General features: G+C 66.3%; 66 protein-coding genes and 2 pseudogenes (1 of these 68 running past the window's edge). 50 read left to right on the top strand and 18 right to left on the bottom strand.

Features of this window, described 5'->3' with window-relative positions; genetic code table 11:
* The 3 genes and pseudogenes from BW949_RS17350 to BW949_RS09785 form a co-directional block, all read left to right on the top strand.
* Positions 1-98 (top strand): annotated as a pseudogene (locus BW949_RS17350) (DNA cytosine methyltransferase); its annotated part reaches 469 nt to the left of the window's first position; the annotation flags it as partial.
* Between the two features lie 286 nt (positions 99-384).
* Positions 385-702 (top strand): hypothetical protein, encoded by a 318-nt coding sequence (locus tag BW949_RS17345; RefSeq protein ID WP_235816275.1) that lies wholly within the window; start codon positions 385-387, stop codon positions 700-702.
* Complete coding sequence (locus BW949_RS09785; protein WP_076365599.1) at positions 699-923, top strand: DUF7220 family protein; 225 nt, start codon at positions 699-701, stop codon at positions 921-923. Before BW949_RS17345 ends, BW949_RS09785 begins: the two co-directional genes overlap by 4 nt.
* 52 nt (positions 924-975) lie before the next feature.
* On the opposite strand, the gene BW949_RS09780 is transcribed toward BW949_RS09785, so the two are convergent.
* Positions 976-1,548: a DUF3489 domain-containing protein gene (locus tag BW949_RS09780; protein WP_076365597.1), complete on the bottom strand. Its 573-nt coding sequence runs from the start codon at positions 1,546-1,548 to the stop codon at positions 976-978.
* Positions 1,549-1,638: 90 nt separating this feature from the next.
* Entirely contained in the window at positions 1,639-1,863 is a 225-nt protein-coding gene (locus BW949_RS09775) for a hypothetical protein (protein ID WP_076365595.1), read from the bottom strand.
* Between the two features lie 111 nt (positions 1,864-1,974).
* Here BW949_RS09775 and BW949_RS09770 point away from each other — a divergent pair, with 111 nt between their 5' ends.
* From BW949_RS09770 to BW949_RS17040, 9 genes are all read left to right on the top strand, one after another.
* On the top strand, positions 1,975-2,535 hold the full coding sequence (locus BW949_RS09770) for a hypothetical protein (protein WP_076365593.1): 561 nt from the start codon (positions 1,975-1,977) through the stop codon (positions 2,533-2,535).
* Positions 2,483-4,489, top strand: a complete 2,007-nt coding sequence (locus BW949_RS09765) for a phage terminase large subunit family protein (protein ID WP_076365591.1) — start codon at positions 2,483-2,485, stop codon at positions 4,487-4,489. The genes BW949_RS09770 and BW949_RS09765 overlap by 53 nt, the downstream gene beginning before the upstream one ends.
* Positions 4,480-4,701, top strand: a complete 222-nt coding sequence (locus BW949_RS09760; protein WP_235816265.1) for a phage head-tail joining protein — start codon at positions 4,480-4,482, stop codon at positions 4,699-4,701. Before BW949_RS09765 ends, BW949_RS09760 begins: the two co-directional genes overlap by 10 nt.
* Positions 4,701-6,221 (top strand): phage portal protein, encoded by a 1,521-nt coding sequence (locus BW949_RS09755; protein ID WP_076365587.1) that lies wholly within the window; start codon positions 4,701-4,703, stop codon positions 6,219-6,221. Before BW949_RS09760 ends, BW949_RS09755 begins: the two co-directional genes overlap by 1 nt.
* 4 nt (positions 6,222-6,225) lie before the next feature.
* Positions 6,226-8,262 (top strand): prohead protease/major capsid protein fusion protein, encoded by a 2,037-nt coding sequence (locus BW949_RS09750; RefSeq protein ID WP_076365585.1) that lies wholly within the window; start codon positions 6,226-6,228, stop codon positions 8,260-8,262.
* A gap of 74 nt (positions 8,263-8,336) precedes the next feature.
* A complete protein-coding gene (locus BW949_RS09745) occupies positions 8,337-8,672 on the top strand; it encodes a DUF2190 family protein (protein WP_076365583.1) in 336 nt (111 codons plus the stop codon).
* Positions 8,672-8,983, top strand: coding sequence for a head-tail joining protein (locus BW949_RS09740; RefSeq protein WP_076365581.1), 312 nt, complete (start codon positions 8,672-8,674; stop codon positions 8,981-8,983). The genes BW949_RS09745 and BW949_RS09740 overlap by 1 nt, the downstream gene beginning before the upstream one ends.
* A complete protein-coding gene (locus BW949_RS09735; RefSeq protein ID WP_076365579.1) occupies positions 8,980-9,609 on the top strand; it encodes a DUF6441 family protein in 630 nt (209 codons plus the stop codon). The genes BW949_RS09740 and BW949_RS09735 overlap by 4 nt, the downstream gene beginning before the upstream one ends.
* A 190-nt stretch (positions 9,610-9,799) precedes the next feature.
* Positions 9,800-9,943 (top strand): hypothetical protein, encoded by a 144-nt coding sequence (locus tag BW949_RS17040; RefSeq protein ID WP_159440060.1) that lies wholly within the window; start codon positions 9,800-9,802, stop codon positions 9,941-9,943.
* Between the two features lie 19 nt (positions 9,944-9,962).
* Here the strand turns inward: BW949_RS17040 and BW949_RS17730 are convergent, their stop codons facing one another.
* The 3 genes from BW949_RS17730 to BW949_RS09720 all read right to left on the bottom strand — a co-directional run bounded on the left by BW949_RS17730 (position 9,963) and on the right by BW949_RS09720 (position 12,262).
* The gene (locus BW949_RS17730) at positions 9,963-10,205 is read right to left on the bottom strand and encodes a winged helix-turn-helix transcriptional regulator (RefSeq protein WP_076365577.1); all 243 of its coding nucleotides are present in this window, start codon (positions 10,203-10,205) and stop codon (positions 9,963-9,965) included.
* Positions 10,205-11,926, bottom strand: a complete 1,722-nt coding sequence (locus BW949_RS09725) for a SulP family inorganic anion transporter (RefSeq protein WP_076365575.1) — start codon at positions 11,924-11,926, stop codon at positions 10,205-10,207. The genes BW949_RS17730 and BW949_RS09725 overlap by 1 nt, the downstream gene beginning before the upstream one ends.
* 75 nt (positions 11,927-12,001) lie before the next feature.
* Positions 12,002-12,262, bottom strand: coding sequence for a helix-turn-helix domain-containing protein (locus BW949_RS09720; protein ID WP_076365573.1), 261 nt, complete (start codon positions 12,260-12,262; stop codon positions 12,002-12,004).
* A 104-nt stretch (positions 12,263-12,366) separates the two neighbouring features.
* Here BW949_RS09720 and BW949_RS09715 point away from each other — a divergent pair, with 104 nt between their 5' ends.
* The 16 genes from BW949_RS09715 to BW949_RS09655 all read left to right on the top strand — a co-directional run bounded on the left by BW949_RS09715 (position 12,367) and on the right by BW949_RS09655 (position 26,508).
* Positions 12,367-12,786: an acyl-CoA transferase gene (locus BW949_RS09715; RefSeq protein WP_076365571.1), complete on the top strand. Its 420-nt coding sequence runs from the start codon at positions 12,367-12,369 to the stop codon at positions 12,784-12,786.
* Between the two features lie 24 nt (positions 12,787-12,810).
* The gene (locus BW949_RS09710; protein WP_076365569.1) at positions 12,811-13,749 is read left to right on the top strand and encodes a phage tail tube protein; all 939 of its coding nucleotides are present in this window, start codon (positions 12,811-12,813) and stop codon (positions 13,747-13,749) included.
* 2 nt (positions 13,750-13,751) lie between these two features.
* Positions 13,752-14,189 (top strand): hypothetical protein, encoded by a 438-nt coding sequence (locus tag BW949_RS09705; protein WP_076365567.1) that lies wholly within the window; start codon positions 13,752-13,754, stop codon positions 14,187-14,189.
* A 62-nt stretch (positions 14,190-14,251) separates the two neighbouring features.
* Positions 14,252-14,416, top strand: a complete 165-nt coding sequence (locus BW949_RS16510; RefSeq protein ID WP_235816264.1) for a DUF7697 family protein — start codon at positions 14,252-14,254, stop codon at positions 14,414-14,416.
* Positions 14,409-16,844: a phage tail tape measure C-terminal domain-containing protein gene (locus BW949_RS09700; RefSeq protein ID WP_076365565.1), complete on the top strand. Its 2,436-nt coding sequence runs from the start codon at positions 14,409-14,411 to the stop codon at positions 16,842-16,844. Before BW949_RS16510 ends, BW949_RS09700 begins: the two co-directional genes overlap by 8 nt.
* A gap of 3 nt (positions 16,845-16,847) precedes the next feature.
* Entirely contained in the window at positions 16,848-17,474 is a 627-nt protein-coding gene (locus BW949_RS09695; RefSeq protein ID WP_076365563.1) for a DUF2460 domain-containing protein, read from the top strand.
* Complete coding sequence (locus tag BW949_RS09690) at positions 17,471-17,821, top strand: hypothetical protein (protein ID WP_058248933.1); 351 nt, start codon at positions 17,471-17,473, stop codon at positions 17,819-17,821. The genes BW949_RS09695 and BW949_RS09690 overlap by 4 nt, the downstream gene beginning before the upstream one ends.
* Positions 17,814-17,945 carry a hypothetical protein gene (locus BW949_RS17560; protein ID WP_255453271.1) on the top strand — a complete coding sequence of 44 codons (132 nt, stop codon included), beginning with the start codon at positions 17,814-17,816 and terminating at the stop codon, positions 17,943-17,945. The genes BW949_RS09690 and BW949_RS17560 overlap by 8 nt, the downstream gene beginning before the upstream one ends.
* A gap of 5 nt (positions 17,946-17,950) precedes the next feature.
* Positions 17,951-18,616: a lysozyme gene (locus BW949_RS09685; RefSeq protein ID WP_076365561.1), complete on the top strand. Its 666-nt coding sequence runs from the start codon at positions 17,951-17,953 to the stop codon at positions 18,614-18,616.
* A gap of 3 nt (positions 18,617-18,619) precedes the next feature.
* A complete protein-coding gene (locus tag BW949_RS09680) occupies positions 18,620-18,850 on the top strand; it encodes a hypothetical protein (RefSeq protein ID WP_076365559.1) in 231 nt (76 codons plus the stop codon).
* Complete coding sequence (locus BW949_RS17725; RefSeq protein ID WP_102017044.1) at positions 18,843-18,944, top strand: DUF3789 domain-containing protein; 102 nt, start codon at positions 18,843-18,845, stop codon at positions 18,942-18,944. Before BW949_RS09680 ends, BW949_RS17725 begins: the two co-directional genes overlap by 8 nt.
* Positions 18,945-19,042: 98 nt before the next feature.
* Positions 19,043-19,285, top strand: a complete 243-nt coding sequence (locus BW949_RS09675; RefSeq protein WP_143538937.1) for a hypothetical protein — start codon at positions 19,043-19,045, stop codon at positions 19,283-19,285.
* A complete protein-coding gene (locus tag BW949_RS09670) occupies positions 19,282-20,166 on the top strand; it encodes a DUF2163 domain-containing protein (RefSeq protein WP_076365555.1) in 885 nt (294 codons plus the stop codon). The genes BW949_RS09675 and BW949_RS09670 overlap by 4 nt, the downstream gene beginning before the upstream one ends.
* Complete coding sequence (locus tag BW949_RS09665) at positions 20,163-20,597, top strand: NlpC/P60 family protein (protein ID WP_076365553.1); 435 nt, start codon at positions 20,163-20,165, stop codon at positions 20,595-20,597. The genes BW949_RS09670 and BW949_RS09665 overlap by 4 nt, the downstream gene beginning before the upstream one ends.
* Before the next feature lie 9 nt (positions 20,598-20,606).
* Positions 20,607-24,572, top strand: a complete 3,966-nt coding sequence (locus BW949_RS09660) for a baseplate multidomain protein megatron (protein WP_076365551.1) — start codon at positions 20,607-20,609, stop codon at positions 24,570-24,572.
* Between the two features lie 10 nt (positions 24,573-24,582).
* Positions 24,583-26,508: a DUF2793 domain-containing protein gene (locus tag BW949_RS09655; RefSeq protein WP_076365549.1), complete on the top strand. Its 1,926-nt coding sequence runs from the start codon at positions 24,583-24,585 to the stop codon at positions 26,506-26,508.
* Positions 26,509-26,675: 167 nt separating this feature from the next.
* Here the strand turns inward: BW949_RS09655 and BW949_RS09650 are convergent, their stop codons facing one another.
* The 4 genes from BW949_RS09650 to BW949_RS09635 are packed head-to-tail and all read right to left on the bottom strand — an operon-like array spanning position 26,676 to position 32,000.
* Complete coding sequence (locus tag BW949_RS09650; RefSeq protein WP_076365547.1) at positions 26,676-27,089, bottom strand: hypothetical protein; 414 nt, start codon at positions 27,087-27,089, stop codon at positions 26,676-26,678.
* Between the two features lie 30 nt (positions 27,090-27,119).
* Positions 27,120-30,215 carry an efflux RND transporter permease subunit gene (locus BW949_RS09645; RefSeq protein WP_076365545.1) on the bottom strand — a complete coding sequence of 1,032 codons (3,096 nt, stop codon included), beginning with the start codon at positions 30,213-30,215 and terminating at the stop codon, positions 27,120-27,122.
* Complete coding sequence (locus BW949_RS09640) at positions 30,212-31,510, bottom strand: efflux RND transporter periplasmic adaptor subunit (RefSeq protein ID WP_076365543.1); 1,299 nt, start codon at positions 31,508-31,510, stop codon at positions 30,212-30,214. Before BW949_RS09640 ends, BW949_RS09645 begins: the two co-directional genes overlap by 4 nt.
* Before the next feature lie 4 nt (positions 31,511-31,514).
* On the bottom strand, positions 31,515-32,000 hold the full coding sequence (locus BW949_RS09635; protein WP_083947700.1) for a cytochrome b: 486 nt from the start codon (positions 31,998-32,000) through the stop codon (positions 31,515-31,517).
* A gap of 94 nt (positions 32,001-32,094) precedes the next feature.
* Here BW949_RS09635 and BW949_RS09630 point away from each other — a divergent pair, with 94 nt between their 5' ends.
* Both BW949_RS09630 and BW949_RS09625 read left to right on the top strand, forming a co-directional pair.
* Positions 32,095-32,703 (top strand): TetR/AcrR family transcriptional regulator, encoded by a 609-nt coding sequence (locus BW949_RS09630; RefSeq protein ID WP_076365542.1) that lies wholly within the window; start codon positions 32,095-32,097, stop codon positions 32,701-32,703.
* Positions 32,700-33,077: a hypothetical protein gene (locus tag BW949_RS09625; protein WP_076365540.1), complete on the top strand. Its 378-nt coding sequence runs from the start codon at positions 32,700-32,702 to the stop codon at positions 33,075-33,077. Before BW949_RS09630 ends, BW949_RS09625 begins: the two co-directional genes overlap by 4 nt.
* Here the strand turns inward: BW949_RS09625 and BW949_RS09620 are convergent.
* Complete coding sequence (locus tag BW949_RS09620; RefSeq protein ID WP_076365538.1) at positions 33,056-33,469, bottom strand: Rrf2 family transcriptional regulator; 414 nt, start codon at positions 33,467-33,469, stop codon at positions 33,056-33,058. The genes BW949_RS09625 and BW949_RS09620 overlap by 22 nt on opposite strands.
* Positions 33,470-33,573: 104 nt before the next feature.
* On the opposite strand from BW949_RS09620, the gene BW949_RS09615 reads away from it, so the two are divergent.
* The 7 genes from BW949_RS09615 (at position 33,574) to BW949_RS09585 (ending at position 39,698) form a co-directional block, all read left to right on the top strand.
* Entirely contained in the window at positions 33,574-34,086 is a 513-nt protein-coding gene (locus tag BW949_RS09615) for a hemerythrin domain-containing protein (protein ID WP_076365536.1), read from the top strand.
* Entirely contained in the window at positions 34,061-34,612 is a 552-nt protein-coding gene (locus BW949_RS09610; protein WP_076365534.1) for a DUF2478 domain-containing protein, read from the top strand. The genes BW949_RS09615 and BW949_RS09610 overlap by 26 nt, the downstream gene beginning before the upstream one ends.
* A complete protein-coding gene (ubiT, locus tag BW949_RS09605) occupies positions 34,609-35,124 on the top strand; it encodes a ubiquinone anaerobic biosynthesis accessory factor UbiT (RefSeq protein ID WP_097177035.1) in 516 nt (171 codons plus the stop codon). The genes BW949_RS09610 and ubiT overlap by 4 nt, the downstream gene beginning before the upstream one ends.
* Entirely contained in the window at positions 35,121-36,119 is a 999-nt protein-coding gene (gene ubiU / locus BW949_RS09600; protein WP_076365532.1) for a ubiquinone anaerobic biosynthesis protein UbiU, read from the top strand. The genes ubiT and ubiU overlap by 4 nt, the downstream gene beginning before the upstream one ends.
* Positions 36,120-36,124: 5 nt before the next feature.
* Positions 36,125-37,036 (top strand): ubiquinone anaerobic biosynthesis protein UbiV, encoded by a 912-nt coding sequence (ubiV, locus tag BW949_RS09595; protein ID WP_235816263.1) that lies wholly within the window; start codon positions 36,125-36,127, stop codon positions 37,034-37,036.
* 18 nt (positions 37,037-37,054) lie between these two features.
* Positions 37,055-38,257 (top strand): NnrS family protein, encoded by a 1,203-nt coding sequence (locus BW949_RS09590; RefSeq protein WP_076365528.1) that lies wholly within the window; start codon positions 37,055-37,057, stop codon positions 38,255-38,257.
* A gap of 607 nt (positions 38,258-38,864) precedes the next feature.
* Positions 38,865-39,698, top strand: coding sequence for a protein NO VEIN domain-containing protein (locus BW949_RS09585; RefSeq protein ID WP_076365526.1), 834 nt, complete (start codon positions 38,865-38,867; stop codon positions 39,696-39,698).
* A gap of 3 nt (positions 39,699-39,701) precedes the next feature.
* Here BW949_RS09585 and BW949_RS09580 read toward each other — a convergent pair whose 3' ends face one another.
* The 4 genes from BW949_RS09580 to BW949_RS09565 are packed head-to-tail and all read right to left on the bottom strand — an operon-like array spanning position 39,702 to position 42,116.
* Positions 39,702-40,082, bottom strand: a complete 381-nt coding sequence (locus BW949_RS09580; RefSeq protein WP_076365524.1) for a hypothetical protein — start codon at positions 40,080-40,082, stop codon at positions 39,702-39,704.
* Positions 40,082-41,404 carry a recombinase family protein gene (locus BW949_RS09575; protein ID WP_076365522.1) on the bottom strand — a complete coding sequence of 441 codons (1,323 nt, stop codon included), beginning with the start codon at positions 41,402-41,404 and terminating at the stop codon, positions 40,082-40,084. The genes BW949_RS09580 and BW949_RS09575 overlap by 1 nt, the downstream gene beginning before the upstream one ends.
* Positions 41,401-41,901: a DUF2924 domain-containing protein gene (locus BW949_RS09570; RefSeq protein WP_076365520.1), complete on the bottom strand. Its 501-nt coding sequence runs from the start codon at positions 41,899-41,901 to the stop codon at positions 41,401-41,403. Before BW949_RS09570 ends, BW949_RS09575 begins: the two co-directional genes overlap by 4 nt.
* Positions 41,898-42,116, bottom strand: a complete 219-nt coding sequence (locus BW949_RS09565) for a hypothetical protein (RefSeq protein ID WP_076365518.1) — start codon at positions 42,114-42,116, stop codon at positions 41,898-41,900. The genes BW949_RS09570 and BW949_RS09565 overlap by 4 nt, the downstream gene beginning before the upstream one ends.
* Before the next feature lie 403 nt (positions 42,117-42,519).
* On the opposite strand from BW949_RS09565, the gene BW949_RS09560 reads away from it, so the two are divergent.
* From BW949_RS09560 to BW949_RS16815, 3 genes are read left to right on the top strand one after another with little or no spacing between them, the layout of a single operon-like run.
* Positions 42,520-43,341: a TIGR04255 family protein gene (locus BW949_RS09560; RefSeq protein WP_076365516.1), complete on the top strand. Its 822-nt coding sequence runs from the start codon at positions 42,520-42,522 to the stop codon at positions 43,339-43,341.
* Positions 43,338-44,066 carry a helix-turn-helix domain-containing protein gene (locus BW949_RS09555; protein WP_083947698.1) on the top strand — a complete coding sequence of 243 codons (729 nt, stop codon included), beginning with the start codon at positions 43,338-43,340 and terminating at the stop codon, positions 44,064-44,066. Before BW949_RS09560 ends, BW949_RS09555 begins: the two co-directional genes overlap by 4 nt.
* A 12-nt stretch (positions 44,067-44,078) precedes the next feature.
* Positions 44,079-44,933 (top strand): hypothetical protein, encoded by an 855-nt coding sequence (locus tag BW949_RS16815; RefSeq protein ID WP_143524436.1) that lies wholly within the window; start codon positions 44,079-44,081, stop codon positions 44,931-44,933.
* Positions 44,934-44,996: 63 nt separating this feature from the next.
* Here BW949_RS16815 and BW949_RS09540 read toward each other — a convergent pair whose 3' ends face one another.
* Positions 44,997-45,674: an XRE family transcriptional regulator gene (locus tag BW949_RS09540; RefSeq protein ID WP_076365508.1), complete on the bottom strand. Its 678-nt coding sequence runs from the start codon at positions 45,672-45,674 to the stop codon at positions 44,997-44,999.
* Positions 45,675-45,783: 109 nt separating this feature from the next.
* Between BW949_RS09540 and BW949_RS09535 the strand changes: the two genes are divergently transcribed.
* From BW949_RS09535 to BW949_RS17720, 8 genes and pseudogenes are all read left to right on the top strand, one after another.
* The gene (locus tag BW949_RS09535; protein WP_076365506.1) at positions 45,784-46,467 is read left to right on the top strand and encodes a hypothetical protein; all 684 of its coding nucleotides are present in this window, start codon (positions 45,784-45,786) and stop codon (positions 46,465-46,467) included.
* 213 nt (positions 46,468-46,680) lie between these two features.
* Complete coding sequence (locus BW949_RS09530) at positions 46,681-46,887, top strand: helix-turn-helix transcriptional regulator (protein WP_007425318.1); 207 nt, start codon at positions 46,681-46,683, stop codon at positions 46,885-46,887.
* Positions 46,884-47,249, top strand: a complete 366-nt coding sequence (locus BW949_RS09525; protein WP_076365504.1) for a hypothetical protein — start codon at positions 46,884-46,886, stop codon at positions 47,247-47,249. The genes BW949_RS09530 and BW949_RS09525 overlap by 4 nt, the downstream gene beginning before the upstream one ends.
* 27 nt (positions 47,250-47,276) lie before the next feature.
* Positions 47,277-47,498 carry a hypothetical protein gene (locus BW949_RS09520; RefSeq protein WP_179747544.1) on the top strand — a complete coding sequence of 74 codons (222 nt, stop codon included), beginning with the start codon at positions 47,277-47,279 and terminating at the stop codon, positions 47,496-47,498.
* On the top strand, positions 47,480-47,929 hold the full coding sequence (locus BW949_RS17340) for a phage portal protein (RefSeq protein WP_097177036.1): 450 nt from the start codon (positions 47,480-47,482) through the stop codon (positions 47,927-47,929). The genes BW949_RS09520 and BW949_RS17340 overlap by 19 nt, the downstream gene beginning before the upstream one ends.
* Positions 47,930-47,997: 68 nt before the next feature.
* Positions 47,998-48,105, top strand: a pseudogene (locus tag BW949_RS17805) (head-tail joining protein); the annotation flags it as partial.
* On the top strand, positions 48,102-48,731 hold the full coding sequence (locus BW949_RS09510; RefSeq protein ID WP_076365500.1) for a DUF6441 family protein: 630 nt from the start codon (positions 48,102-48,104) through the stop codon (positions 48,729-48,731). The pseudogene BW949_RS17805 and the gene BW949_RS09510, both read left to right, overlap by 4 nt.
* A 74-nt stretch (positions 48,732-48,805) precedes the next feature.
* Positions 48,806-49,498, top strand: a complete 693-nt coding sequence (locus BW949_RS17720; RefSeq protein ID WP_076365498.1) for an AraC family transcriptional regulator — start codon at positions 48,806-48,808, stop codon at positions 49,496-49,498.
* On the opposite strand, the gene BW949_RS09500 is transcribed toward BW949_RS17720, so the two are convergent.
* Together BW949_RS09500 and BW949_RS09495 are read right to left on the bottom strand one after the other, a co-directional pair.
* Positions 49,460-49,798, bottom strand: coding sequence for a DUF1801 domain-containing protein (locus tag BW949_RS09500; protein ID WP_083947697.1), 339 nt, complete (start codon positions 49,796-49,798; stop codon positions 49,460-49,462). The genes BW949_RS17720 and BW949_RS09500 overlap by 39 nt on opposite strands.
* A 4-nt stretch (positions 49,799-49,802) precedes the next feature.
* Positions 49,803-50,264 carry a VOC family protein gene (locus BW949_RS09495; protein WP_235816262.1) on the bottom strand — a complete coding sequence of 154 codons (462 nt, stop codon included), beginning with the start codon at positions 50,262-50,264 and terminating at the stop codon, positions 49,803-49,805.
* A 73-nt stretch (positions 50,265-50,337) separates the two neighbouring features.
* On the opposite strand from BW949_RS09495, the gene BW949_RS09490 reads away from it, so the two are divergent.
* Positions 50,338-50,787: an acyl-CoA transferase gene (locus BW949_RS09490; protein WP_076365496.1), complete on the top strand. Its 450-nt coding sequence runs from the start codon at positions 50,338-50,340 to the stop codon at positions 50,785-50,787.
* A 242-nt stretch (positions 50,788-51,029) separates the two neighbouring features.
* On the opposite strand, the gene BW949_RS09480 is transcribed toward BW949_RS09490, so the two are convergent.
* Entirely contained in the window at positions 51,030-52,061 is a 1,032-nt protein-coding gene (locus BW949_RS09480) for an IS110 family RNA-guided transposase (protein WP_179747545.1), read from the bottom strand.
* A 120-nt stretch (positions 52,062-52,181) separates the two neighbouring features.
* Here BW949_RS09480 and BW949_RS09475 point away from each other — a divergent pair, with 120 nt between their 5' ends.
* A complete protein-coding gene (locus tag BW949_RS09475; protein WP_076365489.1) occupies positions 52,182-53,126 on the top strand; it encodes a phage tail tube protein in 945 nt (314 codons plus the stop codon).
* Positions 53,127-53,204 lie beyond the last annotated feature (78 nt).

Raw genomic sequence — 53,204 nt, 5'->3', positions numbered from 1 at the left:
TCGCCAATCATCTCCGTCTCGGATTCCCCGAGGTCGCCAGCGGACTGGTCGGCATGGGCTACCGCCTTGCGGCAGGCCTCTTCACGGCGGCGGAAGTCGGCGCGCCGCACAAGCGCGAGCGGCTCTTCATCCTCGCCCACCGCGAAGGAGACGAGCTGGCCGACCCCGCGCGCCTGCTCTGGCACCCGGTCGAGTGGCGGCAACCGGACGGAGCTGTTGCGGCTCTGGCCGACGCCTCGGGCCAGCGCCAACGAGAACCGGCAGACGAAGCCGACGCCATCGCAGGAAGCAGGCCAGCACGGGATGAACCTCGCGACCACAGCCGCGATGTGGCCGACGCCGATGGCGAACGACGGCTGCAAGCCGAGCGCGGGGAACCGGCGGTTGGCCGACCTGACCCATTCGGCGGGGATGTGGATGACGCCGACGGCGCGGGATCACAAGGATGGCGCGACAACACTGGCGAACACGCCGGTGAACGGCCTGCTTGGCCGCCAGGTCCTGGTGACGCCGATGGCTGGGAGCGATACCTGCGATGCGCGCCGGACCTTGAACCCGCTGTTCGTAGAGGCGCTGATGGGCTGGCCCACCGGGTGGACCGGCTTCGGCTCTGTGGCAACGGAGTGGTCCCACTGGTTGCAGCGCATGCGCTCAGAACTCTGGCGGCTGAACTGCTGGCCGATGGATGAGGTGACGACATGAAGCAATCGCGCGCCATGTCGCTGGTCGAGTCCGTCGCCAACGTGATCGTCGGCTACGGCGTTGCGGTCGTCACGCAGATCCTGATCTTCCCGATTTTCGGGCTGCACACGACGCTGGCGCAGAACCTGAAGATGGGCGCCATCTTCACCATCGTGTCGATCGCCCGTTCCTTCGCCCTGCGCCGGGTGTTCGAGGCCATCCGGATGCGGAGCGCAAAATGATCGACCGCCGCCCCGGCGGGACGGCGGCCATCGACTTGTCGGGTTCCTCGCGTCAGGCGGCAGGGAGTTTGTACACGCGCCCCCGATCCTCGACTTTCTCGGAGGTCACTTCGAGCCCGAGCTTCTTTTTCAGCGCCCCGGCCATCGCGCCGCGCACCGTGTGCGACTGCCAGCCCGTCGCGGCCATGATCTCCTCGATGGTCGCGCCGTCCGGCGCGCGCAGCATGGCGATCAGCGTGGCCTGTTTCGTGCCCTCGCGCGGTGTGCGCGTCTTGGGCGCGGACTCGGTTTCGGTGGGGGTGTCCGGCGCGGGCTGCTCGGTCGGCGCATCCGTCGCGCCCACAGGCGCGGTGCTCGCGTCGTCGGGCTCGATGCCGATGGCGGCGAGGCCTGCGTCGGTAGCGACCAGCGTGACGCCGTGGCCGTCGCCGGTTTCGCGCCAGACGGGCTCGCCCTTGCGCAGGTCGGCGTCGACCTCCTCGAGGAAGCCCTTGGCGAGCATCGCGCCGACCACCTTGGCGGCGGCGCCACCCCGCAGGCTCTCGGGCAGCGGCAGGGCGATGTGCTCGGGCCGCTGGGCGGCGGCGCTCAGGATCAGGGCTTGGGTATCGGAAAGCTTGGTCATCGTCGTCTCCCGTATCGGGGCGCGCGGGATGCGGGCCCTTCTACGAGGTCGAGCCCGCCAGTCGGCGGGCGGGACCGGGAGCGGGTCGTCTCACTCGGCGTGTTCGCCTTCGCTGAAGGCCATGTCGGTGATCTCGCGCAGCTTGGCGCGGTAGTGGTTCAGGGTGCCGACATGGCCCCAGTTGATCTCGTCGGGGCTGGTCTCGAAGTGGTCGGCGCTGAGGGCGGCGAGCCGCTCCAGCATCGCGTCGATCTCCGTCTTCGCGGCGATGAAGGCGTCGAGGGCTTTCGTGTTGTCGGTCGCGCGGCTGGTCATCGTGGTGGCTCCGTGGTGAGTTGCATCGTCTTCGTGGGATCACGTTCCCTCTGTCCGCGAGGCTTATCAACTCGATAAGCACATGATCTTGAATGATAATCGGAGCTGTCGATGCAGGGCATGAGCGAGCGCCAGTACGCCGCCCATGTCGGGCTGTCGCGCGGCGCGATCCAGAAGGCGAAGACGGCCGAGCGGCTGGTCCTCTATCCCGACGGCAGCATCAACGCGGCCGCCAGCGACGCGCGGCGGGCGGAAACGACGGACCCGTCCAAGACCCGCAAGCCGCCCGCGCCGAAGCTGAAGCCCGTCCCCGAGGCGGCGGTGGCCGCTGTCGGAGACACGCTCCGCGAACAGGGGCTGGCAGTCCCCGCCGTCGGCGGCGGCACGACCTTCCTGCAGGCGAAGACCGCGAATGAGGTGCTGAAGGCGCAGGAGCGGCGCATCCGTCTGCAGAAGCTGAAGGGGGAGTTGATCGAGCGGGCCCGCGCGCTGGCGCTGGTGTTCCGGCTGGCGCGGGAGGAACGGGACGCATGGGTGAACTGGCCCGCGCGCGCGGCGGCGCTGATGGCGGCCGATCTGGGCGTAGAGCCAGCCGCGATGCAGAAGGTGCTGGAGAAACATGTACGCGCCCACCTCGACGAACTCGCCGAGGTCCGGCCCGACTTCCGGTGACGATGATGGCCTGACGGACTTCGACGGCGCGGGCGAAATCCTGCGCGCCTGGGGCACCGGATTGCGGCCCGACGCGGACCTGACCGTCTCGGAATGGGCGGACCGGCACCGGATGCTTTCGGGCCGGGCCTCGGCCGAGCCCGGGCGGTACCGCACGGTGCGCACGCCCTACATGCGCGAGATCATGGACCGGCTGTCGCCGGGCGATCCCACGCAGAGGGTCGTGTTCATGAAGGCCGCACAGGTCGGGGCGACCGAGGCGGGCAACAACTGGATCGGGTTCGCCATCCACCAGGCGCCGGGCCCGATGCTGGCGGTCCAGCCGACCGTGGAACTGGCGAAACGCAACTCGCGCCAGCGGATCGACCCGCTGATCGACGAAAGCCCCGAGCTTCGCGAACGGGTTAAGCCCGCGCGATCCCGCGACGCGGGCAACACGATGCTGTCGAAGGAATTCGCGGGCGGCATCCTGATCATGACCGGGGCCAATTCGGCGGTCGGGCTGCGGTCCACCCCGGCGCGGTACATCTTCCTCGACGAGGTCGACGCCTATCCGGCGTCCGCCGACGAGGAAGGCGATCCGGTCACGCTGGCCGAGGCCCGGTCGCTGACCTTCGCCCATCGGCGCAAAATCTTCCTGGTCTCGACGCCGACGATCCGTGGCCTGAGCCGGATCGAGCGGGAGTTCGAGGCCAGCGACCAGCGCCGATACTTCGTGCCGTGCCCGCATTGCGGGGCGATGCAGTGGCTGAAGTTCGACCGGCTGCGCTGGCAGAAGGGCAAGCCGGAAACGGCGGAATATCACTGCGAGGGCTGCGACGCGGCAATCGCGGAGCACCACAAGACGGCGATGCTGGAGGGAGGCGAATGGCGGGCGACCGCCACGGCCGCCGATCCGACCACGGTCGGGTATCACCTCTCGGCGCTCTATTCGCCGATCGGCTGGCTAAGCTGGGAGCGGATCGTGCGGGCATGGGACGCGGCTCAGGGGTCGGACGAGGCGATCAAGGCGTTCCGAAACACGATCCTCGGCGAGACATGGGTCGAGACCGGGGAAGCCCCCGACTGGCAGCGGCTCTACGACCGGCGCGAGCGCTGGACAGCCGGCACGGTGCCTGCGGGCGGGCTGTTTCTGACGGCCGGGGCGGACGTGCAGAAGGATCGGATCGAGATCGATGTCTGGGCCTGGGGCCGTGGGCTGGAAAGCTGGCTCGTCGATCACGTCGTGATCGAGGGCGGGCCGGACCGGCACGACGCGTGGTCGGAACTGACGGCCTTGCTGGACAGGTCCTGGCCACATGAACGCGGCGCACATCTGCGTATCGCGCGGCTTGCCATCGACACGGGCTACGAGGCTCCGGCGGTCTATTCCTGGTCGCGGGTTCAAGGCTTCGCGCAGGTGTCGCCGGTGAAGGGCGTCGAGGGGTTCAACCGCTCGAGCCCGGTGTCGGGGCCGACCTTCGTCGATGCGACTGAGGGCGGCAAGCGCCTGCGGCGCGGGGCGCGGCTCTGGACCGTGGCGGTCTCGACCTTCAAGGCCGAAACCTATCGTTTCCTGCGGCTGACGCGCCCGACCGAGGAGGACATCGCCGACGGGGCCGCGTTCCCGCCCGGCTCGGTGCATCTGCCGCACTGGGTCGAGAACGAATGGCTGAAGCAGGTCGTCGGCGAACAGCTCGTGACGGTGCGCACCAAGCGCGGCTTCGCCCGGCTGGAATGGCAGAAACTCCGCGAACGCAACGAGGCGTTGGATTGCCGGGTCTATGCCCGCGCCGCCGCCTGGATCGCGGGCGCGGACCGCTGGTCTGAGGAGAAATGGCGCGATCTTGAGGATCAGCTCGGGTCCGCGCCTTACGGTGACACCGATCCCGCCGGTCAAATTCACCGGCCCGGACAGGCCCCACAGGGCAAGCGCCGCTCCGACTGGCTTGGACGGCGGGAAGGATGGTTTTGAACATGACCGACTGGACGGAAACCGAGCTCTCGGCGCTGCGCCGGGCCTATGCCAGCGGCACGACCCGGGTCAGCTATGACGGCAAATCCGTGGACTACGGCTCGGCCGAGGATTTGCTCGCCCGCATCCGGACCATCGAGCGCGCCATCGCGGGGGCCACTCGGCCGCTACCGGTGGCCGGGCTTGCGGGCTTCTCGCGCGGGGACCGGTGATGTCGGCCAACTGGTTTGACAGGGCCATTGCAACCGTCGCGCCTCGGGCCGCCGCGAGGCGCGTGCTGGCCCGTAAGGCCTTCGAGACCCTCACACGGGGCTATGACGGGGCCGCGCGCGGGAGGCGGACGGAGGGCTGGCGGGCACCGGGATCCTCCGCCGATACCGAGATCGGCGTCGCGGGAGCGCTCTTGCGCGACCGGATGCGCGATCTGGTGCGAAACAACCCGCATGCGGCCAAGGCCGTGGCGGTGCTGGTGAACAACATCATCGGCGCAGGCATCATGCCGCGCGCCGCCAGCGGCGACGACAAGCTCGACCGGAAGGTCGATGCGCTGTTCGAACGCTGGACAGCCGACTGCGATGCCGACGGTCAGCTCGACTTCTACGGTCTGCAGACGCTGATCTGCCGCGAGATGGTCGAGGCGGGCGAAGTCCTGGTGCGCCGCCGCCTGCGGCGTGCGAGCGACGGTCTTCCGGTGCCGCTGCAATTGCAGGTGCTGGAGGCCGACTTCCTCGACGCCACGAAATCCGGCGTCCTCGGCGCGGGACGCCTCGTGCAGGGGATCGAGTTCGACCCGGTCGGCAAACGCCGGGCCTACTGGCTGCATGCCGAGCACCCCGGCGATGCCTGGGGCGCGCTGAACGGCGCACTTGGATCGCGCCCGGTCCCAGCGACCGAGGTCGCCCATGTCTATGAGAAGCAGCGCACGCAGGCACGCGGCGTTCCCTGGGGCGCGCCGGTGATCCGGTCGTTGCGCGACCTCGACGATTACGAGGTTGCCGAACTGGTCCGCAAGAAGACCGAGGCCTGCGTCACCGCCATCGTCTTCGGCGACGACGAGGCGCAGCAGGGCATCGCGCCCTCGGTGGTCGATGCCGACGGCAACCGGGTGGAGCAGTTCGAGCCGGGGCTGATCGCCTATGCCCGCGGCGGCAAGGACATCCGCTTCAACCAGCCCTCCGCTACCGGTGGCTACGGCGAATACAAGCGCGCCAGCCTGCACACGATCTCGGCGGGCTTCCGGGTGCCCTACGAGTTGCTGACCGGGGACCTGTCCCAGGTCAACTATTCCTCGATCCGGGCCGGGCTCGTGGAGTTCCGCCGCCAGATCGACGCCGTCCAATGGCAACTCTTCATCCCGATGTTCTGTGCGCCGGTCTGGCGTTGGTTTACGGAAGCCGCATGGGCTGCGGGCCAGATCCCCACGCCGGATGTGCCGGTCGAATGGCAGCCGCCGAAATTCGAAGCGGTCGATCCGCAGAAGGACGCGATGGCAGACCTGCTGGCGATCCGCTCGGGCACCATGACGCTGGCGCAGGCCATCGCCCGGCAGGGTCGCAACCCCGATGCCGTGCTGGCGGAAATCGCCGCGACCAACGCCAAGCTCGACGAACTCGGCCTCGTGCTCGACAGCGACCCGCGCCGCGTCACCAAAACCGGCAGCGCGCAGGCGGGCGACCAGACAGCCCCCGCCGATCCGGAAACCACACCGGCTCAGGCCGACCAACAGGACTGACTCCATGGACACGATGATCGAACTGCCGGCCTTGCGCCGGTCGGCGGAGCTTGCGCCGAATAGCGTCGACAATGACGCGCGCACCGTCGAGGTGATCTGGTCGGCAGGCGCGCGCGTCCGTCGCGCCAGCTTCTTCGGTGAACCCTATGACGAGGAACTGAGCCTCGATCCCGCCCATGTGCGGCTCGACCGGCTGAACGCGGGCGCGCCATTCCTGAAGGTGCACGAGATTGACACGCTCGACGCCGTCATCGGCTCGGTCGTGCCCGGCTCAGTGCGGATCGAGAACGGTCGCGGCATCGCGCAGGTGCGCATCAGCGAGCGCGCCGACGTCGAGCCGATCTGGCGCGACATTCAGGCCGGGCACATCCGGGCCGTCTCGATCGGCTACCAGGTCCACCGCTTCGACATCTCCAAGCCCGATGGCGGGCGCGAGCTTTGGCGGGCGGTCGACTGGACCCCGTTCGAGATCTCGGCTGTGCCGGTCGGCGCCGATCCCGCCGCGGGCTTCCGCGCCAAGGGCGAACATCACGACTGCGTCCTCCATCGCCGGGACGCCGAAACCAGCGAAGGAGCATCCCCGATGACCGACAAGACGACCCCGGCCGCCCCGGCCGACGACACCCCCGACACGGCAGCGACCGAGGAGATCACCATGCCCGACGACAAGACCGGCGCGGCCGAGGCGCAGACGCGCGCGGCTGAGACGCGCAGCCAGCCCAAGGCCCCCAAGCCCGAGGCCCCCGACACCGAGGCCATCGCGACCCGCGCCCGCGAGGCCGAGCGCGACCGCGTCTCCACCATCTATGATCTGGCCGGGCGGCTGAACCTCGAGCGCAGCTTCGCCGAGGAACTGGTGAAACGCGGCGTCAGCGTCGACGAGTCGCGCCGCCTGATCCTCGATCAGGTCGCAGCGAAATCCGACGAGACCCGGACCTTCCCGCATGTCTCGGTCCCTCTTGGCGGCCGGGATGAACGCATCACCCGTCGCGATGCCGTGGCGAACGCGCTCCTTCACCGCTACAGCCCGACGCTGTTCCCGCTGGAGGACGCAGCCCGCCAGTATCGCGGCATGACGCTTCTGGAACTGGCGCGCGAAAGCCTCGGCAACTCCGGGGTGAACACCCGCGGCCTGTCGCGCGATGAGGTGGCGACGCGCGCGCTGCATTCGACCTCGGACTTCCCCGAGATCCTCTCGGCCGTCACCAACAAGACGCTCCGCCAAGCCTATGACGCCTATCCGCGCACCTTCTCGCTTTTCTGCCGCCAGGTGCTGGCGACCGACTTCAAGGCGATGCACCGGGTCCAGCTCGGCGAAGCGCCGCAGCTTCTGGAAGTGGGCGAAAGCGGCGAGTTCAAGCGCGGCACCCTTGGGGAGTCGAAGGAGAGCTACAAGGTCAAGACCTATGGTCGGGTGGTCGCGATCACCCGCCAGACGCTGATCAACGACGATCTCGACGCCTTCACCCGGATTCCGGCGATGTACGGCAACTCCATCGCGCAGCTGGAGTCGGACGTGGTCTGGGGCATCATCACCGCCAACCCGGCGATGGCCGACGGCAACGCGCTGTTCCATGCCACGCACAAGAACCTCGCGGGCACCGGCGCGGCGCTCGATGTCAGCAGTGTGGGGGCAGCCCGCGCCGCGATGGCCAAGCAGACCGGCCTCGACAAGAAGACGGTGCTCAACGTCCGCCCGGCCTTCCTGATCGTGCCCGCCTCGCTGGAACTGAAGGCCGAGCAGCTGGTCGCCCAGAACCTGGTCCCCGCCGCGACGTCCAGCGTGGTGCCGCAGTCGATCCGGACGCTCGCGCCGATCAGCGAGCCCCGGCTCGACGCCGCCAGCGAGACCGCCTGGTATCTGGCCGCCAGCCCGAACCAGATCGACACCATCGAGTACGCCTATCTCGAGGGTCAGCAGGGCGCCTACATCGAGACGCGCAACGGCTTCGACGTCGACGGCGTCGAGATCAAGTGTCGCCTCGACTTCGGCGCCAAGGCCATCGACTGGCGGGGTCTCTACAAGAACCCGGGCGCGTAAGGCGCGCTTCCTGAACCCTGGCACACGGGCGGTCCAATCGGGCCGCCCTTCGTCTTTCCACGAGGATCACCCCCATGAAAAACTTCGTCCAGCCCGGCAACACCATCACCCTGACCGCGCCCTACGCCGTCGCCTCCGGCGATGGCCTGCTCGTCGGCTCCACCTTCGGCATCGCTGTTGGCACCGCCGCCCTCGGCGAAAACGTCGAGACCGCGCTCACCGGCGTCTTCGACATCACCAAGATCGGTTCGCAAGCCTGGACCGCGGGTGGCAGGATCTACTGGGACGACACCAACAAGCGCACCACCAACGTGGCGACCTCGAACACGCTGATCGGTGTCGCCACCGAGGCAGTCGCGGGTGGCGCTGGTGATACCATCGGCCGGGTGCGGTTGAACGGCGCGTTCTGATGAGCGCCTTCGCCGCCGCCGTGGGTGCGCTCTTCGCCGATCCGAACATCGGCCGGGACGCGGTCTACACACCCGAGGGCGGCGCGCCCGTTCTGGTGCGCGTCGTCGCCCGGCGTGCGGATGCCATCACCGACTTCGGCGATGCGCGGCTCTGGTCCGAGGCCACCCGGATCGACCTGCGCGTGGCCGAGGTGCCAGCCCCGCGCCCCGGCGACCGCATCGAGATTGAGGGCGACGCCTTCCTGATACAGGGCGAGCCCGTCCGTGATCGCGAGCGGCTGGTCTGGACTGTCGATCTGAGGCCTGCGTGAAACTGAAACTCGCCATCGATCCCGACATCGTCGCCCTGATGGCGGCCGAGGTCGCGGCGGGGGAACGCGCTGTCACGGCGGCAATGCGCGAGGCCGGGACCGGGCTTAAGACCGCCTGGCGGTTGCAGATCACCGGCGCGGGGCTCGGGCCCCGGCTCGCCAATTCGATCCGGAGCCAGAACTTCCCGAGTTCGGGCGAGAGCCTAGACGCCGCGGCGCTGGTCTGGTCGCAAGCGCCGGTCATCGTCGGTGCCCACGACACCGGCCCGCTGATCCGCTCGAAAAACGGGTTCTGGCTGGCGATCCCGCTGCCCGCCGCGGGCAAATCCCTGCGCGGCGGCCGGATCACCCCCGGCGAATGGGAACGACGCCGCGGATTGAGGCTACGGTTCGTCTATCGCCGGACGGGCCCGAGCCTGCTGGTGGCGGAGGGGCGGCTGAACACGAAGGGCCAGGCGGTCGTATCACGCTCCAAGACCGGGCGCGGTAAGGTGAGCGCGCCGATCTTCCTGCTGGTGCCGCAGGTCAAGTTGCCGAAGCGGCTAGACCTGGCGCGCGATGCGGACCGGGCGCTGGACAGCGTGCCGGGGCTGATCGTGGCGAACTGGGTGGAGGGGCGGCTGTAAAGGCTTGGTGTCAAAGGCTTGCCCAGAGAGCGAGAGCGATTGCTGCGAAGCTGGCAATCAACAGCGGAATGGTCGCGCGCCACGATCGCGTCACTCTCTCTCTGGATGGCGCGGTCTTGCCATGTGCAATTATCTCACGACCGGACGGCGTCAGAGAATAGCATCCGGCATGTGGGACACGGAGGAGCCCTTGGTCGACGAGCCGTTCGGCAAGTGCCACGACTTGTGGGGCGCCGCCGTCGAGATTGAGAACACCGGCTTCTGCCGACTCGACGCACTCGAGGAGTGCGATCCACGCGGCGGGCGTCTTGCTCCTGTTCGACGTGGCAATTGAAGTGGGCCCGTTCATGACATCAGCCGCCGTTTCGCGTTCGTTCCCAGATGCGCGTCCAGGCAACCCGCTCGGCTGGACGGACCAGCCCGTCGCGCTCGAGGCGTCTCAGGAGGTGCAGGATGCCGCTGTTGCTCATGCCAAGCGCGTCCCGCAACTCGGACTGTGTGCGTGGCCGTTCGAGGGCGGACAGAACGAAGCGGCGGCGCTCTTCGGGCCCGAACCTCTGGCGGCGGCGACGTCTTTCCGGTGCGCCGCCCGGCATCACGCCACCTCCCGCGCATCGCTGGAGGCGTCAGTGATGGCTGCCAGCGCTTCCTCGATGCCGACCGCGTAGTGCACGAGGGGCCGTTTCAGGCCGTGGGTCACGAAGACCCTCTGAATGTCGCGGCTGGCGCCTGTGAGCCAGAGCGCGACGCCGCGCTTGTGGGCCTTGTGGGCGAGACCCTCGATCATGTTGGCGCCGGTCGAGTCGAGGAAGGGCACTGCCGAGAAATCGACGATCAGCGCCTTGTGGCTGTCCTGGATGCGGTCGAGCACCGAGCCGATGGATGCGGTTGCACCGAAGAAGAGCGCGCCGGTGATGCGGTAGACCACGACCTCCGGATTCGCGGCGACCTCTTCGTCATAGCTGCCACGCGGGTGCGCGCCGTCCGCCTCGTCCCGTCCCACGAAGGGCGTGTGGCTGGCGATGGCGGTGGTCTTGCTCATCCGCTGGATGAAGAGGACCGAGCCGAGCGCGAAGCCGACCACGATGGCCTCGGTCAGGTCGCGGAAGATGGTCAGGAAGAAGGTGGCGGCCAGCACCGTCGCCTCGCCCCAGCCAGAGCGGAAGAGGATGGCGATGGCGGGCTTCTCGATCATGTTCCAGGCGACGACGGCAAGGACACCCGCGAGCGCGGCCAGTGGAATGTAGGCGGCGAGCGGCGCGGCGATCAGCATGAAGAGCAGGATGAACAGCGCATGCAGCATGCCGGATACCGGCCCGTGTGCACCCGAGCGCACATTGGTCGCGGTCCGTGCAATGGTTCCCGTGACGCAGAAGCCGCCGAAGAGGGCCGAGCCGATATTAGCCGCCCCCTGTGCCACAAGCTCGCAGTTCGAGCGGTGCCGACGCCCGGTCATGCCGTCGGCAACCACGGCGGAAAGAAGCGACTCGATGGCGCCGAGAAGCGTGAAGGAGATCGCGGCGGGGAGAACGGCCATGATCTTCTCGACTGACAGGTCCGGCAGGCTGGGGGCCGGCAGGGTCGAGGGGATACCGCCGAACTTCGTGCCGATGGTCTGCACCGGCAGGTTCAGAAGCGCCGTCGCCAAGGCCGCGACACCCACCGCGATCAGCATGCCCGGCCAATGCGGTCGCCAGCGACGAAGCCCGAGGATGATCGCCACGGTCGCCGCCGAGACGAGAAGCGCAGCGGGCGTCAAGCTCGAACGGGCCTCCCACAAAGCCGGGAGCTTTTCGAGCAACTCACCCGGTTCATGCTCCAGCGTCAGGCCGAAGAGTTCCTTGATCTGGCTGGCGAAGATGATGACCGCGATCCCCGCGGTGAAGCCGACCGTCACCGGAAAGGGAATGAACTTGATGAAGGTGCCGAGTCGCAGGAAGCCGACGGCCGCCAGCATCAAGCCCGAGAGGAAGGTCGCAAGGATCAGCCCTTCCATCCCGTGTTGCGCGACCGTGGCCGCGACCAACACGATGAAGGCGCCCGCGGGCCCGCCGATCTGGAACCGCGATCCGCCGAGCAGCGAGACGAGGAACCCGCCGACAATGGCGGTGTAGAGCCCCTGAGCCGGGGTCGCGCCTGAAGCGATGGCGATCGCCATGGAGAGCGGCAGCGCCACGATGGCGACGGTCAGCCCTGCAATGGCGTCCGCCCGCAACTGCGTCAGCCCGTAGCCCTCGCGCAGGACGGTCACGAGTTTCGGGGTGTAGAGCTCGGCGAAGCTGGGCGTGTCGCCGGTCTGTCTGGTCTGGTCTTTCATCTGGGGCCGCACCTTGAATGGGTTGCGGCGGGATCGTCGGCATGTGGTCGGCGGTCGCCGTCGCGAAGTTTAGGGTTAGTGTTTCGGGGGTGGAGATTTCAGGCGAACGCCGCGTCCGCCTGCCGTGCTGGGGGTGCCTTCACCGATCAGCTCGACACCAGCGAGTTCCAGCGCCGCGACGACCTTGGTCAGGCTGTCAACCACGCCGCGCACATTGCCGGCGCTGGCTTCCATGCGTTGGATCGTCGGGACGGACAGCCCGGATAGCTCGGCCAGGGTTTTCTGGTCGATACCGAGAAGGGCGCGCGCCGCGCGCATCTGGGGGCCGGTGATCATGAGGCATATCCTGAATGGGATAATCGCTATCTAGAACTTGCTTACTGATATGTCAAACATGCATGCTGATTGTTACTCGTCGCTTGGCGCTATCCGGAGTATCCATGCCCACCCCCCGTGAAACCATCCTCACCGCGCTGCACGCGCGGCTTTCGGCGTTGCCCGCCACCGCGCTGCGGGGTGACGTGCTGCCCGAGCGCGTCCCGGCCGATGGCCTGCTGATCCTGCGCGACGGGGAGCCAGGTGACCCCGAGGTGACATTGTCGCCGCTGACCTACCACTACCAGCACCGAGCCGAGATCGAGGCCGTTGTGCAGGGCGCCGACCGTGACGCCGCCTTCGACACGCTGACCGCCAGCATCGGCGCGGCGCTCGCGGCCGACCGCACGCTCGGCGGCCTCTGCGACTGGGTCGAGGCGGAAGCGCCGAGGCCAGTCGATCTGCCGGTCGATGGCGCGGCCAGCCTGAAGGCGGCCGTGATCCCGGTCGTCCTTCACTACACCACGGCCGACCCGCTCGGCTGACCCCGACAACCCGAGGAGAACACCATGGCACGAGCCCAAGGGGCGCGGGCGCAGATGGCGCTTGCGTTCGAGACCGTCTACGGCACGCCGCCCGCCGGCGGATTCACGAAGATGCCGTTTGCCAGCACCACGTTGGGCGCGGAGCAGCCGCTCTTGAACTCCGAGCTCCTCGGCTACGGCCGCGATCCGCTGGCGCCGATCAAGGACGCGGTGACGGCCGACGGCGATGTCGTGGTGCCGCTCGATGCGGAGGCCTTCGGCTTCTGGCTTAAGGCCGCGTTCGGTGCGCCGACCACGACCGGCATTGGTCCCTGGACGCACGAGTTCCAGTCGGGTGCCTGGACGCTGCCGAGCCTCTCCATCGAGACCGGCATGCCGGAGGTGCCGCGCTACGCCATGTATTCCGGCTGCGTGCTCGACCAGATCACTTGGCAGATGCAGCGGTCTGGCCTGCTGACCGCAACCGCCCGGCTGGTGGCGCAAGGCGAGACGGTGGGCACAACGACCAGCGCCGGGACACCCGCCGCGCTGGAGCTGAAGCGCTTCGGACATTTCAACGGGTCGATCACCCGCAACGGTTCGGCCCTCGGCAACGTGGTCTCGGCCGACATCACCTATGCCAACAACCTCGACCGGATCGAGACAATCCGCAGCGATGGCCGGATCGACGGCGCGGATCCCTCCATCGCGGCGCTGACGGGCTCCATCGAGGTCCGCTTCGCCGACAGCACGTTGGTGACGCAGGCAATAAATGGCGATCCCTGCGAGCTCGAGTTCGGCTACGTCCTGCCCTCGGGCGAGAGCTTCACCTTCACCGTGCACGCCGTCTACCTGCCGCGCCCCCGGATCGAGATTTCCGGGCCGCAGGGCGTCCAGGCGACCTTCGACTGGCAGGCGGCGCGCGACAGCGTCGTCGGCCGGATGTGCACCGCAACCCTGATCAACGACATCGAGGTGTACTGAGAATGCTGACGCTCGACCTGACCAAAGCCCCGCGCTGGCATGACCTCGCGCCCGGCGTGCGGGTGCAGCTGCGCCCGCTGACGACCGCGCTGATGGTGGCGACCCGCAGCGATCCCGCCGTAGAAGCGGTGCCGGAAGAGGCTCCCGACGAGGAACGCGCCGTCGCCTTCGCCAAGGCGCTGGCTCGGCGGGCGGTGCTCGCCTGGGACGGCATCGGCGATGCGGACGGCAAGCCGATCGATCCCAGCCCCGAGGCCATCGACGCGCTCCTCGACATCTGGCCGGTCTTCGAGGCCTTCCAGCTGACCTACGTCTCGAAAGGCCTGCTGCTGGAACAGGAAAAAAACGCCTCTGCGCTCTCGCCGAATGGTCCTTCGGCGGGGGCGACCGATATTGCGCCGCCTGCAAAACGGCGTGCGAAGGCTGCCCGGCGCGGCTGAACCGACCGCTGACCCATGAGGGTTGGCAGGTCTGGGACCTCGTCGGCCGCCTCGGGGGACAGATGCGGGTGATCCCCGGCGCCATCGTCGGCTGGGACCTGACTGCCGCGCTCTCTCTTGGCGAGGCCCTCGGCGTGCCGCCCGCTGTCGCGGCCGAACTTCTGCCCGTCATCGAAGCGGTGATGGTCGCCAAACTCAACGAACAGATGGAACGCCCCAATGGCTGAAAAACGCGTCAGCGTCCGCCTTGCGGCGGTCGGTGGTCGGCAGGTGCGTGCCGAGCTGGAAGGCGTCGGCGAAGCCGGTGCCCGAGGTTTCGGTCGGCTCAGCCGGGAGATGGAAGCAGCCAACGCAAGGCTCGCGGCCTTCTCGCGGCGGGTCCGTGTAGCCGCCACAGCCGCCGTGGCAGCGGCCGCAGCCGCTGGCGTGGCGATGATCCGCTCCGGCCTCTCGAGCGTCGATGCACAGGCCAAGCTCGCACAGTCCCTCGGCACCACGGTTGCCTCAATCCAGACGCTGGAGCGCGCGGGCGAACTGGCGGGCGTGTCCATGTCCGGGATCGAGCAGGCGACCAAGGACCTGACGCGCCGTCTCAGCCAGGCGGCCGCCGGAACCGGTCCCGCTGCCGATGCGCTGGACCGGCTGGGCCTTTCCGCCAACGAGCTGATCGCTTTGCCGCTGGACCAGCGGGTGGGTGCCATCAACGCCGCCATCGAGAGCTTCGTGCCCGCCGCCGAACGCGCGGCCGTCGCGGGTCAGCTCTTCGGCGAGGAAGGCTCCATCGCCATGAGCCGGATCGACACGGCGACGCTGCGCCAGGCGACGGAGGACGTGCTTGCCTTCGGCGTCGTCGTCTCCGAGCAGGATGCCGACCAGATCGAGCGCACGAATGATGCCATCTCGCGGCTGGGTCTGATCTGGCGCGGCCTCTCGAACCAGCTGGCCGTCGCCGCGGCCCCGGCGCTCGAGGCAGTTGCCAATGCCATGGCCGCGATTGCCAGCCGCACCGGCCCGCTCGGCATCGCGATCCGCGGGCTCTTCGACAACATCGGCCGCCTGACGACCTATGCCGTGACCTTCGCGACTTTCCTCGCGGGTCGCTGGGTCGCCGGGCTGACCGCCGCCGCGCTGTCGGTCCGTGGGTTCGCCACTGCGCTCGTCGTGCTACGCGGCGCGCTGATCCGCACCGGCATCGGGGCCCTGATCGTCGGCGTGGGCGAGCTGATCTATCAGCTGTCCCAGTTCGTCGCCCGCGTGGGTGGGGTCGGCGAAGCTTTCCGGCTGCTCTCCGATCTGGCCTCCGAGGTCTGGTCGCGCATCGGGCTTGCGCTCGACGCCGCACTGGCCCGCATGGCGGCTGGGTGGGAGGGGCTGAAGGCCGCCGCACTCTCGGCCCTCGACGGCACCGTCGCGGGTGTCGTGGGGTTTGGGGACCGCACTGTCGCGATCTTCCAGGGGGCCTATGATGGCGCGGTGGCGATCTGGGGCAGCCTGCCGGGCGCCATCGGCGACTTCGCCTACCAGGCGGCGAACGGGCTGATCGGCGGGGTGGAGGCGATGCTGAACGGCGTCGTCACCCGCATCAACAGCTTCATCGAGACCCTGAACGCCGCGCTGGCCCTGTTGCCCGAATGGGCGACCGGCGAAGGCGGCGTGCGGATCGGCACGCTCGATGCGGTGGACCTGAGCAGGATCGACAACCCGTTCGAGGGCGCAGCGACGGCGGCTGGTACGGCAGCGGCCGATGCGTTCTCAGACGCGCTCGCCCGGACCTATATCGCACCGCCCGATCTCGGGCTCGGTGCCATGGCGGATGACGCGCGTGCCCGGGCCGATGCCTACGCGGAAGCTGCTGGCATGCTGACCGATGCCGCGACCCGGCCGCTCGCCGCCTGGCAGGCGCTGAAGGATGCCGTGACCGGGTCCGGCACGGAGTCTGAGGCCGCGCTGACGGATGCCGCGACCTCCGCCGATGCACTGGCGGCCGGGCTCGACGACACCGCAACTGCGGCCAACGGCGCCGGAGGTGCTGCCCGCGGTGCTGGAACCGCCACTGGCGAAGGAGCCGAGCGTGCGCTGACCGGATGGCGGGCCGTGACGGCGGCGCTCTCGGACTATGCCAGCCGGGCGCGGGAGATCGGCGGCGATATCGGCCAGAGCCTCGTCAGCGCGTTCCAGTCGGCCGAGGACGCGGTCGGTGAGTTCGTGAAAACCGGCAAGCTGAACTTCCGCGATCTGGTGACCTCGCTCATCGCCGATCTGGCGAAGCTGGCGGCGCGGCGCTTCATCCTCGGCCCCATCGCCAATGCGCTCTCGGGCGCGCTCGGCGGCGCGGGAGGGATCTTCGCCAATATCTTGCACGCAGGCGGCATGGTCGGATCGTCCGGAGCCTCGCGCATGGTGCCGGCCATGGCCTTCGCCGCCGCGCCCCGGATGCATTCGGGCGGCGCTGTCGGCCTTCGCCACGACGAGGTCCCGGCCATCCTGCAAAGGGGCGAGCGCGTGCTCTCGCGCCGCGAGGCGCAGAGCTACGGCGCGGGCGGCGGGATCAACGTCACCATCATGGCCCGCGACGCCGAGAGCTTCCGGCAATCCCGCACGCAGGTCGCGGCGGACATCGCCCGCGCGGTGTCGCTCGGGCGCCGGGGGATGTAAGCCATGGCGTTCCATGAGGTTCGGTTCCCGGACAACATCAGCCGCGGCGCGCGCGGCGGGCCCGAGCGGCGCACCCAGATCGTCGAACTTGCCTCGGGCGACGAGGAGCGCAACGCCAGCTGGGCGAACTCCCGGCGCCGCTATGATGTGGCCTACGGCATCCGCCGCGCCGACGATCTGGCGGCGGTCGTCGCTTTCTTCGAGGCGCGGAACGGTCGCCTCCATGGCTTCCGGTTCAAGGATTGGGGCGATTACAAGTCCTGCCTGCCCTCGGGCACGCCAGCGCCGACCGATCAGGCGATCGGCACCGGCGACGGTGCGACAACGACATTCCAGCTGGTGAAGCGCTACGTCTCGGGCAGCCAGACATGGGTGCGGACCATCACCAAGCCGGTCGCGGGCTCGGTCACCGTCGCTCTGAACGATGCATCGCAGGCGTCCGGCTGGTCCGTCGATACCACGACCGGCGTCATCACCTTCACCACCGCGCCGGGTTCCGGCGTCGCGATCACCGCGGGCTTCGAGTTCGATGTCCCGGTCCGCTTCGACACGGACGTGCTCGACGTGACGCTCGATCTCGAACGGCTGGGCTCCATCACCTCCATCCCGCTTCTGGAGATCCGACGATGAATGATGAAACCGGATTTCTGGCGGCGGCGCTGAAGGAACTGCTCGCCTCCACGGCGGTGATCCTCGCCGCATGGGGCGCGCTCGGGGGCGCGACCAACGCGCTGACCACGAAAATGCGGCTGCGCGACGCGCTGCGCCACATCCTGCTCGGCGGTCTGATCGCGGCCGGGATGGGGAGCCTGTCGATGGCGATCATCACCCGCTGGCTCGGTCTGCCGCCCGAGGCGATCCCGGCCGGTGGCGCGGCCGGATCGGCCGCCTATCTGGTCGGCGTTTTCGGGCCGGCCTTCATCGAGGTGCTGCTCGCCCGCCTGCGCCATGCCGGGAAAGGCGATGGCGATGCATGACCTTCTTCGCCTCGCGCGCTCCCTGCGCTGCGACCCGGCCGACCCCGGCCAGGCCTTCCGCCACCGCCTGGGCGTCGGCATCGCCATCGCCGCGCTGATCCTGATCCTCTCGCTTCTGGGGTGATTTCCATGCAGATGACCGACCGGGGCCTGTTGGCCCTCGTCCGGCACGAAGGTATCGTGCCCGGACCCTACACGGATGTGAAACAGGTCTGGACCTTCGGCATCGGCCACACGGCCGCAGCCGGAGAACCCGATCCCGCCAGGATGCCGCGCGGAATACCCGCCGATCTCGACGCAGGGATCAGCGAAGCCTTCCGGGTCTTTCGCGCCGACCTCGCGCGCTACGAGGCAGCCGTCCTGGGCGCCGTGAAGGTGCCGCTCGAACCGCATGAGTTCGATGCGCTGGTTTCGTTCCATTACAATACCGGCGGCATCGCCAAGGCGGCGCTGACCCGGCACCTGAACGCGGGCGACCGGGCTGCCGCAGCAGCAGCCTTCATGGGGTGGCTCAAGCCCGTCGCGATCCGCCCGCGCCGCGAGGCAGAACGCGATCTCTTCGCAACGGGCCGCTATCCAACCGGAACCATCCCGGTCTGGCCGGTCGACCGTAACGGCCGGGTCGATTTCTCGCGACCGATCCGGCGTCTGACCGAGGACGAGGCGCTGGCGCTGCTGCGCCCCGCAGGCGTGCCGGTGTCGAGTCCATCCGTGCCTGCTGCCACACATGAACCTGCCATCGGTTGGCTTGCCCGTCTGAGCGCGTTCTTCTCCACCCTGATCCGGAAGGCCTGATCCATGCGCTACATCCGACTGACCTCGCTCACCTGGTGGGCGGGGTGCCTCGCCATGCTCACCGGCATTGCCTCGCTCGCGCTGCCCGCCACCGGGCCGCTCGGCGAACTCTCCTGCTTCGTCGCGCTGCTTGCCGGCAGTGGCGATGCCTCGCCTGCGGGGCTGATGTTCCTCGGGCTGGGCCTGATCGGCTTGCGTGACCGGATCGAGCGCGGGTTCCGCGGCGATGCTTGAGTTCCTCGCAGGAATGATCGTGGGCGGCGGCCTCGGCGTTTTCGTCGTCGCCCTCTGCGTCGCCGCCGCGCGCGGGGATCACGACGATGGCTGAGTTCCTGATCTGGCTGGTCGCGGCTCTCGGTGTGATCGGAGGCGTCGTCCTCGGCCGGTTCTGGGGCCGCACGGAAGGCAAACGGGAGGCGGAACACGATGCGATCGAAGACAAGAACAACCGTGTCGAGCGCGGGCGGGATGCGGTTCGTGACGGTCGCGGTGCTGGCGATCCTGCTGACCGCCTGCGACGCAACGATGGGCGCTGGTGATGCGGGCTGCGCCTCCTATGCCGAGGCGCGGCTGGCCCGACCGCCAGCCTCTGCCGTCGCCGACGTGCCCCCGGAATGGGCGACCTGGATCGCCGATCTCGACGACCGCATGACAGGAACCTGCCGATGAAATCCCTTTCGCCCGCTCTGCAGGCCCATCTCGACGAGGGCACGACGACGCTCGGCTGGTGCTGGCGGATCGCCCGGGCCGACGGCGTCACCTTCGGCTTCACCGATCACGACCGCACGCTCAGCTTCGATGGCACGGACTTCGAACCCGAGAGCGGGCTGACGGCATCCGAGGTTCGCTCGGGCTCGGACTTGTCGGTCGATGCGCAGGACGCGGAAGGCGTGCTGACCTCCGACCGCATCACCGAGACCGACATCCTCGACGGCCGCTGGGACAATGCGTCGGTGGAGGTCTGGCGCGTGAACTGGGCGGACACCGCGCAGCGCGTTCTGATGCGGCGCGGGGCCATCGGCCAGATCCGGCGCGGGCGGCTGGCCTTCGTCGCGGAGGTGCGCTCGCTGGCCCATGTGCTCGGGCAGACGGTGGGGCGGACCTTCCAGGCGACCTGCGATGCCGCGCTCGGCGATGCGCGCTGCGGCGTCGATCTCGAGGATCCGGCCTTCAAGGGGATGGGCTCGGTGATCGACCTCCTGCGCGACCGCGCGTTCACTGCCTCCGGTCTAGGCGGCTTCGACGCTGGCTGGTTCACCTTCGGCACGCTTGACTGGACCTCCGGCGCGAATGCCGGGCGTCGCGCGGAAGTGCTGGGCCAAGACGTGACCGACGGCATCGCGATCCTGACCCTGCTCGAAGCGCCGGTGCGCGCCATTTCCGAGGGCGACGCCTTCACCATCCGTGCGGGCTGCGACAAGCGGATCGAGACCTGCGGCGCGAAGTTCGCCAACACCGCCAACTTCCGCGGCTTCCCTCACATCCCCGGCCAGGACACCATCCTGCGCTACGCGACCAAGGACGGCGGACACGACGGGGGCGTGCTGTGAATAGCGCCGACCCGGATCGGGTGATCGCGGCAGCGCGCGCGTGGCTCGGCACGCCGTACCATGACCAGGCAAGCCTCAAGGGCATCGGCTGCGACTGCCTCGGGCTCGCCCGGGGTGTCTGGCGCGAAGTCGTGGGCCCCGAGCCATTCCCGATCCCGCCCTACAGCCGGGACTGGGGCGAGACGGGCCCTCGCGAGGTGCTGGCCGAGGGCGCGCGGCGCATGATGCCGGAGATCGCCCCAGCCGATGCCACTCCCGGTTCGCTGGTCCTCTTTCGGATGATGCCGCGCGCCATCGCCAAACATGTCGGGATCCTGACCGCGCCCGACACTTTCCTCCACGCCTACGAGCGGCTCGGCGTGATCGAGGAGCCGCTCACCCAAGCTTGGCGGCGGCGCATCGCCTTCGCCTTCCTGTTTCCGCAACGCTGAGACCCCGACATGGCCACCCTCATTCTCGGCGCTGCCGGTGCTGCCATCGGCGGCTCGATCGGTGGCGCGATCCTCGGCGTCAGTGCCGCGACCATCGGCGGCTTCATCGGTTCCACCATCGGCTCGGTCGTCGACAGCTGGATCGTGTCCTCGCTCGCGCCGACCCAACGGATCGAAGGCGCGCGGCTCGACAGCTTGCGCATCACCTCCTCCACCGAGGGGGCTGTGATCCCGCGGCTCTACGGCCGGATGCGGATCGGCGGCAACATCATCTGGGCGACCGACTTTCGCGAGGAGACGAAAACCACCACGCAGGGCGGCGGCAAGGGCGGCGGGGGCGGCAAGGTCAAGACCACCGAGTACCTGTACTATGCATCCTTCGCCGTCGCTTTGTGTGAAGGACCGATCACCGGCATCGGGCGTATCTGGGCCGACGGCAAGCCGATGGACCTCTCCGGCGTCACCTGGCGCTGGTATCCGGGCGACGAGGCGCAAACGGCCGATCCGTTCATCGCGGCCAGGATGGGCGCGGCCAACACGCCCGCTTATCGCAGCACGGCCTATGTCGTTTTCGAGGAACTGCCGCTGTCGAGCTACGGCAACCGCCTGCCGCAGCTGTCCTTCGAGGTCTTCCGACCGCTCGCCGACCCCGACACAGCCGAGGGGCTGACCCGCGCTGTTACCCTGATCCCGGCCTCGGGCGAGTTCACCTATGCCACCGAAGGAATCCGCAAATCCTCCGGCGGCGCGACGCAGGCCGAAAACCTGAACGCGCTGCCGGATACCGCCGACATGGTCGTCGCACTCGACCGCCTGCAGGCCATGGCGCCCGCCGTCGAAAGCGTCAGCCTCGTCGTCGCCTGGTTCGGCGACGACCTGCGCGCGGGTTCCTGCAAGCTGCGCCCGGGCGTCGAGGTCACGGCCAAATCCACGACACCGGTCGGCTGGTCGGTCAATGGCGTCAGTCGCGCAAGCGCCTTCCTCGTCAGCCGCGACGCCGAGGATCGCCCGGTCTATGGCGGCACGCCCGCCGATTTCACGGTGGTGCAGGCAATCCGGGAGATGAAGGCGCGTGGGCTGGGCGTGACCTTCTATCCCTTCATCCTGATGGACGTGCCGCCCGGCAACTTGGCTCCGAACCCGTATTCCGACAACGCCGCCGGGACGGGCCAGCCCACATTCCCCTGGCGCGGCCGGATCACCTGTTCGCCCGCGGCAGGCTATGCCGGGAGCGTGGACAAGACGGCGACGGCGTCGAGCCAGGTCGCGGCGTTCTTCGGCAGCGCCAACCCTTCCGACTTCGCGATCTCGGGCGACACCGTCTCCTGGACCGGCCCGTCCGGGGACTGGGGTCTGCGCCGCATGATGCTGCACTACGCCCATCTCTGCGCGGTGGCAGGCGGCGTCGACGCTTTCCTGATCGGCTCGGAGATGCGCGGCCTGACCACCATCCGCTCGGGCGCCAGCAGCTATCCCGCCGTCACCGCGCTCAAGGCGCTCGCCGCCGATGTGCGCGCCATTCTAGGGTCGGGCACGGAGATCGGCTATGCGGCCGACTGGTCCGAGTACTTCGGCCACCATCCGGGCGACGGCATCGGCGATGTCTATTTCCACCTCGACCCGCTCTGGTCGGATGCCAACATCGATTTCGTCGGCATCGACAACTACATGCCGCTCTCCGACTGGCGCGACGGGTTCGGGCACGCCGACGCGACCGAGGGCTGGCCCGCAATCTACGACCGGGCCTATCTGCAGGCGAACATCGCGGGCCGCGAAGGCTTCGACTGGTTCTATGCGAGCGCGGCGGATCGGTCGGCGCAGGTGCGCACCCCGATCACCGATGGCGCTGCGGGCAAGCCATGGGTCTTCCGCTACAAGGATCTGCGTAGCTGGTGGTCGAACCCGCATTACAACCGCCCGGGCGGGGTGGAGAGCGGCACGGCGACGGCTTGGGTGCCGGAATCCAAGCCCATCCGCTTCACCGAACTCGGCTGCCCGGCCATCGACCGGGGAACCAACCAGCCCAACGTCTTCTTCGACCCGAAATCGTCGGAGAGCTTCACGCCGTATTTCTCACGGGGCTGGCGTGACGACACCATCCAGCGGGCCTATCTCGAGGCGACGTATCTCTTCTGGGGCGAGGCCGCGAACAACCCGGTGTCTGCGGTCTACGGCGGCCGGATGGTCCATGTGCCGGAATGCGCAGCCTGGACCTGGGACGCGCGACCGTACCCGTTCTTCCCCGAACTGACCGATGTCTGGACCGATGGCCCCAACTGGCGTCTGGGCCATTGGCTGACTGGGCGCCTCGGGTCGGTGTCGCTGGCGGCGCTCGTCCGGCATCTCTGCCTTCGCGCCGGGCTTCCCGAGGCGAGGATCGACGTCACCGGCCTCTGGGGCGCGGTCGAAGGCTACGCAATCACGGCGCTCGAAAGCCCGCGCGCCTCGATCACCACACTGTCGCGGCATTTCGGCTTCGACGCCGTGGAGACCGAGGGTGTGATCCGGTTCGTCATGCGCGGCCGGGCCTCCGTGGCCACCCTCGCGCCCGACGATCTGGTGGCCGCCCGCGAGGGCGACCTGCTGGAACTGACCCGCGGCCAGGAGACGGAACTGCCGCAGGCGCTGAAGTGGCAGGTCGCGCGGGCGGACGAGGATTACGACGCCGCCCTCGTCGAGGCGCGACGCATCACCGTGGACACGACCCGGATCGCCTCCGAGTCTTTCCCGATGGCCGTGCCGCCCGAGGAAGCCGAGCGGCGCTGCCGCCGCGCGCTGATGGAGGCGTGGGTGGGGCGCGAGACGGCGGCGTTCCGTCTGCCGCCGTCTTGCCTTGCGCTCGATCCAGCCGACGCGATCCGACTGGAGCATGACGGGCGGCTGGTCGACCTGCGGCTCGTCTCCATCGCCGACGCAGAGGCGCGTGGCATCGAGGCGGTGCGCTCGGACCGCGCGACCTACGACCTACCGCCTGGCGATCCCCGCGCAGCCTCACTGACGCGGGCCGTGGTGTTCGGCGCGCCGGATGCGGTGCTGATGGACCTGCCGCAGCTGACCGAGGACCAGGCCGCGCATCGGCCCTTCGCGGCGGCGCACGCTGTCCCTTGGCCCGGCGAGATCGCGGTCTACCGTAGTCCCTCGACGGATGGTTTCGACCTGCTGACCACGTTCGGCAGCCGCGCGCGGATCGGGATGCTGGTCTCGGACTTCTATGCTGGCCCCACGTCGCGCTTCGATCTCGGCAATGCGCTCGTGGTCGATCTGCTCAGCGGCACGCTGGAAAACGTAACCGACCTGACGCTGTTCGGCGGGGCCAACGCACTCGCCATCGAGAGCGTGCCCGGCGTCTGGGAGATCGTGCAGGCGGGCGCGGCCGAGCTCCTGGCGCCCGGCCGGTACCGCCTTACCCGGCTCCTGCGCGGTCAGCGCGGCACCGAGGGGGCCCTGGACAATCCCGCGCCCGCCGGTGCGAGGGTGGTGGTGCTGGACGACAGCTTCGCATCGCTGCCGATCGCCGAGGCCGATCTCGGCATCCCGTGGAACTGGCGCATTGGCCCGGCGAGCCGCCCGGTCAGCGACGAGACCTACGTGGCGCAAGCCTTCACGCCCGCAGGCGTGGGGCTGCGACCATTCTCCGTCGCGCATGTCGAACAGCCGTGGCGCAAGCCGCGTGCGCCGGGCGACCTGACCATCCGCTGGACACGCCGATCCCGCGCTTTGTCCGCTGACAGCTGGGGCGGGCTTGAGGTGCCGCTGGCCGAGGAACTGGAGGCTTTCGAGGTCGAGATCCTCGACGGTGCAGTTGTCAAGCGATCCTTGACCACTGCCACGACCAGCGCGCTCTACACCGCCGCCGCCCAGACCACCGATTGGGGCGCGCTACTCGGTCCAGGCGACACGCTCGACATCCGCATCTTTCAGCTCTCCGCCCTCGTCGGGCGGGGCGCGCCGAAATTCGTCACGTTGATCTTCTAAGGGCCATCCCATGTCCGACGCCACGACCCATCTGCTGCTGCCCTACATCCTCGCGGCGCAGGCCCAGAAGCACATCACCCATAACGAGGCGCTGCGGATCCTCGATGGGCTGGTCCAGCTCTCGGTTCTCGACCAGAATCTGACCGTTCCGCCGGGAAGCCCCGCCGATGGCGACCGTTTCCTCGTCGCTTCAGGTGCCACCGGCGACTGGGCGGGGTGGGACCTGAACATTGCCCTCTGGACCGACGGTTCCTGGCTGCGCCTGCCGCCCCGGACCGGCTGGCGGGCATGGGTCGAGAACGAGGCCGTACTGCTCGTCTGGACCGGTGTCGCTTGGGACGTTGTGGGCGAACCGAGCGACATCTCGGATGCCGTCTTCAGCCTGATCAACGATGCCGATCCCACCAAGAAGGCGGTCTTCTCGCTGTCCGGTATCAGTACTGGCACGACCCGCAGCTACACGCTGCCGAATACCTCGTCGGAACTGGCGATCCTGGCAGGCACGCAGACCTTCACCGGCAACAAGACGTTCTCCGGCACGCTGACGGCGTCGGGCACCGTCACGGTTTCGGCAGCGACGGCCACCATCGGCACGGCCACGGGCACCGCGACCTACGGCATAGGCACCGGGGCGACGACCACCGGCCTTACCAAGACCGTCAACCTCGGCACCGGCGGCGCGTCGGGGTCGACCACGGTCGTCAACATCGGCCCCGCGACCTCGGGTGCGAATGGCACGACGGTGGTCAACACGCCGACCGTCACCTTCGCCAATGCCGTGACGCAGGTCGGCATGCCCCAGGCGAACCTGACCGCGCAGTTGCTGGGCCTCGGCGGAGCGACGGCCGACAGCTACAACCGGCTCTCGGTCAACACGCCCGCGGTACTCCTGAACAACGCAGGCGCCGGGATCGAGGCGACGGTCAACAAGGCCGCGCCTGCCAACGATGCGAGCTTCGCCTTCAAGACCAACTGGTCGGCCCGGGCTCTGATCGGCCTTCTCGGCAGCGACGATTTCAGCTTCAAGGTCAGCCCGGACGGCTCGGCCTTCTACGAGGCGCTCCGGATCGACCGAAGCAATGGCCGGGTCGAGATGCCGGAGCCTGTGCTGCTTCCGGCGGTGAGCGCCGTACCCGCACCGCCGCCGACCGGCAAGATCGCCCTCTATGCCCGCGACCGCGCCGGAGCCGGTTGGCTCGACGTCCAGCGCCCCTCGGGCCGGTTCTTTCCGCTGCAGCCGCATTTCGGGGTGAACCGGATCGCGACCTGGGCGCCCTCCACCGGCACGACCGTCAATACCAACGGCATGCCGCGCACCGCTGTCGGCACCGTGTCCACGCCGACGCTCGCTACCACGAACCTCTCGACCTCGATGCGCCGCTGGCGCGTGACCAGCGCCGCCACCGCCGATGCGGCGGCCGAGGAACGCTCGGCCGGCTGGGTCTGCTGGCGCGGCAATGCGGATGGGCTGGGCGGCTTCACCTATGTGAACCGGCTCTCGCTCGTCACCCTGCAGGCGACCGGCATGGGCTTCTTCGGCCTCTACGGGTCCACCACTGCGCTGGCCACGACCCTGACGTTGTCCGCCGTGGTGAACTGTATCGGCATCGGCTTCCAGCGCGGCACCCACACCAACTGGCAGCTGGTGCAGAACGATGCCTCCGGCGCGCCGACGCTCACCGATCTCGGAGCGAGTTTCCCGGTCGCGAGCACGACCAACGTCCTCACTCTCACGCTCCTCGCCGCGCCGAACAGCAGCGAGATCGGCGTCCGGGTGGTCGAGGAGGTCAGCGGGGCGGTGGTCGAGGTCATGCTCGACGCCGACATCCCGGCCGCGACGCAATTCCTGAGCCCGCGCAACTTCATGAACAACGGCGCGACAGCGGCGGCGGTCGCCTACGATTGCTCGGGGGTGTATGTCGAGACGGATTATTGAAGTGCCAATCCTGCGCTGATCCTGCCACGGCGACAAAGTGCCGAAGGGAGTCTTCCGTGGACACGGCATTCAATGAATGACTGTTTCACCTGTGCCGACCGACCGGACCCCAGCAGTTTGTTCGGCGGGAGCGCGGCCCGCCCGGAAACGGGCTGCGCCATTTCTTGTCATGCCTGTTCTGTCCGCATTCTGAGCACCGAGACTCCAAGCCAGGCCATTGCGACCACCATCGAAATGGCACCCACAAGAACAAAGATGGGCGGTGCGGCGAGGACGATTTCGGCGACAATGCCGAGTGGCATCAGCATTCCGCCGAGCGTCAGCCAGGACACGCCCTTCGCGGCCCCGGGCGCCACAGGCAGTTTCAGCAAGAGGTATCCGACCAGAACGTTCAGAAGGGCGAACAGGTTGCCGTGAACATGGGCGAGACGTGCCTCGAAATGGGTCCCGGTGGTGTATTCGGCGATCCATTGCTCCTTGTTTGGGGCGAAATCGCGCAGGTAGATGAGGAGAAACCCGTAGGCCATGAAAGCAGCAAGGAACAGAAGGCCGGCTGCGATGTTGATCTTTCCGTATTTCATGATCTTTCCTTTCGATCGGTTGGTTCAGGGTCAGCTCGGAAACGAGCGCGGATCAGGGGCCTTTCGCCGGAGATCCTCGAGCACCGCGTAAAAGGCAGGGAGAACGACGATCACCAGCACGGTTGAGGCCAAAAGGCCGAACACCACTGCAATCACCAGAGGTTTCAGGGTCTGCGCCTGGGTCGATGCCTCGAACAGCAGCGGCGCCATGCCGATGATGGTGGTGGACACCGAAACGAAGATCGGCCGGAAGCGGCTGCGGACAGCTTCTCCGGCAGCGATCGTCGTTGATTTCCCCTCGGCCTGACGCGACTTAATGACCCCGACCAACAGGATCGCGTTATTGACCACGATTCCTGCCAGCGAAGCTGCCCCGACGAGCGAGGGCATCGAAATATTGTAGCCCATCAGGACATGGCCCCAGATCACGCCCAGAAAGGCCAGCGGGATCGTCAACATGACGATGATCGGTTCGACGTAGCTGCGGAACTGGAAACTCAGCACCACGTAGACCCCCACAAGGCCGATGAGAAAGCCGCGCAGGATCGAGGCAACGGTTTCGGCCGAATTCGCGGCCTGACCGCCGATATCGAAGCCGAGCCCCGGAACCTCGCGCGCGAGGCCGGGCAGGAAGTCAGCGGCAAGAAGCGCCGTGATCGCATCCGCATTGCCGATGCGACCGTCGACATCAGCTGAAATCGTCAGGGTTCTCAGACCGTTGCGCCGGGTCAGGCTGCCCCAGCCTCGCGCCTCTTCGATCGATGCAACGGTCGACAACGGCGCAGTTTCGCCGCCCGGAAGCGCGATTTCGAGCGCCGCCAGGTCGCTGCGTGTTTCGCGATCCGACTCCGTCAGCAGGACCTCTACGTCCCAGGCGTCGTCGCCACGCCGAAGTTCGACCAATTGGGTGCCCAGAAAGGCCGCGCGCAACTGCCCCGCGACGTCAGCGGCCGTGAGGCCCAGGGACTCGGCTCCCGACGCGAGCGAAAGTCGAAGCTCCGGGGCGCCCGGTCGCAGGTCGACGATGGCGTTGCGCACGCCAGCATAGGTCTCCAGCTCGGCGAGGGTTGCACGGCCGGCGGCCTCAAGAACGGTCAGGTCGGGATGGGTCAGGCGCAGTTCGACGGCGATACCCTGCGGCCCGATGCCCGGTTCGGTCACGACAAGCGATGTGACACCCGCCAGGGAGCCGATCTCCTCGCGCCAGAGCGCAACGATTTCGTCGAGTGTGCTAGTCCGGATTTCCGCGCCCAGCAGGTCGACGGCCACGGTTGCGACATGGGCCCCCACCTCGCCAGCCGACAGGTTACGGCCCATGCGGGTGATGCGGCGCAAGATCAGGTGTTGGCCGTCTGGCTGAGTTGGTGAAAGCTGGGCGTTCACCCGGTCGATGGCATTTTCGACCTGACCGACGGCCTCGGCTGTGCGGGAGAGCGGAGTGCCGGCGGGCAAGATCAGGCGTGCTTCCAGCACATCCCCGTCGATTTCCGGCATCGCCTCACGCTTGACGATGCCGCCGCCAAGGGCGCCAAAGGTGACCACGAGGGCACCGATCGAAAGACCAACCACCAGCCAGCGCGCCCGGATGGCCAGGTCGGCCAAGCGGCCTACTCCGCGTTCGCGCATGACCTCGAAGGCACGGTCGAACCGGAGACGGAATTTCGAGGGTGGGCGATCCTTCAGGCTGCCTTTCAGATGATGGGGCAAGATCAGGAACGCCTCGACCAGCGACGCGGCGAGCGCGGCCAAGAGGACGACCGGCAGGACCTCGAGAACGGCGCCCAGTTCGCCGGCAAGAAAGGCCAGCGGAAGAAAGACCGCAAGCGTTGTCAGGAAAGAGGACACCACGCCGGGGGCAACGCTGGCAACGCCGGCGACCACGTTTTCGAGCGTGGCGCCCTTTGCCGTTTCGACCGCGATCGCTTCGGCAATGACGATGGAATCGTCCATGACGATCCCGATCGCCATCAGGAGCGCGACAAGCGTCATCATGTTCAGGCTCAGGCCGGTCAGGCCCATCCACAGGAATGCGCCGGCAAAGGCGACCGGGAGCCCCATCGCCGCCCAGATGGCAAACCCCGGCCGGAAGAAGAGGCTCATGACCACAACGACCAGCACCAGCCCCATCACCCCGTTCTGGACCAGCATGACCAAACGGTCGCGGATGATCGACGTCACATCCTGGACGACTTCGACCTTCAGGCTTGCGGGAAGGCGCGCGGTTTCCTCTGCCACCAGGTCCGTCACCGCATCCAGAACCCGCAAGGCGTCGGCGTTCAGCGCCTTGGCGACGTCAATCAGGATTGCAGGGACCCCATCCAGGGTTACCCGGTCGTATGTCGGCTCGAATGTCTCTTCTATCTCGGCGACATCACCCAGCGTCAGTGTAGCCCCGTTCTCGAGTGCAAGGACAGGTATTCGGGAAAGCCCCGGTATCGTTTCGCGTTCGGCGGCAAAGCGCAGCGTCAGGTCGGCGTCCGGCCCTTCGAGCGTGCCAAGCGGCAGGTCGACGTTCTGCGCGGCCAGCGCTGCGGCCAAGCTGGCCGGTGTCAGGCCATGGGCCTCCAGGACATCGGTCTGCGCGCTGATGCGAATGGTCCGCGTCCCCAGACCGGACCGCGTCACGCGGGCAACGCCCTCCATGGCTGCCAGCCGATCCGAGAGCGCTTCGGCGTAGAGATCGAGTTCGGTCAACGGCAGGTTGCCCGACACGGCGACCGATGTCACTGGATCGGTGCGATGCAACTCCCGGACGATGGCCGGATCCGCGCGTTCGGGGAAGCTGTCGATCGCCGCCACTTCGGTGCGCAACATGTTCACGAAACGGATCGGATCGTTGCCGGGCGCCATCGTGGCAACAGCCCGCGCCCGGCCGGTCTGGGCAGTACAGGTGAAAGTCTCAAGGCCTTCCACGCCCTGAACACCGTCCCAGAGCGGCGCACAGATAGCGCTTTCCACATCTTCGGCCGCAGCGCCCCGATAGGGGACGGTCACCTCTGCTTCGACGGCTCGAAAATCAGGGAAAGTCTCGCGCAGCAAGCCGGGTGCGGCAAAGCTGCCAGCTGCCAGGAACAGCAGCAGAAGTAGGTTGGCCGCTGTTGGGTGCCCCGCAAACCAACGGATCATCGCGCCACCTCGACGGGCGAGAGAGAAAGGCCCGGAATTGCGGGTGCAATGGCGTCGATCACCACGCGTTCACCCGGAACCAGCCCTTGCGCGATCACGATGCGCCCATCCTGCGCAAATCCCGGTGTGACCTGCCGCAACTCCAGCCGGTCATCAGCGTCCGCAACCAGCACGATCCCACCATGCAATGCCGCCTCCGGGACGGTCACAACCTCCAAGAGGGGCGCGCCGGTCAGCGCAATCCTGACCTGCATGTTGGGCACGAGCGGGAGACGGTTCGGCGGATCCGCACTCTCGTAGGGATCGGCGATGGTGACCACCACCGGCACGGTTCGCGCCCGTGCATCCAGTGCCCCTTCAACCCGCGTTACCCGCCCTGACCAGATCTGACCCGGATCGGCTATTGGGCTGACCGCAACGTCGATCGAGTCGGCTGGTCCCTCGCGCATCGCGTCCTGCAATTCGACCCCCTCAGGCAAACCGGGGATCAGACGACGAAACGCATCGATGGGGAGGTGTGCAACGACTTCAACCGCGTCCAGGCCATCCCCGCGTATGACGATCTGGCCCGGATTCACGGACTGGAACAATTCGATTGCCACTTCAGTCACCCGAAGATCGAAGGGCGCGGTCAAGGTCGTCCGATCCAGAGACCGTCGCGCCCGGTCGGCGGCCGATTCCGTGCGCGCGATCTGCGCGTCCAGCCTCTGTTCCCGTGAAGGAACGAGCGAGAGGGTGTTTTCGAGTTCGGTCACCGTGCGTCGAGCCAGCAGGGTGGCGCGCTCGGCTTCGTCGGCCCGGGTCTGTGGAACGGTTCCCTGCGACACGAGCGTCCGGGTTCTTTGGAGATCCGCCTCGGACAGAGCGAGCCGCGCTCGTTCCAGTTCGAGAATGCGCGACGTGTTTGCGGCTTCGATCTCGATTTGACCGCGCTCGGCCCGCAAGGCCGCAAGATCTGCCTCAGCTTGTCCAAGGGCAAGCTCATAGTCGGCAGGGTCGATGCGCAAAACCTCGGTTCCGGCGGGGATCATGCGGCCCTGTTCCAGATCAGGGTGGCGCCAGATGACTTCGCCTTGAACCTCGGCCACGGCGACCCAGGTCTCAGCCGCCCGCAAGTTTCCCCAGACCGACGAAGCGGGCCTGATCGTCTGTTGCGCCACCGTTTCGACGCGAACGGAAAGTCCCGCTGCGGTGGCGTCCACCTGTGCGGGGCCTGGTGCATTGCCGATCAGCCAGGCTGCGGCCGCTATTCCTAGGACGATGGGCGGAACGGCGAGGAAGGGACCAATGCGCATGGGTTCAATCCTGCGGCCGGCGCATGCGCGTCAGGATGCCATCCCGCAAGACGAACTGATGGTACAGCGCGCCCGCGACGTGCAGGGCAATGAACGCAAGAAGAATCACTTTCATTACGTTATGGCCTGATGCCGCAGCTTCGACGCCGCCGAACCATGCGACCGATCCGCTGATCGGCATCAGGAACATCAGCGCGTACAGCCCCAGATGCACCACCTTGGCCAGCGTCTTCTGAGACGATGAGCCGGACTGCGGTGGCACCCCGCGCCGGGCGCGCAGCACCAGACGCCAGATTGCGAGGCCAAGCACCAGGGCTCCGCCCACAACGTGCCCGAGAACGAGCGGATCGAAGGCAACCTCGACGCCTTCTGATGCCCGCTCCCAAGCGGAAGAAATCGCGTCTTTGAACAGGTATTGCTGCGAGACGAGGGCGAAAGCAGACCAGTGGAGGACGATCTGAGTTCGAGAGTATCCGGCAAGGGGCTGCATGGAGATCCTTCCTGCGGGGTTGGCGACTCGAAGTCGATGTTGCAATCTGCATGAATGTATGTGAGTTATAACTCACTCACAAGAGGCTACCCCCATGCAACGCAGAAGCGCGGAAGACAGGAAGTCGCAAATCATCGCGCAAGTGCTTAGACTGGCATCGGAAATCGGGCCGGATCGCATGAGTACGACCGATGTCGCGCGCGCCGTTGGAATCAGCCAGCCCGCCGTGTTTCGTCACTTCCCTACCAAGGGAGACTTGTGGGTGGCCGTGGCGGAGGATGTCTCTGCCACCCTGAGGGAGCATTGGGCAACGGCCGAGACGCGGGCGCAGACGTCGCTGGAAAGGCTGCTTGGTCTGATCGGAGCGCAACTGGCCGCGATCACTGAAAGACCCGCGCTGCCTTCAATCCTGTTTTCGCGCGAGCTCACGGTGGACAACCCGCCGCTACGCGAGGTGTTCGACCGTCTACTCGCATCGTTTCAGTCACGACTTGCTGCCGCAGTCGGCGAGATGCAGTCCGAGGGTATGCTCAGTCAGGACATCGAAGCGAGAGATGCGGCAGTCCTCCTTGCCTCGATCGTGCAGGGCGTCGCAATCCGGTGGGCTCTCGGCAATCGCGGCTTCGACCTCGTCGGTGAGGGAAGACGCCTGGTCGAGGTTCAATTGACACTCATGAGCGCTGGAAAAGGAGGTGTGTCATGACTGGACGAAAGCGGGGTACACGGATCGCGGCGCTGGTCGCGATGGTCTTCGGCGGGCTTACGATTCTGTCGGGCGGAACGACGATCATGGGCGCCCTCGACATGGGGGCGGTTGTCCCATTCGTCCTGTGGTTCAACACCGCAGCGGGGTTCTTCTATGTCACAGTCGGCGTGGGGCTGTGGGTGGGGCGTGCCTGGGCCTTTCCCCTTGCGCTTGGCGTCCTCGTGGCCACCGTTCTGGTCTTTGCCGCCTTCGGCCTTCATGTCGTCCGTGGCGGCGCGTTCGAGATGCGCACCGTGGCGGCGATGACGCTGCGCTGCGCCGTGCTCGCCGGGGTGGCGCTCGCCGCGCGTCACGGCTCGAAAGGCCGATAGACGCAATCCGCAAGCGAACTGCGGTTGAGATCGGCGATGAAGGCAGCTTCGGCGCCGGCCAACCGCGCTTTCAGGCGGCAGTGCGGCGTCATTGTGCAGGTAGCACCGCCGGGCGAGAAACACTCGACAAGTGCCTGATCCGCCTCGAGGCGGGCAACGACATCGCCCAACAGAATCTCTTCAGCGCGCCGCGCGAGCACCGCACCCCCTCCGCCACCGCGCCGCGTTTCCAGGTAGCCTGCGGCCGAAAGCGTCGAGATCACCTTTGCCAGATGATTGCGCGACACACGGAACTCGTCTGCCAGTTCGGCAGTGGTGAAGGGTCTGTCCGGCGTGCCGGCCATTCGCATCAGCACGCGCAGGCCGTAATCGGTGAAGGACGTAAGGCGCAAGAGTCGGCTCCTGATTGGGCATTTACAATGCGCATTCATCGAGTGTATTCGGTATTTCAAATACCAAACCAACCCTGCCATGCCAAGAGACCGGATTCGTCACGATGAGTGAACTTGCAGACCCCGCCTCCGATCAGGCCACTGATGACTTGATTGCCCACATCCTGTCCCGGTTCCACGATGTCCATCGCTCGGATCTGGCGGTGCTGCATCCGTTGGCGCAAAAGGTCGAACGGGTCCATGCCGACGACCCGCTGGCACCGCGAGGTCTGGCGCAAACCCTGATGACGCTGTGGCGCGAGATGGAAGATCACATGGCCAAGGAAGAAAAGATTCTCTTTCCCGCCATGCGAGCGGGCGGCATGCCCGGGATCGAGCACCCGATCCGCGTGATGCGGGCCGATCACGATGATCACGCGGCCACCATCGCGCATATCCGCTCGCTGACAGCGAACCTGACCCCGCCCGACCATGCCTGCGGGTCATGGCGGGCGCTGTATGCGGGAACGGAAAAGCTGTTCGCCGACTTGTCGGCGCACATCGCACTCGAGAACGACGTGCTGTTCCCCCGGTTCGAGGAGGGTCGCCACAATGGCCATTGCGACTGTCACAGCTGAGGGCTTCGGCGCCACGGATCGCCTGTTGTCCGACGTCGTCGCCCGGCTGCAAGCCCAGGATTTACGCATCGTCGGTGCGCTAAGGCATGTCGCCGAGGACGGTACGGCCAGCCACTGCGACAGTGACCTGTGGCTGCTTCCTGACGGTCCGGCGGCCCGGATTACGCAGCAGCTTGGGCCCGGCTCCCACGCCTGCCGGATGGACGCCAGTGCCATGGAAGATGCCGCGTGTCTGGCCAGCTCGCGCCTGTCCGAACAGGGCGCGGACTTGGTCGTGTTGAACAAGTTCGGTCTGAGCGAGGCCGAGGGGCGCGGCTTTCGCACGATGATCGCGGAGGCAGTCGTGCAGGGTGTGCCGGTGCTGATCGGCGTTTCGCAGACCCACCGCGCCGCATTCGAACGTTTCGCGGACGGTCTGTCCGTGGACCTACAGTCGGATGCGGAGACCGTGTTCGACTGGTGCAGGGCGGCAATCCACCAGACAAAAGCGTCGCCCGAGGCTTCGGCAATGGAGATTGCGAAATGATATCGGTCACCGAACAGGCCAGTAGGACACGACTGCCGGGCGAAGGTGCCGTGGCGCGGCTGGCCTGCGCTGTAGTTCAACCGCTCCTGTCGCGCGTGGTGCGGCGCATTGCGGCATCCCATCCGTCGGTCTTTGCCCGGCTGGGCGCGCACCAAAGCACCGACTTTCTGATCGACCCGGTGGAACTGCCCTTCGCTCTGCACCTGCGCCCCGATCCGCGGGCGCTGGTCTTGCGTGCCGTGCCGCGGGACCGGATGCCCGAAGCGGGGGCGGTGATCCGTGGCAAGTTCCTCTTGCTGCTGGAGTTGATCGACTCCGAGGAGGATGGCGATGCCGCCTTCTTCTCGCGCGATCTGGAGGTGTCGGGCGACACCGAAGCGGTCGTGCGCCTGCGTAATGCGCTCGATGACATGGATGGCTCGATCGCGGAAGAGACCGCCGCGATGTTCGGGCGTCCCGGCCGGGCGATCCTGGCGCGATTGCGCAAGTCCTACGCGGAGGCCCGGACATGAGCCTTGCCGAGCTGATCTGCCCTGCCGGCACACCGGCAGCCTTGCGGACCGCCGTCGACGCCGGTGCCGACGCCGTCTACTGCGGCTTTCAGGATGCGACCAACGCGCGCAATTTCCCCGGGTTGAACTTTACGCCCGAGGAACTGGCCGCGGCTGTCGCCTATGCCCATGCCCGCGGCACCAAGGTGTTGCTGGCGCTGAACACCTATCCGCCGGCTGGCAAGGTCGATCTATGGCGACAGGCGGCCGATATCGGGGCACGGCTCGGTGTGGATGCCTTCATCGTGGCCGACATGGGCGTGGCCGACTACATCGCGCGGACCCATCCACAGGTCAGGCTGCATCTTTCAGTGCAAGCTGCCGCGTCGAGCCCTGAGGCCATCAGATATTACTGTGAGAACTTCGGCGTGAAACGGGTCGTGTTGCCGCGTATCCTCACCATCCCGGAGATCCGCCAGATCCGCACGGAAATCCCCTGCGAGATCGAGACCTTCATCTTTGGCAACCATGGCCTGATGGTCGAGGGACGGTGTAGCCTGACGAACTACCTTACCGGCCAGTCGACCAACATGGACGGGGTATGCTCTCCGGCTTCGGACGTGGAGTACCGGCGCGAGGCGGACGGTTCGATGTCCTCGCAGCTGGCGGGTTTCACCATCGACTGCTTCGGTCCCGAAGAAAAGGCTGGCTATCCCACAATCTGCAAGGGGCGATACCGGACCGACCACCGCGAAGACGCCTACTACGCCTTCGAGGAACCGATCAGCCTCAACCTTTCGCGGCTTCTGCCGGAACTGATCGACGCGGGCGTGCATGCCTTCAAGATCGAAGGAAGGCAGCGGTCGAAATCCTATGTGCGCGGGGTGGTTTCGGCCTTTCGCAAGGCGGTGGACGACATCCGCGCTGGGCGGCAGGCGGATATCGCCGATCTGGTAGCGCTGACCGAGGGGCAGAAACAGACCCAAGGCGCCTTCGAGACCAAGAAATGGCGGTAGACAAGATGACGAAGCTGACACTCGGACCCCTCGCCTATCACTGGTCTTCAGACCGTCGCCGTGACTTCTACGCCCGCATCGCCGACGAGGCGCCATTGGACGAGGTCTATCTGGGCGAGGTGATCTGTTCGAAACGCGCGCCCTTCCAAGAGGCCGATTTGCCCGCGATCATCGAGCGGCTCGAGCGGGCCGGCAAGACGGTGATCCTGTCCTCGCTGGCCGAGGTCATGCTGAAACGCGAACGCAAGGCCACCGCCGATCTCGCCGAGCTGGACACCCCCGAGATCGAGATCAACAATGCCGCGGGCCTTTTTGATCGCAGCAGCCGTCCGCACAGAATTGGCCCCTTCATGAACGCATATAACGAGGCGACCATCGGCTGGATGGCTGGCAAGGGCGCCACCCATGTGACCCTTCCAACCGAGTTGCCGGGCGAGGCCATGGCTATCGCGGCCAGCGCCGCGCGCGGGCTGGGGTTGGGCGTCGAGGTGCAGGTGTTCGGACGCGCCTCGCTCGCCGTCTCGGCGCGCTGCTATCACGCGCGCGCCCATGGCCGGACCAAGGACAATTGTCTCTTTGTCTGCGAGGATGACGCCGACGGCATGCCGCTCTGCACCACCGACGACAGGCCGATCCTGCGAGTAAACGGCATACAGACCCAGTCGGAAACCTATATCAACTTGCTGCCTGAAACGGGACGGCTCATCGCGGATGGCCTCACCCACCTGCGGCTGATGCCGCAATCGGTCGACATGGTGGAGGTGGCCTCTGTCTTCCGCAGCGTTCTGGACGGGGCGCGCGATCCGCTCGAAGCGGAAACCGCGCTGCGTGAAGCGTGCGGCGAAGTCAGGTTCTCCAACGGTTTCTATCACGGCCAGGCAGGGTATCGGCGGATCGCCAACGTGGTGCCGGTCTAGCGGCGGACAGGCAGAGCCATGACTACGACAACTGCAGACCAGATGCGTGCCTGGCACGGCCCGGCAATCCTATCCTACGGGTTCCGCCCATTCTTTCTCGGCGGTTCGTGTTGGGCCGCGATGGCAATGGTTCTCTGGATCGCGATGCTGACAGGGTATCTGGCGCTGCCTACGGCGTTCGATCCGGTCAGCTGGCACGCCCATGAATTCCTCTATGGTTATCTGGGCGCCGTGGCCGCGGGTTTTCTGCTCACGGCCGTGCCAAACTGGACGGGCCGGTTGCCGATCGTCGGCTGGCGTCTGGGCGGCCTTGCTGCGCTGTGGCTGGCCGGACGTCTGATGGCGGCGGTCTCGGGCGGTCTGCCGGTCTGGCTGGTGGCGGCAATTGACCTCGCCTTTCCGCTGGTCCTTGCACTTGCCATCGGTCGTGAGATCATCGCCGGGAGGAACTGGCGAAACCTGATCGTCCTGGCGATGTTGACGGTCCTGGCACTGGGCAATGCGGTATTCCATTGGGAAGCTGCGAACGGCTACCATGCGGCGCAGGGCGCGGGTCTAAGGATTGGACTTGGTACCGGAATCATGATGATCGCCGTTATCGGCGGACGGATCATCCCGTCGTTTACCCGCAACTGGATGGTTCGGCGTGGTGAGGCATTCCTGCCTGTGCCGCCCATGCAGAGGTTCGACCGATTGGCATTGATCGCGCTTCTGGCGGCTCTTCTGGTTTGGGTAATCCGACCCGAAGCGATTGCCAGCGGGATTGCCTTGCTGGTGGTCGGCGGGATGCATCTGGTTAGACTTGCCCGTTGGCGTGGCCACCGGACCTTTGCCGAGCCGCTGGTCCTTGTCTTGCATGTAAGCTACCTTTTCCTGCCGCTGGGTGCGCTGGCGATCGGAGCCGAGATCCTGTTACCTGGCACATTCGGGCAAGCTGCCTCCCTGCACCTCTGGACGTCGGGAGCCATCGGCATGATGACCCTCGCGGTGATGACCCGGGCAACCCTGGGTCACACCGGGCAGGCACTTACGGCCGGGTCCACAACGGTTGCGATCTATGTCTCCATAGCGCTTGCGACGCTCGTCCGGGTCTGCGCCGGCTACTGGCCCGAGGCCGCATCTTGGCTGCACCCTCTCGCCGGGCTGGCCTTCGTATTGGCCTTTATGGGGTTCGCCCTGGCCTATGGTCCGGCTCTGCTTCGCCCCCGGCGAAGGAACTGAGAACCGGGTAGGCAATTCACGCCATGTCCGTTGCCAGCAGTCCATTCCGATTGCTGGACAGGGCAGTGGGTAACCTCCTTACCGGATGCTTGCCGACGCAAGGGTTTGGGTCGTAGTCGTTTGACGATGGCGGCGAAGGTCGCAACTCCCCGCAACGCGCCTGAGCCTGTGCATGGATCGGGTGGAGAAGGTTTGAAGTCAGGCCCATCCCCTCCGCCATCACCCCTGTTGCGAACATGGACAGGCGCCCATCGCGACGCGGAAATAGTCGTGTTTTCAAAGGGCTTTGCCTCCCCCATGCGACCCTCTGAGACTGCGCGCCAAGGCCATTCCGGGCTCTGAACGGCGGTCCGTCTCTGTTCGGGCGAACCTCGTCGAATTCGGTTCGGTCGGATTTTTTCACGCTTTTCCAATGGTCTGAGTTTCAACTCCGCAAAAACTTCGCCCCCTGTTTCCATCGCCTTCGTGGGGAACAGAGCCGCAACGGGCGGTAGGCGCAGCCGCTGGGTGCACTGGCCGAATGGCGCGTAGCGATGGCGGTGATTTGCCCGGGAAAACTCCGGAAAACGTTGATGACAGAAGGACTTCCCGTCCGTAGCCTGGCGCAATGTCGAACGGGCCCTGGACGGATGAAGAGAACGATCTGATCGTCGCAGATTACTTCGCGATGCTGGTCGACGATCTCGCGGGGAAACCCCTGAACAAGGCGGCATCATATCGACAGCTTACAGACCGGATCGATCGGTCCGCAAAGGCAATCGAATACAAGCACCAGAACATCAGTGCCGTGCTCAAGGCGCTGGGTGAGACCTGGCTGACTGGCCTCGCACCCGCCTTCAACTTCCAGAGCTCGCTTGAGGATGCCGTTCTGCGATGGATGAACTCGCATCCGGAGTGGGTCCTGCGGGCCCCCGGCAACCGACCGCCCACCGGCCTTCACGATGCGGCGCAGATCTGGATCGGGCCGCCGCCGACGCTATCGAACCAGCCACCACCGCAGGAGCTGGACCTGATGTTGCGGATCGCCAGGAAGTCCGACGTTGCCGGCCGCGATGAACGTAACCGTGTCCTTGGCCGCGCGGGAGAGGAACGCGTGCTGGCCTACGAGCGGTCGGTGCTGCGGTCAGCGGGGCGCGATGACCTGGCAAGCAAGGTTCGCTGGGTGTCGGAGGAGGACGGGGATGGTGCCGGCTACGACATTGCCAGCTTCGAGCGGGACGGCCGGTCGCGGCTGATCGAGGTGAAGACTACGAACGGCTGGGACCGGACACCATTTCACATCACGCGCAACGAACTGGCCGTGGCCGAAGCGCGGCGCGCGGAATGGTGCCTGTTCCGGCTGTGGAACTTCTCACGCGAGCCCAAGGCGTTCGAACTGCGCCCTCCACTCGATGCCCATGTCTCGCTGACCGCGACATCGTATCGGGCGAGCTTTAACTGAAGCTCAGTCGAAAACTCGCCCTGGCTGTTCGTCCCACGGCAGGGACGCCACGAAGCACAGGTCGTAGATGCTGAGCGTCGAGGGCTCGCGGTGGACGACCAGCCGCTCCAGCACCTCAGGCGCCAGCCACGCAAGCCGCAGGAGGCGGCTGACATAGCGGTCGGACAGGCCCTCGTCGGCGGCGAGATCGGCGAGCGTGGCGACATCGCCGCGTTCCAGCCGCTGCCGCCAGCCCCATGCGCGGCCGATGGCGCGCAGGAGGTGCGGATCCTGCCCACGCCCCATGGCGGCCTCGACGTGCTTCGGCGGAAGGATCCGGGGGCGACCACCGCGACGGCGCAGTTCGAGCGGAATGTGGACGCGCAGAGTTTCGGGCTCGGGCATCAGGCCACCTCTTTCTTCGGCGGGGCCATCAGCGCGGCGATGGCGCCGAGGCCCTCGTGGCGCAGGTCGATGGCGAGGCCCGCCTCGCTCACCGTGATGCGCGCGACCAGCAGCTGGACGATGCGCGCCTGCTCGGCCGGGATGAGCGCCTTCCACAGGTCGTCGAACTGCGCCAGCGCGGCGACGACGGTGGTTTCGTCGAGATCAGGGCGCTCCTTTCGGACTGCCCGTGCCGTGCGCGCCGCAACCTCGGGCGTGCGCAGCATCCGGCGGATTTCGCCGATGACGGCCTCCTCGACCATGGCACCGGGCAGCCGCTGCGGCCCGCGCAACTCGGCCGCAGGGCGTTTCCGGATCACGTCCATCGAGGTGTAGTAACAGTAGCGCTTGCCCTTCCGCTTGGTGTGGTGGGGCGTCATCGCGGCACCGGTCTCGGTGAAGATCAGCCCGCGCAGGAGCGCCGGCTGCGCCGCGCGTGCCACCGCCCCGCGGGCGACGCGGTTGTTGGCGATGACCGCGTGCACCTCGTCCCACAGCTTCTGGTCGATGATCGCCTTGTGCTCGCCCGGGTATTCCTCGCCCTTGTGGACCGCGAGGCCGAGATAGACCTTGTTGTGCAGGAACTTCAGCAGGTAGCCCCGGTCAAACACCGCGCCGCGCTTGGTGCGGATCCCGCGCGCATGCAGCTCCTTCAGCACCTGCGCCGTGGAACTCGAGCGAGCATAGAGGCGGAAGATCGTTCGGACCTGTTCCGCCTCGGCTGGCTCGATCACCAGCTTGCGGTCCTTCACGACATAGCCGAGCGGAACCGGCCCGCCCATCCACATGCCCTTCCGGCGCGAGGCCGCAAACTTGTCGCGGATGCGCTCGCCGATCACCTCGCGCTCGAACTGGGCGAAGCTGAGCAGGATGTTCAGTGTCAGCCGCCCCATCGACGTCGTGGTGTTGAAGGACTGGGTGACCGAAACGAAGGTGACGCCATGGCGGTCGAAGATCTCCACCAGCTTCGAGAAATCCATCAGCGCGCGGCTGAGGCGGTCGATCTTGTAGACCACCACCACGTCGATCAGCCCGGCCTCGATGTCGGCGATCAGCTGCGCTAAAGCGGGCCGGTCCAGCGTCCCGCCAGAGAAGCCGCCATCGTCATAGCGGTCGCGCAGCGCCACCCAGCCCTCGGCGCGCTGTGAGGCGATGTAGGCCTCGCAGGCCTCGCGCTGCGCGTCGAGGCTGTTGAACTCCATGTCGAGCCCTTCCTCGCTCGACTTGCGGGTGTAGATGGCGCAGCGCAGGCGGCGGACGGGTTCGGGCTTGGTGCGGCTCATGGGCCGGCCTCCGCGCCATGGGCCAGCCCGAAGAACTTCCACCCGTTCCAGTGACTGCCGGTGATCGCGCGCACCGCGGCCGAGAGCGACTTGAAGCGCCGACCCTGCCATTCGAAGCCGTCGGTCAGCACGGTGACGACCTGTTCCTCGCCCTGCCATTCCCGCACCAGCTTGGTGCCGGGAATCGGGCGGCGGGGATCCGCGATCAGCGGTCCCGGCGTACCCGAGGCGACCTCGGCCGCCAGCGCGTCCAGCGTGCGGCGCGTGGCAGGCTTGATGCCACCGTGGGCGAGTTCCTGGATGCGGTAGCCGATCCGCAACTCCAGGTTCCCCCGGCTGGCGTTGGGGGCGTGCTCGCCGAACATCACCCGCCACTTGCCCTGCAACTCGGGCACCGTCATCGCCTTAAGAGCCGCCAGCTCGGCCAGGACGTCGATCCCCTCCGCCTGGCGCGCGAGCACAGCCTTTGCGGCTGATTTTCTTGTGTTTTTCCTCATGCGTCGTCTCCAACTCGGTTTTGCACCTGTCTCCGACGACGGCGTCTGAGGGCGAGAATGTCCAGCGAACTGTCTCCGTCGAACGGAGAATTCTCGTTCGTTTCCCGTGGGTTGGCCCGCGCGATGGCGCTGGCGAGGATGCCGGCCAGTTCCGCGAGCCGCTCATCGGTGGTGAGCGTCTCGGCCGGAGGCGCGAAGGCGATGTCGTCTGGCATGGGGAGCGAACCTCCTGAGGCGGTTTGCTCCGTGTTCACCGCGCGTGGCGGGGGAATTCAAGTCAAAACAGGGAGTTGTCGTAGCGCGGAGTGGCAGAGCGAAGCCAGTGGGGTTAGCTTCCGCAGCTGTCTCCGAACATGTTCGCCCGGCCGAAGATCGAATGAGTAGATGAACATTGCCGACCAGCGCACACAGTGTCCTTAGGGTACCCACTCTCCTGACCGGCGAGCCGCGAAAGCGGGGGCATGCCCAAACGACCGCGACAAAATCATTGGGGCCAGCCCTTGTTCAGCGGGCGCACGGCCGGACAACGATTTCTAAAGGACTCGGCCTTAAATTTGGCCACTTCACACTCTACTTCACATGGTGTAGCGTTGCGAAAACAGCGAAGCAGGGGAGATCATGGCTGACAGGATCGTAGACCCACTCCTCGGGCAGCCACCCGAGCGGGTGCAGCTTGATGCTGCGCCGTTGGTCCGTGTCCTGGGCCAAGTTCAGTTCCCGAAAATCATCAAGATTAGCTCAGAACAGCATATTGGAGACTTCCAAGAGGCTATCCGGAAGTCCTACCCTTTCATTGAAAGGGATGCGGCGCAGTCTGTCCAGCTGAACTTCGATGGAGGTGGCGTAAAGAGCTCAGCAACCGAGGAGGTTATCTGGCGGTTTTTTGATAACAGTCGGCAATGGCGGGCTTCTCTAAGTCCATCAGCATTAACCTTGGAAACCACTAAGTACACGTCCCGCCAAGAGTTTCTTGATCGGTTTCAGTTTCTCATAGAGGCACTGGGAAAAGCAATTCAGCCCACGATCGCAACGCGTGTCGGCTTTCGTTATGTGAACCGACTGGATCGCCCGCAGGACATTCAAGATCTAGAGCAACTGGTTTGCCCAGATCTTGTAGGACTGCTTTCCGCTACGCTTCGCGAAAAGGTTGAGCTCACGGTCTCTCAGGCGCAATGCGCTACGCTGGAGGGCAGGCTTTTGGTTCGATGGGGCCTGCTCCCAGCTGGAGCCACGCATGACCCAGACATGGCCCCACCGGTGAATGCACGTAGCTGGATGATGGACATAGATTCGTTCACCACTTCTGGTCTTCCAGCTGACGGTTTTCACACAGGCGATATCGTCAGCAAGGTCGATACTATGGCCAACCGTGCCTATGCATTTTTCCGCTGGAGTGTAACTGGAGAGTTCTTGAATAGATTTGGGGGGGATACGAAATGATGCCGTCAGTTTGCACCGCAGTTGCACTTTCGATGACTCCGTCCGCGGCAGTGCACCTGGGCCAATGGGATCAGGCCACGCAGTTCGATACCGTCATTTCGCTATTTCCTGCTATGCCGCCCACATCCGCATCTGTTGGAGGGCTCGTGGACTTTGCTCAGTTTCTGCCCTCCGAAGCGAAGGCTTGGGGTGGTTTTGAGCGGGGCTCGAGCGGCGGCTTCGACCTATCGACACTGATTGAAGTCACTGATGACAGTTGGTCGGGAGTTCATCTTGTAAGGGAATTGCGCCAGCTCTCTGGACTAACTTGGCAGCAGGCTGCTGATCTGGTTGGCGTGAAGCCGCGCACCTTGCATAATTGGGCGGCCGGGCAAACGATTGCTGAAAAGAACCTGCGAAGGCTTGGGGAAATTTTGGCTGTTCTGCGTCACATTGACCAGGGATATGCGGAAGCCAATCGGGATCTTCTCCTGAACGCGTCGGTCGACGGAGATACCATATTCGCCCTCATGGAGAAGGGGGAGTTTGACCAAGTTATGTCGCACGTTGGTAGCGGCATCGGGCGAACCAAGTCGAAAGCGGCCCTCCCGCAAGTCACACTCGAAAAGTGGGGTGCTGAGCATTTTGGCACAGCCCTGTCTGTAGCCGTCGAAGACTTGGATGGAGAGATTATTCCAAGTCGGCCAACGGGTAAGCGGCAAGCGAAAGCACGACGGAAGGGCTAGTGGGGTGCCAACTTGGCCGAGCATGACGATCAAGCCGCTACCAAACCTCTGTCAGAATGGCGCCAAGGTGATTTTGCACTCGGCGTCGGTTCGTTCTTGTTCGGAGATCTTCCCGAAGAGGGCGATCAAGAGAGCATTGGCGCCTTTTTCGATGATGTCGATCCAGCTGGCTTCGTGGTCGTGTCGCAGACTTGCGATATCGTCAGTGACCCCAGCAAGTTTGGCTTTGTAGCCGTTTGTCCACTGGTTCAAGTGGACAGTGCTCGGATCAAAGATATCGCGCGCGGAAGAGCTCCACGTCTTGGTTTCGTCGAGCACGCTCCGGATGGTTTTGTGGCGGACTTGGCTCGCCCCATGACTATAAGCAAACAGCTCTTGGTATCTTGGGAGCGACGCAAAGGGTTCTCGGATCCAAATCAGGCCCTCGAGTTCTCTCGAAGTCTTGAGCGCACATTCGGTCGCTTTGCCTTTCCCGACGCCTTCAACGAATCCATTCGTCCACTTCTGGCCAAGGTAACCTCCAAGTACGGGAAACCGGATTCGCCATTGGGCAAGGCACTTCGATCACTCGCAGAGCTTCGCGTCCGGCCCTCAAACGATTGGGAAGCTGGCGACATCCGTGTGCAGTTCTTCCTTATCTTCGAGCCGAAAGAAAAACGCATCTTAGAGCCAGCCGAAATCAAGGAGCAGTTCGAGTCTGTCTTAAAGGGATTGCCTTGGCAGGGTGGCTTCTTGCCCGATGATCCGCTCGTAAGAATTGGCGACTATGACGATTTCCTTGCGCGGGATTACGTTGAAAGCTTTCCCCTCGATGTAAACGCGCTTTCGTTCGCGGCGGCGTATTCGCAAGAGCAAACGCAAGACTAGGCACCTACGGAGGATGCCAAAGATGGGGGTGGTTACGGATTCGACCTACCCGGGAATGGTCACTCAGATCTCCCGCGCGAACCAACGGATGCGGCCGACAATGTGGATTTCGTCGGCCGTTCGTTCGTATTCGGGGTAGTGCTTGTTGTCGGAGATGACGCGCACCGCGGGCGGGTCGCTGTTCGGGATGTGCTCGAGCCGCTTGGCCACCAGCCCCATCCCGTCGTCCAGCACGAAGATGCCGGGCGGGTTGGGTGCGCGGCGGGTCATGTCTACCAGCACCGCGTCGCCGCTCAGCAGCGTCGGCGCCATGCTGTCCCCCTCGACATGCATGATGCGCAGTTGCGACGGGCTGGCCTTCAGGCTGTTCCGGATCCAGGAGCGACGGAAGTGATAGACACGGCCGGGGGTGTCGCCATCCTCGGTCACGACCGCGCCCCCGCCCATTGCGGGGCGCGGGGTGGCATGCGCGATGGCGACGAAGGCGTCGTCTGGGTTGTCCACGAAGGGGGGCGTGCCTTCGATCTCGCCGATACCGTGGATCAGCCAGTCGCGGTCCACCTTCAGCACGCGGGCCACCTCGGCCAGTCGGTCGATGCCGGGGCGCGCAGAGCGGCCGCGCAGGATGTCGTAGACGAAGGAGCGGTTCACGCCGGCCATCTCGGCGACATGGGCAGGCGTCAGGCCGAGCTGATGGGCGCGGGCCCGCAGGCGGTCGGCCAGGGTGTGCTGCTCGGTCATGTTTTCCCCAAGGGTATGTGGATGAAATAGGATAAAACAGGATTGATGCGGACCCGTCAAGCGATTAGAACAAAACCTAAACAATCGCACATGGGAATCGGGGGTCCGGATGGAGATCGAGAAGTCGTATTTCACCCTGCCGGAGATCCTCGAGCGCTGGTCCATGTCCGAGGCGGACCTCGTCTACCTCGCCGAGAACGACCAGCTGCGGCTGTCGATCCGGGTGTTCAACCTCGCGGTCGAACTCGGTGACTACGAAGAGACGCCAGAGAGGGAGCGATTCTCCGTCCCCTTCGAGCGGGGCCCGTTCAACGGGCTCCTGGATCTCCACGCCCATGACGTCTTCCAGCTGTTCCGGCATGGCGAGGTGAAGCTCAGCCGCTTCCGCTCGCACAAGGCCGACTATGCCTGCCTGACAGGTGAGCCCGAACACATCACCGTGCGCCAGCGTGATCTTTTCCTCAGGCGGGACGAGCGTGGCCGCTTTGAGGCTGAAACAGGATTCGCCGGAGCGGCTGCCGGCCCACGACCCGGCGCGTTCCATGCCTCCGCCGACTACCAGGACGTCCGTTGCAACGGTCAGCACTTCCGGCTGGGCGCGATCCAGGCGCAGGTCGTGCGCGCGCTGCACGACGCGGCCGGGCGCGGCGAGCCCTGGCAGAGCGGGAAGGCGATCCTCGCCGCCGCGGGCTCGCGCAGCCTCAAGATGTCCGATGTCTTCAAGTCGAAGAAGAACTGGCGCCTCCTGATCGAGTCGGACGGCCGCGGCGCCTATCGCCTGCTCGGGCTCTGAGCCCGCGCCATCCCCGCCCCTCCGCGCGCCCACGCGATCCCCTCTGTGGGATGCTCCGGGGGATGAGAGGGGGATGGCGATCCCCCACCGAGCCGTTCTTCCTTGGATTGAAAGGCTCCTGACAATCCCCCTCTGCATCCCACTCCGATCCTGACGACATCCCCTCGCGGGATTTCGCATCGTGCTCCTGACAAACGACACCGGGAGACGACGATGCAGCAGAAGACCTGCCTCACACAGAAGGAACTGGCGCGGCGCTGGACGATCTCGCACCGCACGCTCGAGCGCTGGCGATGGGCCGGGGAAGGCCCCGCCTACATGAAACTAGGCGGCCGGGTGGTCTACCGGCTCGAGGACATCCTCGCCTTCGAGAAGGACCAGCTCACGCACACCGCCGACAGCGCGCGGGGGGCGGCATGATGGAGCGCCGGTCCACCATCCACGGCAGCCGCGTCGTGTCGATCTTCGGCGCCGCCGGTCCCGCACTCGACGAGGTGGGGCTCGCCGCCTGGATCGCGCAGGCTGCCCCGGGCGAGGCGCTGGTCTATCACCGCGGGTTCCTCGCCGTCGACGCCACCGGCGCCGTCTCGAACCTCACGCCCGAGCGCCAGCGCACCCTGCGTGGTGTCGCCGCCGCCGCCCTGCGCGCCGCCGAGCAGCGGCTCGTCCACCTCGTGCAGGCCCGGCTCGGCCCCGACCACTTCGCCTACATCGCCGTCGCCCGGCCGAAGCCCGGTCCCGCCGGCGCTGCCCTTTCGATGCGCCTCCTCGAGGCCGCCTGACCGCATCCCCCCATCACGGAGATCCCCATGCCGTTCCCCGAGAACACCCCCTCTATCGACGAGCTGATCAATTTGCCCGCGGGCGAGATCGCCCAGCTTCCCGTCGAGCTCCTGGCTGTCCTGCAGCGCGAGATCGACGCCGCCGCAAAGCAGATGAAGGCTGTCACCGCGCGTTTTTCCACCGCGCTCGAGGTCCGCTACGCCACGCCATCGCATCGGTGGCGCCGCGCATGGCCGCCCGCCGCGTGATGGCGCGTCAGGCCTTCGAGACGCTCACGCGGGGCTATGACGGGGCGGCGCGCGGGCGGCGGACCGAGGGCTGGCGTGCGCCGGGATCGTCGGCCGACACCGAGATCGGCGTTGCCGGTGCGCTGCTGCGCGACCGGATGCGGGATCTCGTGCGCAACAACCCGCATGCGGCCAAGGCCGTCGCAGTGCTGGTCAACAACATCATCGGCGCGGGCATCAGGCTCGATGCGGCGAGCGAGACCGCCTGGTATCTGGCGGCCAGCCCCAACCAGATCGACACCATCGAGTATGCCTATCTGGAGGGCCAGCAGGGCGCCTACATCGAGACGCGCAACGGCTTCGACGTCGACGGCGTCGAGATCAAGTGCCGCCTCGACTTCGGCGCCAAAGCGATCGACTGGCGCGGTCTCTACAAGAACCCGGGCGCGTAACCAGCCCCCCAACATGCTGAACCCTGACATGCGGGCGGTCCTGACGGGCCGCCCTTCGTCTTTCCACGAGGATCGGCGACCGCATCGAGATCGACGATGATGCTTTCCTCATCCAGGGCGAGCCCGTCCGCGACCGCGAGCGGCTGGTCTGGACCGTGGATCTGCGCCCGACATGAAACTGAAGCTCGACATCGATCCCGACATCGTCGCGATGATGGCGGCGGAGGTCGCGGCGGGCGAACGCGCGGTGACGGCGGCCATGCGAGAGGCCGGGACCGGGCTGAAGACGGCGTGGCGGCTGCAGATCACCGGCGCGGGGCTCGGCACACGGCTGGCCAATTCGATCCGGAGCCAGAACTTCCCGAGGTCGGGCGAGAGCCTGGACGCCGCGGCGCTCGTCTGGTCCAAGGCTCCGGTCATCGTGGGCGCGCACGACACCGGCCCGCTGATCCGCTCTAAAGACGGGTTCTGGCTGGCGATCCCGTTGCCCGCCGCGGGCAAGTCCCTCCGCGGCGGCAGGATCACGCCCGGCGAATGGGAACGGCGTCGCGGGCTCCGCCTGCGCTTCGTCTATCGCCGGACGGGCCCGAGCCTCCTGGTCGCCGAGGGGCGGCTGAACACGAAGGGTCAGGCGGTGGTGTCGCGCTCGAAGACCGGGCGCGGAAAGGTCACCGCGCCGATCTTCCTGCTGGTGCCGCAGGTGAAGCTGCCAAAGCGGCTGGACCTCGCGCGGGATGCAGACCGGGCGTTGGATGGTGTGCCGGGGCTGATCGTGGCGAACTGGGTGGAGGAAAAGTTGTAGCGCCAGCAACGCGTGACGAAGCTGCCGTTGTTTCGTTCTGGATCAATGGCAGCTACGCGCTTATTTTAGCGGGTATGTCTGCATTGACCAAAGCTAACTCTGACCGCGTTCATCGCTGGACCTACACTGCCGAGGCAAACGAAGTTTCGGTGGTTCTTCCCGATGGATGTGTCGATCTGGTTGTTTTGTCCTGCGGCAGGTCGGGACGAGAAGTTCCTCACATCACTGACTGGGACTTAGCGCCAAGGTTGGTCAGGCTCGACGCAGGAACCAGCCTGACTGGATACCGTCTACGGCCTGGCATAACTCTGGACCTTGCCGAATTTGAGATCGCGGGTCGTGACCTATCGACCCTTGAGACAGAGATCGAAGACCGGACGCGGCATGACCAGGAGGTTTCGGAGATCATTGAAGCCCTTTGTCTGCCGGAGAACAGCGTTTATCGCCTAGCTCGTCAACAGGGCGTATCGGAAAGAACACTGCAACGTCGGTTCAGTGACCTGTCGCTTCCAACTCCGGCCTTCTGGCGGCAGCTGGGGCGGGCTCGGCGGGCGGTTCAGGCCCTGCCGTGTCGCGTTCCGCTTGCCGAGATCGCGGCGCACTATGGCTATAGCGACCAGGCCCACATGACACGAGAGTTCGTGCGGTGGTTCGGGCGGACGCCCGCCCAACTCCGCCGTAACCCGGCTGCCATTACCGATCTGGCACAACCCGGGCTTGGAAACTGGTCAGGGGAGATCGGTCTTGAGATCGCGGGCCTGACGTAGGAAATCCTCGCATCGCTTTCCAGCGATATCGGACAGACTGGAAAGCTTGATATGACGCCGATGCTTTCCTGCGCCTTCGAGCACTTTCGCCGGATCGTCCAGTTGGGCGCCGTTGGTGAACTCAAGGGAGACGTGGCTCGTGTAGGCAAAGATCCCGCAAAACTGCGATTTGGGCTGCCCCGGCACGCTCTCGACCACTGTGCCCCCGTATTTCGCGATAAAGGCCACCTCCGGCTCGACCGTCACAACAATAGCCTTCAACCGCGCGACGATCTCAGCTGTTTCCAGCGCATCCATCATGGCCTCAACCCGGCAACTGCACTGCTGAACAGATTTCGATCAGATAACCATCTGGGTCCGCCACATAGGACGTTGTCTGTCCCCATGGTTCATCGCGCGTGTCCTGAATAGGCGTGGCACCCGCGTCTATGGCTCGTCGAAGGGCGGCGGCCACATCGTCAGTCTCGAAAGCGATCTCGAACGTGGGAGCATTAGCTTCTGGCGAAGCCGGGTTCTTGTCCAGCTGGCGCATTAGTTCTCTGGAGGAGAATGCCAGTTTGGTTTCACCCGTAATCAACTCACCATAGTCGCCACCTTCGTGCATGAACCCACGTTTCAACCCAAACGCCCTCTCGTAAAAGTCGAGCGACGATGGGACATCATCCACGTAGAGAATCGTGTAGCGAAAGATCATTTTTAGCGCCTCCAACAATGCCGCTACAATGCTAAGCCACGACGGAATGGCAGTCTTGAAGAAAGCCGACATTTATCGGCTACGCAGCATCGCGCACTCCGGGCTCGAAGCGGACCTTTTCTGCACCTGCACAATAGAGTGAACCATGTCCAGCCCACGCGAAGCCATCCTCGCCGCGCTGCATGCGCGGCTCTCGGCGCTGCCCGCCACCGCCCTGCGCGGCGAGGTGCTGCCAGAGCGCGTGCCGGCCGATGGCCTGCTGATCCTGCGCGACGGCGAGCCGGGCGAGCCCGAGGTCACGTTGTCGCCGCTTTCCTACCACTACCAGCACCGAGCCGAGATCGAGGCCGTTGTGCAGGGCGCCGACCGTGACGCCGCCTTCGACACGCTGACCGCCAGCATCGGCGCGGCGCTCGCAGCCGACCGCACGCTCGGCGGTCTCTGCGACTGGGTCGAGGCGGAAGCGCCGAGGCCAGTCGATCTGCCGGTCGAGGGCGCGGCCAGCCTGAAGGCGGCTGTGATCCCGGTCGTCCTTCACTACACCACGGCCGACCCGCTTCTGTGGTTGCCGCCCGAGATGCAAGGAGGAAATTGAGCAGATGAACAGGTGATCGAGCGCGGTCTTCTGTCAGGCCTCATCGTTGCGGCCTTTCCATTTGCCGCGGGCCGGTATGGTGATCTGCGGATAGGGTCCAAATCTCGGCTAAGAACTCTGTCGGCCCCGAGCGGATCGCTGGTTTTCCCCATCCAGATCTCATCGATCATGTTGCCCATGCTGGTCGTCGCCTTCTCGCACCTCCTTCACACCGAAGCCGTGCCGCGGTCCGCCTGATAGCTTCAGACGGCAGCGGCCGGCGCCGGATTCCTGTAGTCCTCGCCGCGGGTCAGCATGGCCCAGATGGCGCGGGCCATCTTGTTCGCCAGCGCGATGGCCACCAGCATCTTCGGCTTGCGCTCGAGCATGCGCGCCAGCCACGATCCCTCCCGGATCGACTTTCGGCCGAGCCATGTCAGGCGCGACATCGCGCCGACGATCAGCTGGCTCCGGATATCGGCCTGGCCTGCCTTCGTGACCCTCCCGAGGCGCTGTTTGCCGCCAGTCGAGTTCTGCCGAGGCACGAGGCCGAGCCAAGCGGCGAAGTCGCGCCCGCAGCGGAAACTTTCGAGGGGCGGCGCGAAGGCCTCGATGGCGAGGGCCGTGACAGGGCCGACGCCGGGCATCGTCTGCAGCCGCCGTGCAGTTTCGGTGTCGTCGGCCGTGGACTTGATGCGCTTCATGAGTGCGTCGATCCGCGCCGTCTTCTCGGAGATCTGCTGGAGCAGGTCGCCGCAGATGTCCCGGACAAGGTCCGGGAGGTCATTGTCCGTGTCCTCGAGGATCGCCTCGATGCGCCGGAGGCTGGCGATACCGATCGGCAGAACGTGACCGTATTCGTAGAGGTAGGATCGCAGGGCGTTCACCAGCTCGGTGCGCTGATGGACGAGCTGTTCCCGTGTCCGGAACAGGAGCGCGCGGGCCTGCTGGTCGGTGCTTTTTGGCTCGACGAACCGCATCTCCGGGCGCTGCGCCGCTTCGACGATGGCTTCGGCGTCGGCAGCATCGTTCTTCTGCCGCTTCACGAAGGGTTTAACATAAACCGGGGCGATCAGCCGGACCTCATGACCGAGCGCGGACAGTTCCCGCGCCCAATGGTGGGCGCCGCCGCAGGCCTCCATCACGACGACGGCCGGGGCCTGCGCGGCCATGAAGGAGAGGAACTGCGCCCGCGCCAGCTTCCTGCGGAACTTGACCTGGCCATTCAGTGTCGCCGCATGGATCTGAAAACTGTTCTTTGCCAGATCGACTCCGATCATCGTATCTTTCGTCACGGTTGCCGTCCTTTCTGCTCAGTGGCTGTAAACACCACCAGATTGGCACATTGCGATGCCGTCGAGAGAGGGCGGCAACCCCCCCATCTCGGCTAACCCCGACTACCCGAGGAGAACACCATGGCACGAGCCCAGGGGGCGCGGGCGCTGATGGCGCTTGCGTTCGAGACGACCTATGGAACGCCGCCCGCCAGCGGCTTCACCCGCATGCCCTTCGCCAGCACCTCGCTGGGGGTGGAGCAGCCGCTGCTGAACTCGGAACTGCTGGGCTACGGCCGCGATCCGCTGGCGCCGATCAAGGACGCGGTGACGGCGGACGGCGATGTCGTCGTGCCGCTCGACGCCGAGGCCTTTGGCTTCTGGCTGAAGGCGGCCTTCGGGACACCCTCGACCACGGGTGCGGAAGCTCCCTACACCCACGAGTTCCAGTCCGGGTCCTGGGCGCTCCCCAGCATGTCGATCGAGACCGGCATGCCCGAGGTGCCGCGCTATGCGATGTATTCGGGCTGCGTGCTCGACCAGATCACCTGGCAGATGCAGCGCTCGGGCCTGCTGACCGCGACGGCCCGATTGGTGGCGCAGGGCGAGACGATCGGGACCACGACGAGCGCCGGGACACCCGCCGCGCTGGAGCTGAAGCGCTTCGGCCATTTCAACGGCGCGATCTCCCGCAACGGCACCGCTCTCGGCAATGTGGTCACGGCCGAGATCACCTATGCCAACAACCTCGACCGGATCGAGACCATCCGCAGCGATGGCCGGATCGACGGTGCAGACCCGTCCATCGCGGCGCTCACCGGCTCCATCGAGGTGCGCTTCGCCGACAGCACGCTGGTGACGCAGGCGATCAACGGCGATCCCTGCGAGCTAGAGTTCGCTTACGTCCTGCCCTCGGGCGAGAGCTTCACCTTCACCGTGCATGCCGTCTACCTGCCGCGCCCCCGGATCGAGATTTCAGGGCCACAGGGCGTGCAGGCCACCTTCGACTGGCAGGCCGCGCGCGACAGCGTCGTCGGCCGGATGTGCACCGCCACCCTCGTGAACGATGTGGAGTATCCGTTTTGATCAAGGGGCAATTTCGGCCCATTTTCGGTTATCCCGGATCAGGGCGTTGGCGAGGACGATGAGCTTGCGCATCACCGC

The sequence above is a fragment of the Phaeovulum vinaykumarii genome, assembly GCF_900156695.1.
Lineage (GTDB): Bacteria > Pseudomonadota > Alphaproteobacteria > Rhodobacterales > Rhodobacteraceae > Bieblia_A > Bieblia_A vinaykumarii.
This window is presented reverse-complemented; position numbering and strand designations above follow the sequence as displayed.

Bases quoted from the DNA above. Each gene is read 5' to 3' on its own strand.
- BW949_RS09785 (WP_076365599.1), top strand. From the start codon at position 699: ATGAAGCAATCGCGCGCCATGTCGCTGGTCGAGTCCGTCGCCAACGTG.
- BW949_RS09780 (WP_076365597.1), bottom strand. From the start codon at position 1,548: ATGACCAAGCTTTCCGATACCCAAGCCCTGATCCTGAGCGCCGCCGCC.
- BW949_RS09775 (WP_076365595.1), bottom strand. From the start codon at position 1,863: ATGACCAGCCGCGCGACCGACAACACGAAAGCCCTCGACGCCTTCATC.
- BW949_RS09770 (WP_076365593.1), top strand. From the start codon at position 1,975: ATGCAGGGCATGAGCGAGCGCCAGTACGCCGCCCATGTCGGGCTGTCG.
- BW949_RS09765 (WP_076365591.1), top strand. From the start codon at position 2,483: ATGTACGCGCCCACCTCGACGAACTCGCCGAGGTCCGGCCCGACTTCC.
- BW949_RS09760 (WP_235816265.1), top strand. From the start codon at position 4,480: ATGGTTTTGAACATGACCGACTGGACGGAAACCGAGCTCTCGGCGCTG.
- BW949_RS09755 (WP_076365587.1), top strand. From the start codon at position 4,701: ATGTCGGCCAACTGGTTTGACAGGGCCATTGCAACCGTCGCGCCTCGG.
- BW949_RS09750 (WP_076365585.1), top strand. From the start codon at position 6,226: ATGGACACGATGATCGAACTGCCGGCCTTGCGCCGGTCGGCGGAGCTT.
- BW949_RS09745 (WP_076365583.1), top strand. From the start codon at position 8,337: ATGAAAAACTTCGTCCAGCCCGGCAACACCATCACCCTGACCGCGCCC.
- BW949_RS09740 (WP_076365581.1), top strand. From the start codon at position 8,672: ATGAGCGCCTTCGCCGCCGCCGTGGGTGCGCTCTTCGCCGATCCGAAC.
- BW949_RS17730 (WP_076365577.1), bottom strand. From the start codon at position 10,205: ATGCCGGGCGGCGCACCGGAAAGACGTCGCCGCCGCCAGAGGTTCGGG.
- BW949_RS09725 (WP_076365575.1), bottom strand. From the start codon at position 11,926: ATGAAAGACCAGACCAGACAGACCGGCGACACGCCCAGCTTCGCCGAG.
- BW949_RS09720 (WP_076365573.1), bottom strand. From the start codon at position 12,262: ATGATCACCGGCCCCCAGATGCGCGCGGCGCGCGCCCTTCTCGGTATC.
- BW949_RS09715 (WP_076365571.1), top strand. From the start codon at position 12,367: ATGCCCACCCCCCGTGAAACCATCCTCACCGCGCTGCACGCGCGGCTT.
- BW949_RS09710 (WP_076365569.1), top strand. From the start codon at position 12,811: ATGGCACGAGCCCAAGGGGCGCGGGCGCAGATGGCGCTTGCGTTCGAG.
- BW949_RS09705 (WP_076365567.1), top strand. From the start codon at position 13,752: ATGCTGACGCTCGACCTGACCAAAGCCCCGCGCTGGCATGACCTCGCG.
- BW949_RS16510 (WP_235816264.1), top strand. From the start codon at position 14,252: ATGCGGGTGATCCCCGGCGCCATCGTCGGCTGGGACCTGACTGCCGCG.
- BW949_RS09700 (WP_076365565.1), top strand. From the start codon at position 14,409: ATGGCTGAAAAACGCGTCAGCGTCCGCCTTGCGGCGGTCGGTGGTCGG.
- BW949_RS09695 (WP_076365563.1), top strand. From the start codon at position 16,848: ATGGCGTTCCATGAGGTTCGGTTCCCGGACAACATCAGCCGCGGCGCG.
- BW949_RS09690 (WP_058248933.1), top strand. From the start codon at position 17,471: ATGAATGATGAAACCGGATTTCTGGCGGCGGCGCTGAAGGAACTGCTC.
- BW949_RS17560 (WP_255453271.1), top strand. From the start codon at position 17,814: ATGCATGACCTTCTTCGCCTCGCGCGCTCCCTGCGCTGCGACCCGGCC.
- BW949_RS09685 (WP_076365561.1), top strand. From the start codon at position 17,951: ATGCAGATGACCGACCGGGGCCTGTTGGCCCTCGTCCGGCACGAAGGT.
- BW949_RS09680 (WP_076365559.1), top strand. From the start codon at position 18,620: ATGCGCTACATCCGACTGACCTCGCTCACCTGGTGGGCGGGGTGCCTC.
- BW949_RS17725 (WP_102017044.1), top strand. From the start codon at position 18,843: ATGCTTGAGTTCCTCGCAGGAATGATCGTGGGCGGCGGCCTCGGCGTT.
- BW949_RS09675 (WP_143538937.1), top strand. From the start codon at position 19,043: ATGCGATCGAAGACAAGAACAACCGTGTCGAGCGCGGGCGGGATGCGG.
- BW949_RS09670 (WP_076365555.1), top strand. From the start codon at position 19,282: ATGAAATCCCTTTCGCCCGCTCTGCAGGCCCATCTCGACGAGGGCACG.
- BW949_RS09660 (WP_076365551.1), top strand. From the start codon at position 20,607: ATGGCCACCCTCATTCTCGGCGCTGCCGGTGCTGCCATCGGCGGCTCG.
- BW949_RS09655 (WP_076365549.1), top strand. From the start codon at position 24,583: ATGTCCGACGCCACGACCCATCTGCTGCTGCCCTACATCCTCGCGGCG.
- BW949_RS09650 (WP_076365547.1), bottom strand. From the start codon at position 27,089: ATGAAATACGGAAAGATCAACATCGCAGCCGGCCTTCTGTTCCTTGCT.
- BW949_RS09645 (WP_076365545.1), bottom strand. From the start codon at position 30,215: ATGATCCGTTGGTTTGCGGGGCACCCAACAGCGGCCAACCTACTTCTG.
- BW949_RS09640 (WP_076365543.1), bottom strand. From the start codon at position 31,510: ATGCGCATTGGTCCCTTCCTCGCCGTTCCGCCCATCGTCCTAGGAATA.
- BW949_RS09635 (WP_083947700.1), bottom strand. From the start codon at position 32,000: ATGCAGCCCCTTGCCGGATACTCTCGAACTCAGATCGTCCTCCACTGG.
- BW949_RS09630 (WP_076365542.1), top strand. From the start codon at position 32,095: ATGCAACGCAGAAGCGCGGAAGACAGGAAGTCGCAAATCATCGCGCAA.
- BW949_RS09625 (WP_076365540.1), top strand. From the start codon at position 32,700: ATGACTGGACGAAAGCGGGGTACACGGATCGCGGCGCTGGTCGCGATG.
- BW949_RS09615 (WP_076365536.1), top strand. From the start codon at position 33,574: ATGAGTGAACTTGCAGACCCCGCCTCCGATCAGGCCACTGATGACTTG.
- BW949_RS09610 (WP_076365534.1), top strand. From the start codon at position 34,061: ATGGCCATTGCGACTGTCACAGCTGAGGGCTTCGGCGCCACGGATCGC.
- ubiT (WP_097177035.1), top strand. From the start codon at position 34,609: ATGATATCGGTCACCGAACAGGCCAGTAGGACACGACTGCCGGGCGAA.
- ubiU (WP_076365532.1), top strand. From the start codon at position 35,121: ATGAGCCTTGCCGAGCTGATCTGCCCTGCCGGCACACCGGCAGCCTTG.
- ubiV (WP_235816263.1), top strand. From the start codon at position 36,125: ATGACGAAGCTGACACTCGGACCCCTCGCCTATCACTGGTCTTCAGAC.
- BW949_RS09590 (WP_076365528.1), top strand. From the start codon at position 37,055: ATGACTACGACAACTGCAGACCAGATGCGTGCCTGGCACGGCCCGGCA.
- BW949_RS09585 (WP_076365526.1), top strand. From the start codon at position 38,865: ATGTCGAACGGGCCCTGGACGGATGAAGAGAACGATCTGATCGTCGCA.
- BW949_RS09580 (WP_076365524.1), bottom strand. From the start codon at position 40,082: ATGCCCGAGCCCGAAACTCTGCGCGTCCACATTCCGCTCGAACTGCGC.
- BW949_RS09575 (WP_076365522.1), bottom strand. From the start codon at position 41,404: ATGAGCCGCACCAAGCCCGAACCCGTCCGCCGCCTGCGCTGCGCCATC.
- BW949_RS09570 (WP_076365520.1), bottom strand. From the start codon at position 41,901: ATGAGGAAAAACACAAGAAAATCAGCCGCAAAGGCTGTGCTCGCGCGC.
- BW949_RS09565 (WP_076365518.1), bottom strand. From the start codon at position 42,116: ATGCCAGACGACATCGCCTTCGCGCCTCCGGCCGAGACGCTCACCACC.
- BW949_RS09560 (WP_076365516.1), top strand. From the start codon at position 42,520: ATGGCTGACAGGATCGTAGACCCACTCCTCGGGCAGCCACCCGAGCGG.
- BW949_RS09555 (WP_083947698.1), top strand. From the start codon at position 43,338: ATGATGCCGTCAGTTTGCACCGCAGTTGCACTTTCGATGACTCCGTCC.
- BW949_RS09540 (WP_076365508.1), bottom strand. From the start codon at position 45,674: ATGACCGAGCAGCACACCCTGGCCGACCGCCTGCGGGCCCGCGCCCAT.
- BW949_RS09535 (WP_076365506.1), top strand. From the start codon at position 45,784: ATGGAGATCGAGAAGTCGTATTTCACCCTGCCGGAGATCCTCGAGCGC.
- BW949_RS09530 (WP_007425318.1), top strand. From the start codon at position 46,681: ATGCAGCAGAAGACCTGCCTCACACAGAAGGAACTGGCGCGGCGCTGG.
- BW949_RS09525 (WP_076365504.1), top strand. From the start codon at position 46,884: ATGATGGAGCGCCGGTCCACCATCCACGGCAGCCGCGTCGTGTCGATC.
- BW949_RS09520 (WP_179747544.1), top strand. From the start codon at position 47,277: ATGCCGTTCCCCGAGAACACCCCCTCTATCGACGAGCTGATCAATTTG.
- BW949_RS17340 (WP_097177036.1), top strand. From the start codon at position 47,480: ATGGCCGCCCGCCGCGTGATGGCGCGTCAGGCCTTCGAGACGCTCACG.
- BW949_RS09510 (WP_076365500.1), top strand. From the start codon at position 48,102: ATGAAACTGAAGCTCGACATCGATCCCGACATCGTCGCGATGATGGCG.
- BW949_RS17720 (WP_076365498.1), top strand. From the start codon at position 48,806: ATGTCTGCATTGACCAAAGCTAACTCTGACCGCGTTCATCGCTGGACC.
- BW949_RS09500 (WP_083947697.1), bottom strand. From the start codon at position 49,798: ATGATGGATGCGCTGGAAACAGCTGAGATCGTCGCGCGGTTGAAGGCT.
- BW949_RS09495 (WP_235816262.1), bottom strand. From the start codon at position 50,264: ATGTCGGCTTTCTTCAAGACTGCCATTCCGTCGTGGCTTAGCATTGTA.
- BW949_RS09490 (WP_076365496.1), top strand. From the start codon at position 50,338: ATGTCCAGCCCACGCGAAGCCATCCTCGCCGCGCTGCATGCGCGGCTC.
- BW949_RS09475 (WP_076365489.1), top strand. From the start codon at position 52,182: ATGGCACGAGCCCAGGGGGCGCGGGCGCTGATGGCGCTTGCGTTCGAG.